Raw genomic sequence first — 57019 nt, 5'->3', positions numbered from 1 at the left:
TTTCGCTCGTCCCAGCCCCGCTTCCACCCCCGAATCCACTTCGACTCAGGAGTCCTGATCATGACCTACTTCGATTTCAATTCCGCTTCCGAACAGACGTCTTTCGACCTGATCCCCAAAGGCACCCTGGCTCGCGTGCGCATGACCATCCGTCCGGGTGGCTTCGATGACGCGTCCCAAGGATGGACTGGCGGCTACGCCACCCGCAACGACAACACCGGTTCGGTCTACCTGAACTGCGAGTTCGTCGTGATGGAGGGGGAGTTCGCCCGCCGCAAGATGTGGTCGCTGATCGGCCTGCACAGCCCCAAGGGTCCGGAGTGGGCCAACATGGGTCGCACCTTTGTCAAGGCGATCCTCAACTCGGCGCGTGCTGTTCATCCCGGCGACAACAGTCCTGCTGCGCAGAACTCTCGCCGCATCAGCGGATTCGCAGATCTCGATGGCATCGAGTTCCTGGGCAAGGTCGACTGGGAAAAGGACCAGAACGGCCAGGACAAGAGCGTCATCAAGGCGGCCATCACGCCGGACCACAAGGACTACGCCGCGCTGATGGGCGGCGCGCGTCAGCCGGCACCCGCTGCCAACGCGCCCAGCGCACCCAATGCCTATGCGCAGGCCACCGGCCGGGCACCCACCCCGGGCCGTCCCAGCTGGGCGCAGTGACGGAGGGCCACGGTCATGATGCTCCGTCCCCGTCAATCCCTCCTGGTCGAGCGCACACTGGCCGCGCTCGATGAGCATGGGAACACACTGGCTGTTGCGCCGACCGGGTCGGGCAAGACCATCATGCTGTCGGCGGTCACCGGCAGGGTGTTGGTCGAGCCCGATGCGAAGGCTTGCATCCTTGCGCACCGCACCGAACTGACCGGCCAGAACCGGGACAAGTTCTCGCGCGTGAATCCAGGCATGAGCACGTCCGTGTTCGATGCCAACGAGAAGTCCTGGCGCGGTCAGGCGACGTTCGCGATGGTGCAGACCCTGTCGCGTCAGGCCCATCTCGACCAGATGCCCACCTTGGATCTGCTCGTGATCGACGAGGCACACCACGCCTCGTCGCCGACCTACCGGGCTGTCATTGACGCGGTGCTGGCCCGCAATCCTCGCGCTGGCATCTGCGGTCTGACCGCCACGCCGAATCGCGGCGATGGCAAGGGCCTGCGCGAGGTCTTCTCCAACGTCGCTGACCAGATCACGCTGGGCGAGATGATCGCGGCCGGGCACCTCGTTCCGCCGCGCACCTTCGTGATCGACGTCGGCGTGCAGAACGCCTTGCGCCAGGTCCGCCGCACCGCGATGGACTTCGACATGGACGAGGTCGCATCAATTCTCGACAAGCGGCTGATCACCGAAGCGGTGATCAAACACTGGAAGGCGAACGCGTCGTCGCGCAAGACCATCGTCTTCTGCTCGACGGTCGCCCATGCGCAAAACGTCTGCGATGCGTTTGTCGACGCAGGCGTGCACGCGGTGTTGGTCCACGGTGACCTGTCCGATGCGGATCGCAAAGCGCGCCTGGCGGAGTACGAGACTGGGCGCGCCCAGGTCGTGGTCAACGTGGCGGTGCTGACCGAGGGCTACGACTACACCCCCACCAGCTGCGTCGTCCTGCTGCGACCCAGCTCCTACAAATCGACCTTCATCCAGATGGTTGGTCGTGGTTTGCGGACTGTCGACCCTGAGGAGTTCCCGGGCGTGATCAAGACCGAGTGCATCGTGCTGGACTTCGGCACAGCCAGCTTGATGCACGGATCAATCGAACAAGAAATCAACCTCGACGGGCATCGTGGCGAAGGTGAGGCGCCAACCAAGGATTGCCCAGATTGCGGCGCCATCGTTCCGCTGGCCTGCATGGAGTGCCCCCTGTGCGGGCATGTATGGGAGAGGGAGCCACAAAAGCTGGGCGTGCTAGCGGACTTCGTCATGAGCGAGATCGATCTGCTCAAGCGCTCCAACTTCCGCTGGTGCGATCTGTTCGGGCATGACGACGCGCTGATGGCCACCGGCTTCAGTGCGTGGGGTGGCATCTTCTTTCTCAATGGCCGCTGGCACGCCATCGGCGGCGGGAAGGATCTGAGGCCACACCTGCTGGCCGTCGGCGAGCGCACGGTCTGCATGGCCAAGGCCGACGACTGGCTCAACGACCACGAGTCCGCCGACTCCGCCTACAAGACCCGGCGCTGGCTGAACGAGCCCCCTACGGACAAGCAGCTGCGCTACATCCCTGAGCAGATGCGAGCGGACTTCGGCATGACCCGCTACCAGGCATCGGCCCTGTTGGCCTTTCAGTTCAACAAGTCGTCGATTCAGCGGCTGGTCGTCGCGGCCAATGACGGTCATCGGGAGGCCGCTTGAAATGCGCGATCTGCTACCGCAAGGCCAAGGGGTACGGCTGGTTCAACCCTCGGCTCAAACCCAGCGACCCGAATCGCTACTCGGAAGAGTGGGTGCTCTGTTCGCGCCGCTGTCAGGACGCGTTCTGCCTGCTGATGACCAAGACGGAGGCACGCATGATCGACCCAAGTGACATGGAGCTGGCCGCGATGCGCGCGTGCCTGTCGCCGCTGGGAGAGTACGTCGGCTCCATCGGCATGCAACGTCCGCTGGCGGACTACACCCAAGATGAGGTGCTGACCCTGATCGATGTCGTGGTCACGGCGTATCAGGACCAGATGATCGAAGAGCACGAGCGCATGGCCGCGAAAGACCGCGCCTTCCTTGAGGAACGTCTGGCACGTCAGGGCCAGACATCTCCGAAGGGAGGGCCGTTCTGATGCTGGATTTCAACCACCGTCCCAAAGTCCATGAACAGATCAGCGAGCTGATCGATACCGCCCTGGCCAGTGATCGCGACGACCAAGCTCCACGCACCTACCTCGGCGCGTCGAGGCTCGGTGTCGCCTGTGAGCGGGCGCTCCAGTACGAGTACCTGAGGACCCCGGTTGATCCCGGTCGGGAGATTCCAGGCCGCATCCTGCGTGTCTTCGAAGTTGGCCATGCCCTTGAAGACGTGGCCATTCGCTGGCTGCGTTTGGCTGGGTTCGACCTGTACACGCGCAAAGCCAGCGGGGGCCAGTTTGGCTTCTCGGTGGCGGGCGGCCGAATCCAGGGCCACGTCGATGGCGTGATCAACGCAGCCCCCAGTGTGCTGGGGCTCCAGTGCCCGTCGCTGTGGGAATGCAAGACCATGAACGACAAGTCCTGGCGCGACACGGTCAAGCTCGGCGTCGCTCGTTCCAAGCCCGTCTACGCCGCGCAGATGGCGATCTACCAGGCCTACATGGAGGCCACTGTTCCGGGCATCTCTCGCAACCCCGCGCTGTTTACTGCCATCAACAAGGACTCCCAGGAGATCTGGTTCGAGTTGGTGCCGTTTGACGGTGGACTGGCGCAGCGCATGTCAGATCGGGCCGTCCGGGTGATTTCTGCATCCGAGTCCGGTGAGCTGTTGCCTCGCCACGCGGCCACGCCGACCCACTTCGAGTGCAAGTTCTGCTCCTGGCAAGACCGCTGCTGGAGGGCGACTTGATGAGCAACAACATCGTGTGGCTGGACTTCAACGATGCCGCCGAACCGCGCGAGGATCTCGTCAGTGACACGGAGGCACTGCGCACCGGTTTGCTGGATCGCCTGGAAGCGGTTTTGCACTACCTGTTTCCGCAAGGCCGCATCCGGGGCGGCAAGTTCTATGTCGGCGACACCGATGGCTCACCCGGCAAGAGCCTGGTTGTCGAGCTCGATGGTCCCCGTCGCGGTCTGTGGAAGGACTTCGCCACGGACGATGGCGGTGACGTCATCGACCTGTGGGCACGTTCCCAGTGCCTGTCCGCCCGGCATGATTTTCCGAGGCTGGCCACCGAGCTTCGCCAGTGGCTGGGTGTCGCGCCACCCGCGCAGTCCATGGCTCGGCACGCCGTCCGCACGGTTGCTGTCGATGAGCTTGGCCCCTACACCGCGAAATGGGACTACCTCACGCCCGAAGGCGAGCTGGTCGCCTGCGTGTACCGATACGACCCACCGACTGGCAAGGAGTACCGGCCTTGGGACGTGCGCGCTCGGATGTGGCGGGCCCCCGATCCCCGACCGCTCTACAACCTGCCCGCGATCACCAAGTCGATGCAGGTCGTCTTGGTCGAAGGCGAGAAGTGCGCCGATGCGTTGATCGCCTGCGGAATCGCGGCCACCACCGCGATGAACGGGGCGAAGGCGCCGATCGACAAAACCGACTGGCGCCCCCTGGCTCGACGCTCGGTGCTGATCTGGCCCGATCGTGATTCGCCAGGCTGGGACTACGCCGAGAACGCTGCGCGCGCATGTGTGGCTGCAGGCTGTGCCTCCGTTGCGATCCTGGTGCCGCCCTCAGACAAGCCCGACAAGTGGGACGCCGCCGACGCCGTCGCCGAGGGATTCGACTGCGCTGAGTTCGTCGCGCAGGGCGAGCGCCGAGTCGTCAAGGCGGCATTGCCGATGCTGCCGACCTTCACACTGGGTGCGTTGCTGGATGACGACTCGCCGCTGCCGCCCGATCTCATCTCGCCGCGTGTGCTCACGCCGGCAGGGATGCTGGTCTTCGGCGGTGCGCCCAAGGTCGGCAAGAGCGATTTTCTGCTGGCGTGGCTGACTCACATGGCTGCTGGCGCTGCCTTTCTTGGCATGCATCCGCCGCGACCCCTGCGCGTGTTCTACCTTCAGGCCGAGGTTCAGTACCACTACCTGCGTGAGCGGGTCAAAGAGGTGCGCATCCCAGCCAGCCGGCTCTTGGATGCCCGTGCGAACTTCGTGGCCACACCCCAATTGCGACTTGTGCTTGACGACGCTGGCCTCGCACAAGTGATCCCTGCCATTGCGAATGCGTTTGGTGGCGAGCCCCCGGACATCATCGCCATCGATCCCATCCGCAATGTGTTCGATGGTGGCGACGCAGGTGGCGAAAACGACAACGGCGCGATGTTGTTCTTCCTCTCGCAGCGGGTGGACAGGATTCGTCAGGCGGTCAATCCGGACGCTGGGGTGATCCTGGCCCACCACACGAAGAAGCTGGGCAAGAAGCAGTTCGAGGAGGACCCGTTCCAGGCCTTGGCCGGGGCAGGAAGCCTGCGCGGCTACTACTCGACCGGGATGCTGCTGTTCCGGCCCGATGAGACCCGCACGACGCGCCAGCTCATCTTCGAGCTGCGCAACGGCGCCGGCATTCCGCTCAAGCACGTCGACAAGATCAGCGGCGAGTGGCGGGAGGTCGATGCCAACGATCGCCTCGTGATGAAGGACTACGGCGAACGCTTGGATGCCGAGCGCCGCCGCAAGCGCGACGCCATCCTGCAGATCCTGTTCGACGAGGCTGCTGCCGGGCACTGCTACACGGCCAATCAGTTTGCCGAGGCCTTCGAAGGCAAGGCGGGGCTTGGCGGCGAACGCACCATCCGCGAACGGATCTCCGCGCTGTCCACCCAGGGATACATCAAGTATTTCCGCAACGCGGCGGACTATGGCATGCCATCGAGCGGGCGCACCAAGTTTGGCTACCTCTGCGTCGAGGGCATGGTTCTGCGTGCGCCCAACGGCGAACCAGATCCAGCCACCGGTGAGTTGCCGGTGCGTGAGCACGCGGTGCTCCCCACCCATTACAAGTGCCCGCACTCCGGGGCGGCGATGCCCGTCGAGAACCCGGACGTGTGGGTGTACCACGATGAACTGAACGATCCGGAGGCCCCATGATGAGTGCTCGTTTCGCAGTTGGCAGACCCGTTGCCGACTGCACCCACTACTTTGCCAACTGCCGCCAGTTGGCAAACCCCTTCCAACTGCAATCCCTTGCAGGACAAGGCTTTGCCGGGATGCAAGCTCAGTTGGCAGTCGGCAAGGCTGCCAACTTGCCAACTGACGCAAACCCGCGTGGTTGCTCACTTTTCCGGGCGAATCCAGTTGGAGAAAACTCCCCCTCCTACTACGTAGGAGAGGGAACAGCGGTTCCCTCTGGCCTACGTGGAGGTTTGTCCGGCGGTCGGAAAAGCGTCGGTCACCCGGCCAGCGGCAATTCGATCCTGGCCTTGGACCTTGGGACCCAGACCGGCTGGGCATTGCTCGGTCGTGACGGCGACATCACCAGCGGTACTGAGATCTTCAAGCCCCAGCGCTTTGAGGGTGGCGGCATGCGCTACCTGCGGTTCAAGCGTTGGATCACGGAGGTCAAGCAGTCGGTCGACGGATTGAATGCGGTGTTCTTTGAAGAGGTTCGTCGGCACGCCGGTGTTGATGCTGCTCACGCATACGGAGGCTTCATGGCCCATCTGACAGCCTGGTGCGAACACCACCAAATCCCGTACCAGGGCGTGCCGGTCGGCACGATCAAGAAGCACGCCACCGGGAAGGGCAACGCGCGCAAGGACGACATGGTCGCCGCCGCCCGCCGCCGTGGTCATGCACCCGCTGACGACAATGAGGCCGATGCCCTGGCGATCCTGCACTGGGCTATTGAGACTCAGGAGGTGTGACATGAAGATCCCGACACCTCAGTACCGCAGCCCCCTGGGACGGCTCTTGCCAGAACCCCGACCAGACCCCGAAGAAATCAAGCGCGAGGGCTGGCTCGACCAGCGCATCCTCGTCATCTCCCCTGAGGATGCACGACTCAACTGGACCGAGCGCGAGCTGTTGCGCCGCATTGGCGACCGCCTGTACGGAGCCAAGGAGCGTCGCCATGTCTGAGTGGACCGTTGATCTCGTTGCCGATCGCTTCTGGGAGGCCGCACGCACGGCCCATCGACTTCCACCTGTTCGGGTCCAGGGTTACTTCAACTGCTGGCCAGCCATCCAACGCATGCCCTGGGAGAACCTCGGAGCAGAGCCGCCCATCGTTCGCTTCCCGCCTGAACCGGCGGCCATCGATCGCATGCTGGAGACGATGCAATGGGTGCTCTGGCTGGAGGTCGAGCAGCGCCACCTCGTCTGGATGCGCGCTGAGCGCTATCGGTGGAAGGAGATCTGCTGCCGATTTGGTTGTGATCGGACGACCGCTTGGCGCCGCTGGCAAGCCGCCTTGGCGATCGTCGTGTCGCAGCTCAACGGCGTGACCAAGCCCGTGGCGGCATGACTGCGTGAGTGGAGTCAGAGGAAATCAAAGGTCGCTGCGAAGTCGTGCGAACAGAAGCGGGCGCATGCTGCTTTTGCAGTCGAAGGCGGCTGCAACATTTCGAAGAGTTTTGGCTACTATTCACCGTAATCTTGCGAGCACTGCGCGTGTGAAGGCCACGGAGAAATTCGTGGCCTTCGTCGTTTCTAGATCGGCGCTCCGAGAAATTTCGACGGGTCCTTCCCGCCGAAAAAGCAATGCGGGGGGCGCGAGCGCGGCATTCGCCTAGCGTCCGACTGCAAACCAAGGTTTGCAGGGTTTGCAGTTTGCACCCGCCACAGTCCGCACCCATCACGAGCCCGCCCACGGATTTCCGTCGGCGGGCTTTCTTTTTCCGAGGAACCGATTCTGAACACGCTCAACGTCGAGTACCGCAAGGTCGAGGCGCTGATCCCCTACGCCCGCAATCCGCGCACGCACACCGACGAGCAGGTGGCCAAGATCGCCGCCAGCATCGTCGAGTACGGCTGGACGAACCCGGTGCTGGTGGACGGCGACAACGGCATCATCGCGGGCCACGGGCGCTTGGCCGCCGCGCGCAAGCTGGGACTGGATCAGGTGCCGGTCATCGAACTGGCGCACCTGTCGCCCACGCAGAAGCGCGCCTACGTCATCTCCGACAACCGGCTGGCGCTCGACGCGGGCTGGAACGAGGAGCTGCTGGCGCTCGAACTGGCCGAGTTGTCCGAAGCCGGGTATGACCTCGCGTTGACCGGCTTCGAGGATGCCGAGATCGAGGCCTTGCTCGCGGACGGCGTGGTCGCCGATGAAGGCGACAACCAGCAGGACGCTGATGAATCGGATGCTGCCGACGATGTGCCTGAGTCTCCGGTGGTGCCGGTATCCCGTGCCGGCGATGTCTGGGCCCTGGGCGCGCACCGCTTGATCTGCGGCGACGCCACCGACCGCACCGTGGTCGCCACTCTAATGCAGGGTGATGTGGCCCGGCTGTGCTTCACATCGCCGCCCTATGGCAACCAGCGCGACTACACGTCGGGCGGCATCGTCGATTGGGACGGCCTGATGCGCGGCGTGTTCGCCAATGTGCCGATGGCCGATGACGGCCAGGTGCTGGTCAACCTGGGGCTGATCCACCGCGACAACGAAGTCATCCCGTATTGGGACGCGTGGCTCAACTGGATGCGCCAGCAGGGCTGGCGGCGCTTCGCGTGGTACGTTTGGGATCAGGGGCCGGGGATGCCCGGCGACTGGGCGGGCCGTTTTGCGCCGAGCTTCGAGTTCGTTTTCCACTTCAACCGCCAGAGTCGCAAGCCCAACAAGATCGTGCCCTGCAAGCACGCGGGCCAGGAATCGCACCTGCGCGCCGACGGCTCGTCCACGGCGATGCGCAGCAAGGGCGGCGAAGTGGGCGGCTGGACGCACGCAGGTCAGCCGACACAGGACTCTCGGATTCCTGATTCGGTGATCCGCCTTATGCGCCACAAAGGCAAGATCGGACAGGACATCGACCACCCGGCCGTGTTTCCGGTCGCATTGCCGGAATTCGTGATCGCGGCCTACTCGGACGAGGGCGACGTCGTGTTCGAGCCCTTCGGCGGCTCCGGCACGACCATGCTGGCCGCGCAGCGCACCGGTCGTGTGTGTCGCAGCGTGGAGATCGCGCCGGAGTACGTGGATGTCGCCATCAAGCGCTTCCAGCAGAACCACCCCGGTGTGCCTGTGACGCTGTTGGCAACAGGCCAGTCCTTCGACGAGGTGATCAATGAACGTCTCGCCACCACGGAGGTAGAGCAATGACCGCCTCCTGGTTTGCCGACAAGATCGAGCAGTGGCCGACAGCCAAGCTGCTGCCCTATGCCCGCAACGCGCGTACCCACTCGGACGATCAGGTGGCACAAATCGCCGCTTCGATTGCTGAGTTCGGGTTCACCAATCCGATCCTGGCGGGCAGCGATGGCGTGATCGTCGCCGGTCACGGACGGCTTGCCGCCGCGCAGAAGCTCGGGCTGGAGGTGGTGCCGGTGGTCGTACTCGACCATCTGAGCCCCACGCAGCGCAGGGCTCTGGTGATCGCGGACAACCGCATCGCCGAAAACGCGGGTTGGGACGACGCGATGCTGCGCATCGAGATCGCTGCCCTGCAGGATGACGACTTCGACCTGTCGCTGACCGGCTTCGATGCCGATGCACTGGCCGAATTGATGGCGGGCGAAGAGCCGGATGGCGAAGGCGAAACCGATGACGACGCTGTGCCTGAGATGTGCGAGACACTCGTCTCGCGCACGGGTGACGTGTGGTTGCTGGGTGGCCACCGCCTGCTGTGCGGGGACTCCACCGTGGCCGAAAGCTACGACCTGGTTCTCGATGGCGCGCAGGTGGACATGGTATTCACCGACCCGCCGTACAACGTGAACTACGCCAACAGCGCCAAGGACAAGATGCGCGGGAAGGATCGAGCGATCCTGAACGACAACCTCGGCGACGGTTTCTACGACTTCCTGCTGGCGGCGCTGATGCCGACCATCGCGCATTGTCGGGGTGGCATTTACGTGGCGATGTCGTCCAGCGAACTGGATGTGCTGCAAGCCGCGTTCCGCGCCGCCGGTGGCAAGTGGTCGACGTTCATCATCTGGGCCAAGAACACCTTCACGCTGGGCCGCGCGGACTACCAGCGCCAGTACGAGCCGATCCTATATGGCTGGCCCGAGGGGGCGACACGCCACTGGTGCGGCGACCGGGATCAGGGTGACGTGTGGAACATCAAGAAGCCGCAGAAGAACGACCTGCACCCGACCATGAAGCCGGTGGAGTTGGTCGAACGTGCGATCCGCAATTCGAGCCGCCCCGGCAACGTGGTGCTTGACCCGTTCGGCGGGTCCGGCACAACGCTGATCGCCGCCGAGAAGTCAGGACGGCTGGCACGGCTGATCGAGCTCGACCCCAAGTACGTCGACGTGATCGTGCGCCGCTGGCAGGAATGGACGGGCAAGCAAGCCACCCGCGAGGCGGATGGGGAGATCTTCGATGCCGTGAGCCTTTAGAAACCCTGATTTGGCAGCGACGGATTCGGCTGCTGGTAACCATTCCAGAACTGCGGTTGGCCCATTGCGGTGTTGAGAACACCGGCCTGAGTAGTCATTTGGTGCTGCTGAAACTGAGTGGCGGCATTATTGGCTGCGATGTTGTAATCAGTGTTGTTTTTATGAATGGCTTTGCTGTAGTCGACATTCGAGGTCTGAAGCACAGTGTGGTACTGCGCATCGAACTCGGCCTGTTTGATCTCTTTTTCGATCACAGCCTTGTCCGTAGTTTGGTCATACTGACTCTTGAGCTCGATCAGTTTCTGGTAGGTGGCAAGGAGGTCTTTGTTCTCGATGTTTTTCGACAGTTGTTCTTCCAGAAACTGACGGCATTTATTGAAATCTTCGCTGTTCATCTTGCGCCCTTCGGTAGATAGATTTTGTGGAACGAATTTGGAGTCAATCCGGCGGTTTTTCAAGACCGCCAGCTGATTCTGCGAAGCTACAGAGATCACTAACCTGTGGCACAGATCAATCGATGTCTGTGCCACAGGCTCTTGATCAGACCCTCTTGTAGACAGCCTTGTTACTGCTGGTGCGACGAACATACATTGCAATAGATGGCTCCATGCCTTCAACCGCTTTTCGGAACCCTTTGCCGAGGCTCTTGCGCTCGCCGCCGCTGAGAGCTTCCCAGTCTTCGTCGGTGCACAGGTCTATCAGCATGAATTCTGAACCGATTTCTTTGGTGCGCACACGATCCACCGCACTCGCAATCAGGTCATCAACGTTCACTGCCTTTCGCGCGGGCACGGGGTTCGGGCTTGCCAATGCAGCGTTCAGCGCCTCGCTGATGAAGGTATCAAGGCTGATCTCCTGCTCCTGACTGTCGATCAAAACCCGGGACAAAAGTGCGTCATCAATTTCCACAAACAGCTTCGCCACAATCTTCTCCTGTTAAAAGCTCTCAAAAGGAGAGCACAGGAGTTATTCTGCCTACCATGAATTAGAAAGTCAAGGAGTTGTGTGGTTTCAAACTCCTTTCGTGATGAGTTTGTATGATCAGGCGATCCGGTACACCCGCTCCCCACCCTGAGCCTTGTCGGAGACGATGGTCAGGCCGAGCTTCTTCTTGAAAGCACCGGCAAAGGTGCCGCGCACTGTGTGCGCCTGCCAGCCGGTGGCGTCGCAGATCTGGCGTACCGTCGCGCCCTCGGCGCGTTGCAGCATCCGGATGACTTCTGCCTGCTTGCTGTTCTCGCGGGTGCGGGGCTTGGCCTGCGCTTGCTCCGGGGCCTTTTCCTTGACCCACTCGGCTTCGGCCGCCGTCACGGCGGCCTCAATTTCCGGGTCTGCGGCCAGTGGCGCAGGCGCGGGACGGGCGCGCCCCATCGCGTCGTAACCCTCGGCAGCGACGAACCAGTCGGTGCCGGAGGGGGTGATCAGGGCGCGGTTGAACAAGCCGTCGAGCACCTTCTTGCGGGCGCCGCCTTTGATGTTGTCGGGGAACCAGTCGATCTTGCCGTCGGTGTGTTCGAGGGCGTAGGCCAGGATCGCGTGCTGTGCCGGGGTCAGTTGGGTGGTGGTCATTTGCTGCTCCTTCGGGGTGGTTGATCGGTTGACGTGATGAACGCGCTGTTCGGGAATGAAGCCAAGCGCTTCCTGCTTGGCTCCCGGCGTTCAATCGAGGAGGTAGAGGTCAGCTTGCGGAACGAGATCCGTGTACCCGGCCCTGTGCAGGACGACGACCTTGCCGTCCCGCCAGCCTTGCACCACGCCGACCCTGCGTTGGTCCTTGGCGTTGTAGTAGGCGACCTGGTCGCCTTTCTTGGTGGGTTGGCTGATGGTCTTGTTCATCGCGTTCTCCTTTGGTTGATCGTGCTGACATCCGTATGAACGCGCTGTCCCCGATGGAAGCCAAGCTGATTCCGAAGGAGTGACGAACCAATGATTGAAGGGGCCGATGGGTATCTCGATTCGCGCTTACGCCCGCCACCGTGGGGTCACCGACACCGCCGTACACAAGGCGATCCGTGCCGGTCGTATCACGCCGGAGGCTGACGGCACCATCGACGCCGACCGCGCGGATCGCGAGTGGGCGCGCAATTCGGAGGCTCCCAAGGCCGGAACGCGCGCCAAGGCCCCGAAGGTCGCCGTGCCGGAGGGCGGCGGCGACGGGCCGGCTGCCTTACCCGCTGGTGGCACATCGCTCCTTCAGGCGCGCACGGTCAACGAGGTGGTCAAGGCGCAGACGAACAAGGTGCGGCTGGCACGACTGAAGGGCGAACTGGTGGATCGGCCGCAGGCCATCGCCCACGTCTTCAAGCTGGCGCGATCAGAACGCGATGCTTGGCTGAACTGGCCCGCGCGCATCTCGGCGCAGATGGCGGCCAAGCTCGGCGTCGATCCGCACACGATGCACGTCGCCCTGGAGGCGGCCGTGCGTGAACACCTGCAGGAGCTGGGCGAACTACGTCCCCGGGTGGACTGATGTTGGACATGGACTACGAAGGCGCGGCGGAAATCGAGCGTGCGTGGCGCGAGGGGCTGACGCCCGACCCGTTGCTCACGGTGTCCGAATGGTCGGACCGGCACCGGATGCTCTCCAGCAAGGCATCCGCCGAGCCTGGGCGCTGGCGCACCAGTCGCACGCCGTACCTGAAGGCGATCATGGATTGCCTGTCGCCGACCTCGCCGGTCGAGCGCGTGGTGTTCATGAAGGCCGCGCAGCTCGGCGCGACCGAGATGGGCTCGAACTGGATCGGCTACGTGATCCACCACGCCCCAGGGCCGATGATGGCGGTGTGGCCGACCGTGGAGATGGCCAAGCGCAACTCCAAGCAGCGGATCGATCCGCTGATCGAGGAGTCGGCGGCGCTGGCGGAACTGATCGCACCGGCGCGCTCGCGCGACTCGGGCAACACCATCCTGGCCAAGGAGTTCCGGGGCGGTGTGCTGGTGATGACGGGCGCGAACAGCGCGGTCGGCCTGCGTTCGATGCCGGTGCGCTATTTGTTCCTCGACGAGGTGGACGGCTATCCGCTGGACGTCGAGGGTGAAGGCGATGCGATCTCGCTGGCCGAAGCCCGCACGCGCACCTTCGCCCGGCGCAAGATCTTCATCGTCTCGACGCCGACGATCTCGGGGGCATCTGCCATCGAGCGCGAGTACGAGGCCAGCGACCAGCGTCGCTACTTCGTGCCGTGCCCGCATTGCTCGCACCGACAGTGGCTGCGCTTCGAGCAACTGCGCTGGGAGAAAGGTCAACCGGAAACGGCGGCCTACATCTGTGAGTCCTGCGATGAGCCGATTGCCGAGCATCACAAGACCTGGATGCTGGAGCACGGCGAGTGGCGGGCGATGACCAGCGACAGCTCGGGCAAGACGGCGGGGTTCCACCTGTCGTCGCTGTACAGCCCCGTGGGCTGGCGCAGTTGGCGCGACATCGCCGCCGCCTGGGACAGCGCCGTCAACAAGGAATCGGGGTCAGCAGCGGCCATCAAGACCTTCAAGAACACCGAGCTGGGCGAGACTTGGGTTGAGGAAGGCGAAGCACCCGACTGGCAACGGCTGGTCGAGCGCCGGGAGGACTACCGCATCGGCACCGTGCCGCAGGGTGGATTGCTCCTGGTGGGCGCGGCCGACGTGCAGAAAGATCGCATCGAAGCGTCCATCTGGGCCTTCGGGCGCGGCAAGGAATCTTGGCTGGTCGAGCACCGCGTGCTGATGGGTGATACCGCCCGCGACGTGGTGTGGAAACGGCTCGGCGAGTTGATCGCCGAGAACTGGACGCACGCCTCTGGCGCGGCGATGCCGCTGGCCCGTTTCGCGCTGGACACCGGCTTTGCGACGCAGGAGGCCTACGCCTTCGTGCGGGTCTGCCGCGATCCGCGTGTGATGCCGGTCAAGGGCGTACCGCGCGGCGCGGCGCTGATCGGCACGCCGACCGCCATCGATGTCTCGCAGGGCGGCAAAAAGCTGCGCCGGGGCATCAAGGTGTTCACGGTGGCGGTCGGTATCGCCAAGCTGGAGTTCTACAACAACCTGCGCAAGAGCGCGGATGTCAGCGAGGACGGCGTGACCACGGTCTTTCCTGCCGGGTTCGTTCACCTGCCCAAGATCGACGCGGAGTTCATCCAGCAGCTCTGCGCCGAGCAGTTGATTACCCGCCGCGACCGCAACGGCTTCCCGGTGCGCGAGTGGCAAAAGATGCGCGAGCGCAATGAAGCGCTCGACTGCTACGTGTACGCACGCGCCGCCGCATCGGCGGCGGGCCTGGATCGCTTCGAGGAGCGCCACTGGCGCGAACTCGAACGACAACTCGGGATGGAGCGGCCACCGGATGAGCCGCCCCCGATACAGACATTCGACCCCGACGAGGCCACCCACAGCGGTGGCCTCGCCGTTTCTGGCACTCGCAATGCCGGTCGGCGCGTGATCAAGAGCCGCTGGCTGACCAGATGAAGACCAATGGATAAGCGATGACCTACACCACCACGCAACTCGACGCATTGAAGCGCGCGCTAGCAACCGGCGAGCGCCGCGTGAGCTTCGGCGACAAGACGGTCGAGTACCGCTCGATTGAGGAACTGCAGGCCGCTATTCGCACGGTCGAGGCCGAGCTCGCCCGTGGCGCTGGCGCGAATCAGAAGCGCCAGATCCGGGTCACCACCAAGAAGGCCACCTGATGAGCTGGTTTTCCAAACTCCGGCGTGGCCTGTTCGGCGGCCCATCACCCACCTATGACGGCATCGGAGGTGGCCGACGCGCGATTGCATGGCAGGTCAGCAATCCAGGCGCGGTTGCCGCCCTGGCCTTCACCCAGAACGAGCTCCGCGCCAAGAGCCGCGATCTGGTGCGGCGCAATGCCTGGGCGGCGGCCGGTGTCGAAGCCTTCGTCGCCAACGCAATCGGCACGGGCATCAAGCCGCAGTCGATACTCACAGACAACGCACTGCGGGAAACCATTCATTCGCTCTGGTGGGACTGGTGTGAAGAGGCGGATGCAGCTGGCTTGACCGACTTCTATGGCCTGCAAGCACTCGCCTGCAGGGCGATGCTGGAAGGCGGAGAGACCTTGGTACGCCTGCGCTATCGGCGCCCCGAAGATGGTCTGGCAGTCGGCCTGCAGCTCCAGTTGCTGGAGCCCGAACACCTGCCTACGACGATGAACCTGGATCTTCCGTCCGGCAATGTGGTCCGGGCCGGCATCGAGTTCGACCGCCTCGGGCGGCGCATCGCCTACCACCTATATCGCTCGCATCCAGGTGATGGTGCACTGGCGCCCATGTCCGGCACGGGCGGCATGGACACCGTGCGCGTACCTGCCGACGAGATCATCCACCTGTTTCGTCCGCTTCGTCCAGGTCAGATCCGGGGCGAGCCCTGGCTGGCGCGGGCACTGGTCAAACTCAATGAGCTGGACCAGTACGACGACGCCGAACTGGTGCGCAAGAAGACGGCGGCGATGTTCGCCGGCTTCATCACCCGCCTCGTGCCCGAGGACAACCTTATGGGCGAAGGTCTGGCGGACGCCAACGGTGTGTCGCTGGCAGGACTGGAACCCGGGACCTTGCAGCTGCTGGAGCCTGGTGAGGACGTCAAGTTCAGCCAACCGGCAGACGTCGGCGCCAGCTACGCCGAGTTCCTGCGTATGCAGTTCCGGGCAGTCGCCGCTGCGATGGGTATCACCTACGAAATGCTCACCGGTGATCTGACGCAGGTGAACTATTCGTCGATCCGAGCCGGCTTGCTGGAGTTTCGCCGTCGCTGTGAGGCGATCCAGCATGGCGTGATCGTTCACCAGCTCTGCCGCCCCATCTGGCGGGCATGGATGGAACAGGCCGCGCTCGAAGGCGCACTCGATCTCCCGGGCTTTGGCGGCCGCAAGCGGGAATACCTGGCCGCGAAATGGATTCCGCAGGGCTGGCAATGGGTCGACCCGAAGAAGGAATTCGACGCAATGCTCACCGCGATCCGCGCAGGGCTGCTGTCCCGTTCCGAAGCCATCTCGGCCTTCGGCTACGACGCCGAAGACATCGACCGCGAAATCGCGGCCGACAACCGGCGGGCCGACGAACTCGGTCTGGTTTTCGATTCCGACCCGCGCCACGACAAAGCGCCCGTCAACGCTGCGGCGACGGCCAGCCAGGCTCCGCCGCAAGAACCCCAGGACAACTGATATGCAGCTCGTACACCTGGCGTCCCGTCTCTACGGGACGCCGCTTCTCATTGCGCGTTCGAAACTGGACGTGATCCTGTCCGTTCTCGGCGCGCGCATCGGACTGCCGGACATCGATGCCGCCGTATCGCTACCCACCCCACAGGCTGCTTCTGCAATGGCGCAGCCCGGCATCGCGATCATCCCCGTGCACGGCACGCTAGTACGACGGGCGATCGGTCTGGAGGCGGCGTCTGGCCTGACGTCCTATGGCGAGATCGCTGCACGCCTCGACGCCGCGCTGGCGGACCCACAGGTCAGCGGCATCCTGCTCGACCTCGACTCACCCGGTGGCGAAGCCGGTGGCGTGTTCGAGCTGGCCGAGCGGATTCGCGCTGCGAACGGCATCAAGCCGGTCTGGGCGCATGCCAACGACTCGGCCTACTCGGCGGCTTATGCCATCGCAGCCGCCGCATCGCGCTTGACCCTGTCGCAAACCGCCGGCGTGGGCTCCATCGGCGTCATTGCGCTGCACGTCGACCAGTCCATCAAAGATGCAAAGGACGGCATCGCCTTCACGGCGATCTATGCCGGCCACCACAAGAACGACTTTTCTCCTCATGCGCCGCTGTCGCCGCAGGCGGCTTCGACCCTGCAGTCGGAAGTAGACCGGCTCTACGGAATCTTCATCAGCCAAGTCGCACAGATGAGAGGTCTTGAGAGCGATGCGGTGCGGGCGACCGAAGCCGGCGTGCTCTTCGGGGAGGCCGCTGTGACGGCCGGCCTGGCCGACGCCGTGATCAGCCTCGATCAGGTCCTGGTCGAGTTTTCCAACGCACTGGGTGCACAGCGCCGCCTGGCGACACCGAGTGCAGGTACTGCGAGGCGCGGCCCACTCGCCCGCGCCTCGCCCATGTCACTGAAAGCCAGCCCGCAGTTTTCCAGCCATCACTACTCTCATTTGGAGCAGACCATGACCGATCACGAAAACCCCAGTCCCCCGGACGAACCTACGCCGGAGACCACGCCAGATCCGGCGGACACCCCGGTGCAACAGCCTCCCGCGCCACCCATGGCAGCCGCGCATGCTGGAGCGCTCACCAATGGACGGATCGAGGCACAAGCCATCGCCGAGATCTGCCTGATAGCTGGGGCGCCGCAGCGCACAGCGGAATTCCTCGCCTCCGGCATAACCGAGGCCCAAGTCCGCCGCGCACTGCTCGAGGCTCGCGCCGACCAGCCCGAGATTGCCTCGCGCATCACCGCCGATGCGGGAGCCACCGTCCGACCGGAAAGCAGCCCAGTCGTTGCCGCCGTCAAGAAACTCGCCACGAAGGAGTAAGCCATGCCTGCCATTCGGGAAACCAACAACCTCGGTGATCTCCTCAAGTACGAGGCACCGAATCTCTATTCCCGCGACCTGGCCACGGTCGCTGCCGGACAGAACCTACTGCTCGGCGCCATCGTCGGCCGCGACAGCACGACCGGCAAGCTGAAGGTGCTCGCCCCGGCCGCCACCGATGGCACCGAGAACGCCGTTGGCGTGCTCGCCGCCGACGTGGACGCGACCCTGGTCGACCGCGAGGACGCGCTGCTGATCTCCCGCCACGCCATCGTCGCCAGCCATGCGCTGCTCTGGCCCGTCGCCATCACCCCCACCGAGAAAGCTACCGCGATCGCTCAGCTCGAAGCGCGTGGCGTCCTCGTCCGAGTCGCCGCCTGATTTAGGAGACACACCATGCAGAACCCATTCACGAATCCCGCGTTCTCGATGGCGGCGCTCACGGCGGCCATCAACATTCTCCCTAACCGCTATGGCCGCATCGAGGATCTCGGCCTTATGCCGGCCAAGCCGGTGCGCCAGCGCCAAGTCATCGTTGAGGAGATGAACGGCGTGCTGAACCTGCTGCCCACACTGCCGCCGGGAGCCCCGGGCACGGTCGGTGTACGCGGCAAACGCACCCTGCGCTCGTTCGTGATTCCGCACATCCCGCACGACGATGTCGTCCTGCCTGAGGAGGTTCAGGGCATCCGCGCCTTTGGCTCGGAGACTGAAACGGAAGCCGTCGCGGGCGTCATCGCACGGCATCTGGAGACCATGCGCAACAAGCACGCGATCACGCTGGAGCACCTGCGCATGGGTGCGCTCAAGGGCGTCATCCTAGATGCCGATGGCTCCGTGCTGTACGACCTGTTCGACGAGTTCGACATCACGCCGCAGACCATCGCCTTCGACCTCGGCAATGCCGGCACCAATGTGAAGGCGAAATGCCTCGCAACCCTGGCCGCGATCGAGGACAACCTCAAGGGTGAGTTCATGAGCGGTGTGCACTGCCTGTGCTCGCCCGAGTTCTTCGCTGCACTGACCGGCCACGCCAAGGTCGAGAAAGCCTTCGAGAACTGGCAGCAGGGCGCCATCCTGATCAACGACGTGCGCCGAGGATTCACCTACGCCGGTATCACCTTCGAGGAGTATCGCGGGCAGGCGACGGACCCATCCGGCACTACCCGGCGCTTCATCGCGGCTGGCGAGGCCCACGCCTTCCCGCTGGGTACGGTCGACACCTTCGGCACCTACTTCGCGCCTGCCGACTTCAACGAGACGGTCAACACCATCGGGCAGACGCTCTATGCAAAGCAGGAGCCGCGCAAGTTCGATCGCGGCACAGACCTGCATACCCAGTCCAACCCGCTGCCCATGTGCCACCGCCCTGGTGTGCTCGTGAAGCTGACGGTGTGATGGTGCGCATCGAAGCTTTCTACGACGCCGCTGGTCGGTCTGGCTTGCTTGTGGATGCGGAAATCGATGGCCACACCATTGCCGTCGACTTCCGCTCGCCAGACGAAACCGTGCTCGACGGGCTGGCCCTGTCTACCGACTACACGATCCGCTTTCCAGCCTCGGCGCTGCCGAGCCTGGCGGCAGGAGACACCGTGTCTATCGGTGGCAGCAACTACCGCGTCCGCGATATCCGCAGCATCGGCGACGGCAGCGAACGCCGCGCGTCACTCTCTCGCCTCTGAGGACTCCTGCTCATGAACTCCATCCGCGAGCGCATCTTGCGAGAGGTCGTTGCGCGCCTCACTGCCGGGGTGGCGCCCGCGCCGGTACTGCGCTTTCCGACCGTGCCGGTGACGCGGGAGGCCAGTCCCGCGCTGCTGGTATTTGCCGAAGGCGACAGCATTACTGCACATGCCAACAACCTCGTCGACCGCCTTCTGAGCGTGCGCCTGGTTGCCGTGGCGCGTGGCGACGACGCCTTCGACCAAGTCGACCTGGCGGTGGTCGCCGCCCACGCAGCCCTGATGAGCGACTGCAACCTTGGCGGCCTTGCCCTGGCACTGCGCGAGGTTGACTGCGAGTGGGACCCGGAGGACGCCGACGTCGGGGCCGTCGCGCTGCCGGCCTGCTACGAGATCCGCTATCGCACCCATGCACTTGATCTGACCCGAACTGGATAAACCGACATGAACATCGAACTACTGAAACCCCACACCCACGCCGGAGTGCGCTATGCCCCCGGCGTGCACCTGGACGTCGACGAGGCCACCGCACGATGGCTGATCGACCACGCCGTCGCCCAGGAAGTCGCAGTGGCCGACGCCGCCCCAAAGCTCGCCACCCCCGTTCGTAAAGGAGACTGACCATGCCGTACTTTTCTGGACAAGGCCGGGTGTACATCGGCGCCCGCGACACCGCCGGCAACCCGCAAGGGCTGAACTTCGTGGGCAACGTGCCCGAGCTCAAGGTGTCGCTGTCGGTGGAAACCCTGGAGCACCAAGAATCGACCAGCGGCCAGCGCCTGGCCGACCTGCAACTGATCAAGACCAAGAAGGGCGAATTCGCCTGCACGCTGGAAGAACTGATCGCCGTGAACCTGGGGCTCGCGTTGTACGGAACGACCACCGACCAGGTCAGCGGTACGGTTACCGCCGAGGCGCTGCCCAATCCGATCACGGTCGGCAGCCTGTACCTGCTCGCCAAGCAGAACGTCTCGTCGGTAGTGGTCAAGGATGCTTCGGCCACTCCCAAGACGCTGCCGGCGGGCCAGTACAGCCTCAACGCCAAGCACGGTTCGCTGTCGATCACGGACAAGACCACGGGCGGCCCCTTTGTGGAGCCGTTCAAGGTCGACTACGCCTATGGCGCGGCCCAATCGACGGCGCTGTTCACCCAGCCGCTGCCCGAGCGCTGGGTGCGCTTCGAGGGCTTGAACACCGCCGACAGCAACCGCGAGGTGGTGATCGACCTGTACCGCGTCGCCATCAACCCGGCCAAGGAGCTGTCGATCATCACCGAGGAGTTGCTCAAGTTCGAGCTCTCCGGGCAGGTACTGGCCGACACGCTCAAGCCGGCCGCCGGCGATCTCGGCCAGTTCGGCCGCATCGTGCTGCTGTGAAGGAGCTGCCAATGACCCCTTCCGATCTCGATGTGCTCGTGCCGCAGGCTCAGGTACTGGAGCTGGCCGGGCAGCGCCTGACCATCAGCCCGCTGGTCGTCGGTGAACTGCCGGCGATGCTCAAGGCCGTGCGGCCTTTTGCCGAACAGTTGACCGGCGAACCGGACTGGCTCGCCTTGCTCTGTGACCACGGCGACGCCTTGCTGGCTGCACTGGCGCTCGCCAGTCGTCAGCCGCGCGATTGGGTGGACGCCTTGGCGCTGGACGATGCGATCACGCTGGCCGCCGCCGTGTTCGGGGTAAATGCCGATTTTTTCGTGCGCCGGGTCGCGCCGAAGGTCGGCGATCTGGCGCAGAGCCTGAACGGCCGCCAGGCTGGATCGACGCCGTCGCGCGCCTGATTCGCAGCGGCCACCGCTACCCGGACATCCTGGGTTACACGCTGGGACAGATGAACGCTTTCCTGGCTGCCGACGGCCGTCTCGAATACGAGCGCCTCTCCACCCGGTTGGCGGTCATGACCGCCGCCGCCCAGGGGAGCCGCGACGGTATCCGCCAGCTGCAAGCCGAGCTCCATCAAGGAATGCGCGATGAAGATCGATCTGGTCGCTGAGGGCCTACTGGACCGGCGGCGTTTCAACGCCTGGCAGGCCGATACCCACAAGGCGATCCACGCCGCCGTTGCCCGCGCGATGCGCGACAGCGGCAAGGATATGGCCGAACAGATACGCGGCGAGATGCGTGCCAGCTTCCGGACGGCCAGCCCCAAGTTCCTGCGCTCGATGCACGCCAAGGTGTTCGACCGCAAAACCAACGAGCTTCCGGCCCTCTACCTCGGCTCGAAGGTGTCGTGGCTGGGCATCCACGAACAAGGCGGGACGATCCGAGGACGGATGCTGATCCCACTGCTACCGCAACACCGGCGCATCGGACGCAAGGCCTTCGCCCGGGTGATCGATGCGCTGATGCGATCCGGCAATGCCTGGTTCGTCGAGAAGAACGGCCAGCAGATCCTGATGGCCGAGAACCTTGCCGAGAACGCCCAACCACTCGCGCGTTTCCGCCGAGCCGAGCGGGAGCGGACTGGTACGAAGCGGCTGCGGCGCGGACAGGAGATTCCCATTGCCGTGCTGGTACGGCGCGTGAGCTTGAAAAAACGTTTCGACCTCAACCGTGCGGTGCGGGTCGAGCTTCCCCGCCTGACGGCGGCCATCCGCAAGGCAATGGCAAAGGTTTGAACGATGGCGAACAACCGTGCCCAGATCCTCATCACTGCAGTCGATGAGACGAGACGGGCTTTCCAGTCGATCAATGGCAGTCTTTCTCAGCTGCGCGACCAAGCCGGTCAGGTCGGAGCTGTCCTGTCCCGCATTGGCGGCGCCATCGGGGTTGGGCTGGGCGTGCGCGAACTGGTGGAGGTCGCCGACCAGTACAAGAACCTGCAGGCCCGTCTGCGGCTGGCAGTCGCCTCGCAGCAGGAGTTCAACCGCGCCGATGCCGCGTTGTTCGAAATCGCGCAGCGCAACCGCGCGCCCCTGGCCGAAACCGTCACGCTCTACGCGCGGCTGGCACCGTCGGTGCAGGCATTGGGGCGTTCGCAGGCGGACGTGCTGGCCGCCACCGATGCCATCGGCCAGGCGGTATCTCTGTCCGGCGCGTCCAGTGAAGCGGCGGCTGGGGCGTTGCTGCAACTGGGGCAGGCCTTCGCCTCGGGTCAGCTGCGTGGCGAGGAGTTCAACTCGGTCATCGAGCAGACACCGCGTCTGGCGCAAGCCATCGCCGACGGCATGGGCGTGCCACTGCGGAGTCTGAGGAAGCTCGCCGAAGAAGGCAAGATTACCTCCAAGGCAGTGCTCGACGCCTTGCTCAAGCAGCGTGGGCGCCTCGCCGAGGAATACGCGAGCCTGCCCGATACGGTCTCGGGCGCACTCACCCGACTGAAGAACGCTTTCCTGCGCGCTTTCGGCGAGCGGGATTCCAATTCGGGGCTTACAGCAGGCCTCGCGCAGGCCCTCCAACTCGTCGCCCAGCATCTGGAACTGCTGATCGATCTGGCCGGCGTCGTTCTGGTCGCCGCCTTCGGCCGGATGGCGAGCGCGTTTGCGACCAGCATTGCCGCCGCCCGCGCCGAAGCGGCGGCGCGGCTGGCCAACCTGCGCACACTCGAAGCTGAGGCACTGGCGCGGGTGCGCGTGGCCGATGCTGCCTTGGCCCAGGCGCGGGCGCAAGGCCTCGCCGCCAGCGCCCTGGTCACCGACGCGGCCAAGGCCCGACTGCAAGCCACCGCCGCCACCAATGCCGTGACGCAGGCCGTCGCTTCCACATCGCTGCTGGGGCGTGCGGCGGGGCTGTTGCGTGGCGCTCTGGCGCTTCTGGGTGGCCCCATCGGTTTGATTGTGACCACGGTGACGCTGCTGGCGGGCGTGCTCTATTCAGCTCGCAATGCGGTGGTCGAGTTCGGTGGCAAGACCGCGTCGATCAAGCAGATCGTTGTCGCCACTTGGGATCTGGTGGTCGAGAAGGTCGGCGAAGTCGTCAGCGTCCTGGGGCGGCTGGTGGGCACCAACGATCTTTCTTGGGCCCGCGTGCGCGAGGTGATGGTCGGCGCACTCAAAACCATCGGCACGGCGATCCGCACGATGGTCAATGGCGTCATTGGCGCGTTCAACGCGGTCGGCAGTGTCGCGGGCATCACGGCGGCCTTCCTGGTCGAGCGTTTCCGCAACGCCTTCTCCGACATCGGCGATCTGGCGCAGGCCTTGGGTCAGGACGTAGCCGCTGCCTTCAGCGGCGACTTTTCGATGCAGTCGCTGCGCGCCGTCCTCGGCCGCCGACTCGGCGAAATGCGCGACTTCGGCAAGGAACTGGCGGGGACCGTGCGCGACGCGGTCACCCGCGACTATGTCGGGGAGGCCGCCCAGGCCATCGCCCACCGTATCCGACCCGAGCAAAACCAGCCCGGCGTCTTCGGCCGTCCGCAACAGCCCTCCAAGCCGACGCCCGACAAGGCTGTCGAGGCCGCCAATCTCGCCCTCGTCGAAGCACGGGCCGAGGCTGAACTCAAGGTTCTTAAGGACGGACTGGATCGTCAGGCTCGTGCCCTCGAAGCGGCCCTCGAAGACCGGCTGATTGCCTTCAAGGACTACTACGCCGCCAAGACGCAGGTCGAGCAGCAGGAAATCGACGCCGAAATCCGCCGGTTGCAAGTCTCACTCGCGGAACAGCAGCGCCTGGAAAAATCGGGACGCGACGAACCCACCCGTCTCAAGGCCAAGGGTGAAGTTGCCAAGCTCGAGGCGGATCTCACCGTCCTCAACCACAAACGCGCCGATGTCGAGATCGCCAATGCCCGCAAGGCCGCCCAGGCCGAGCGCGAACTGCGCGAGGAGTTGGCCAAGGTTCGCGATGAACTGCTTGATCTCACCGGTGCCGCGACCAGCCAGGATCGGCGCGCGGCCATCGAGCGGCAGTACCAGACCCTGATCGAGCGGCTGCGTGCCGAGGGCAATACCGAAGGGGTGGCCACGGTCGGTCGGCTGATCGACGTCAAATCGGCGGCCGCCGATCTCGCCGACTACGAGCGCCAATTCAACGATGCGCTCTCTCGGATGCGCGCCTCGGAGGAGTCGATCAACCTGCAGCGGCAATCGGGGCTGCTCACGGAATCGCAGGCCCGCCAGCAGATCCTGGCGCTGCACCGGCAGACCGGCCAATCGCTCGACGCGCTGCTGCCGCAGTTGGAGGCGGCCGCCACGGCCATCGGCCCGGATGCCGTCGCCCGGGTGCAGGCCTGGAAGAACGAGATCGCGCAGGTGAAGCTGGTCGCCGACGACGTGGCGGTGGCCATCGACGGCGCGGTGCAGGACGGTTTCGCGCAACTCTTCCAGGACATCGGAAGCGGCGCGAAGTCGGCCAAGGACGCGTTCGCGGATTTCGGCCGCTCGGTGCTGCAGACGATCAACCGGATCGCCTCGCAGAAACTGGCTGAAGCATTGTTCGGCAGCCTGATGGGAGGCGGCACGGCAGGCAGCGCCGGCGGATTGGGGGCGTTGATCTCGTCTTTCTTTGGGTTCGCGTCTGGGGGCTACGTGACTGGCCCTGGCACCTCGACCAGCGACTCCATCCCGGCGCGGCTCTCCCACGGCGAGTACGTGGTCAATGCCCGTGCGGTGAGCCGACTCGGGTTGTCGTTCCTGGACGCCATCAACGGCTTGTCTGCCGGGCCTCGCATCCAAGGCGGGCGCTTGGCCTTTGCCGCCGGTGGCCTGGTGCCGGAAGCCCCAGCTCAACCGGCCTCGAACCGAAACATCCGCATCGTCAATGTGATCGACCCGGCGATGGCTGCCGATTACCTCAACAGCAGCGCCGGCGAGCGCACGGTGATGAACCTCATCCAGCGTAACGCCTCGTCGGTGCGCAACATTCTGGGACGCTGAATATGGCCTGGACTTCCGGCACGGCAACGAATGCCGCCGATCTTTTCAACAAGCTGATCACCTTTTTGACCGCCGATGCGGTGCTGGCCGCCGTGGGCGAGGCCTGGACCCTGCTGCGTCGCGACACCTTCATGGCGGACGCAAAACGGGATCTGGTCGAACTGCGCGGCCCCGGTTCCTCGGCGGGCGATGCGATCTACGTGCAGATCTGCCTGTTCGCCGACGCGGCAGCGCCTGCCCATTCGATCCGCGTGCTCGGCTCGCAGTCCTGGCAAAGCGCCGTTGCGATCAGCACACCCGAGGGTCAACCGGGCAGTCTGCTGTCAGGCGCGGGTGCGCTGGGCATCGTGCCGAGGATGCCAGTGTTCAACAGCGCGGTGAGCTACTGGTTCGTCGCCAACGGCCGGCGCTTCATCGTGGTGGCGAAGTCCTCGGCCTACTGGGGCGCCCTTTACGCCGGATTCTTCCTGCCTTACGGCACACCATCGCAGTACCCGTACCCGCTGTTCATCGGGGCTAACACCTCGCGCGGCGACAACTACCAAAGTTCGGATCTCGACATCGCTAACAGCGCCTTCTGGCGCAACGACGGCGAATACGGCAGCTACAGCGCGGCGATCCTGCAGCCGGGCGGCGGCTGGGTCGGCACGAACCGCTTCGATACAACTTACACAGGCCGCACGTGGCCATGGGCGATGTCGCTGGAGACCAGGAAAAACAGCGTAGGGCGCTACGACATGGGCAACCTCACGCAGTTGCCGAGCGGGGCGAGTCCTCTGCTGCCGGCCATCCTCTACGACTGCGCGACCTCGCGTGCCTTCAACGTCTGGGGCGAACTCCAGGGCGTGTTTGCCGTGCCGGGTTTCAGCGTAGCCGCAGGGGACACCGTGACGGTGGGAGGCACATCCCATCTGGTCGTGCAGGCGGCAACTTCCACCAATGCGGCGCGCTTTGCCGCCATTCAACTAGCTTGAGGCGATTCAATGGCCTACATCACCGGCGCGTCGGCAGACATCAACACGCTGCTGACCGCCATCAAGAATTTCGCGATCGCCAACGGCTGGACGGCCAATGCAACCGACACCTTCACGCTGACGTTTCCGACCTACGGATCGAATGGCGGCGCCACGCACGCCGGCACGATGTCGATGATTTCCTCGGTCAGCAGCTCCGATGCGTACAAGAACCAGGCGGAAACGAGCCTGATCGCGAACCGGGTCGTGCTGACCAAGAATGGCGTGTCCTACCAACTGTTCGCGGTCAACAAAAAGCTCGTCAAGAACGGCGTCAGTGGCACCTACGCCTGCCTGGAGGCCTGGGTGTGCGACGGCTTCGCTGCCGGCACGGCCGCCAACCTGCAGACCAACAACCGCAAGTTCGTCATGGTAGGTCCCTTGGCCACCTCGCTCTATGCCTACCACCTGTTCTCCAACGGTGACTTCGTGCACGTGGTGATCGAGGAAATGCCGGGCCGATTCCGCCATCTGTCCTTCGGCTTCATCAACAAGTACGGTGCGTTCGCTGGGGGACAGTACCTGACTGCAAGCTGCCCCGTCGAGGCATCCACGACCACTCCCTACGCTTTCAACACCTCGAATCACTCAATCCCCTTCGGATCGAACGGTCAAGCGACGTCGCGAGCGGCGCTCGCATCGAACGGCTACCCAGGCAGCTACGTCCGGGCCGACATCGATGGCTGGGCGGTCGGCTGGCGCCTGTTGTCTACCAACTATTGGGATACAGCCAACCTCGATGCCTACGGCTGCTCGACGTACTCCAACTCGGTGAACAACCGCGCGGGCTATATCTCGGGAGGGCCTCAGGTTTCCTTCCATACCCTGGCACACGATCTGGCCTACCACTGCTCGCCGCAGAGCTACAACGGCCTGGCGCCGATGATGCCGTGCTACGTCGGCGTGAACCGCACTCCATACGTCGGCACCTGGACGCTGCTCGGCGAGTTCCCCGATGTGCGCTTTCTGAACATCGCCAACTTCAATTCGGGCGACGAGCTGACCCTTGGCACCGACGTGTGGAAGATCTTCCCGCTTTGGAACAAGGCCTACACGATCGGGGTGGAGCCGATCAGCTACGACTACGGCGTGGCCTACCGCAAGGTGGTGTGAATGCCTGACTTCGCCGGGGCTTTGAGCTCTGCCATCCTGGGCGGCGCGGCGGGCGCGGGCATGAATGCTCTGTGGGACCTCGGTCGTCCCGGATATTTCGAGCCGGCCACCGCCGTCGCCGCAATCATCGGCGCGGTGGGCGTCATCGCCAGTGGCCAGCCCTCGCCCGAGGCCCTGATCGCCCACACCGGTGCGCACTGCGGTTCGTTCTCGGACGACTACTACCACCGGATCTACCTCCAGCCTTCTCGGATCGAGTTCGGTAACCTCGTCATCCCCGCGACCCGTACCGTCGAGGTCTGGAACGCGTTCCTCGACCCGGTGACGATCTTCCAGCTCGACGGCGACACCGAGGGCCTGTCCCTGGGGTTCTTCCCCCCTGCGAGGATGCGGGGACTGGAGGACATCTTCTATGAGGTCACGGCGACGCTGGACGGCCCGAGCTTCGTCGATACGCTGCTGACGCTGCATTTCTCAGCCGGCGGCACGCGGAATTTGGCGATCAGCTATGGCCGGGTGCTGGTCATGGGGCTGCCGCAGGACTGGCAAGGTGGCTTCACCGAGCGGCTGGAGTGGCTCACTGACGTGCTGACGATGCGCGACGGCGGCGAGCAGCGGATTCGGCTCCGCGCCGATCCCCGTCGCTCATTCGAGTTCGACGTGCTGGAGTACGGCAATGGCGGGCAACTGGATCTGCTGATGAACGTCTGGCAGTCGCGGGTATATGCCGTGCCGGTATGGACCGACAAAGCCTGGCTCACGACAGCCATCCATCCCGGCGACACGGCGCTGGCCGTGAGCACTGCGGATCTGGACTACCACGCCGGGGGGCTCGCCATCGTCGGATCGCCAGCAGGCTCCACCGAGGCGCTGGAAGTCCTGTCCCTGACCTCCGGGACGATCACGCTCAAGCGACCGGCGCTGGGGAACTGGCCCGAAGGCTCCTGGATCGCACCGGCCCGGCTGGGGCGGTTGCCCGCCCAGCAGACCGTCACTCGGCCAACGGCGGCGATTTCGCAGGCCAAACTGCGCTTTGAGCTGGAGGATCTGGCCTCGACGGTGGCGGCGACGAGTTCACCGACTCAGTACCGAACCTACGACACGCTGCTGCGGCACCCCAACAGGGTCGAAGATGTCAGCATCGATTACCAGAGGCTCGTCGACGTGTTCGATCACGACACCGGTACGCCGGCCGTGATCGACATCCCGAATCGTCCCTTCATCTTGCGCCGCTACCAGTTTCTGCTGCCGGATCGCGCCGACCTCACCGCGATGCGGGGCTGGCTCGCCGCCCGTGCAGGTCGGCAAGTGCCTTTCTGGGTACCGACCTGGGAGCGTGGCCTCGAAGTCGCCCAGCCCTTTACCTTGGATGCAACGGAAATTCTGGTCCAAGCCCGGGGCTTCGCCACCTACTACCAGGCCATGCCCGGCCGGCAGGACGTGGCCTTTCTGCACAACGACGGGTCTTGGACCCTGCGCCGGATAACCGCCTTCGAGTTCGTGGACGGGGTCGTGGAACGGATGCGGATCGATGCCGCGCTGGGACGGGCCTGCGCGCCGTCCGATTTGCGGATCGTCTGCTTCCTGGAACTGGCCCGGCTGGAGAGCGATGCCGTGGAAATATTCTTCGAGACGAATCGCGTGGCGCGCGTGACCCTGCCCATTCGGAGCATCAACGGATGACCTATCAGAGCATTGAGGCGAGCCTCCATTCGGGGCAGCCGGTCGAGTTGTACCGGTTCGCTCTGGGCGCCACTGTCTGGTGCTACGCGTCGGCACGAAATGCCGTGACCTACAACGGGGAGAAGTACATCCCGGCGCCGATCCGGCGCTCGGAGATCGAGCAGACGCAGGAATTCGGCCGCGCGATGCTGAACCTGGAGGCAGCGCTCGACATTGGTGTCGTGCAGTCCTTCATCGTGACCCCGCCCGATGGGGTGCTGTCGCTCACCATCTTTCGCCAGCATTTGACCGATCCGGGCGCCGAGTTCATCACCTGGTGGAAGGGGCGCGTCGTGTCGGTGGTGTTCAGCGGCGTCACGGTCCAGATGCGCTGCGAGCCGATCTTCACAACGCTCAAGCGCTCGGGGCGCCGGGCGAACTACCAGATCAACTGTCGCCACCCGCTGTACCACGGCGGCTGCAAGGTCAACGCGGCCGACTACAAGACGGCCGGTATCGTCGAGAGCGTGGCGGGGCTGGAGGTAACCGCGTCCGTCTTCCTGCCCAAGCCAATTGCCTGGTTCGTCGGCGGCCGGCTCATGGCCGCCGGGGCACAACGGATGATCGTCGCTAGCTCCGGCGGCGCGGTGACCCTGTCAGCGCCGATTCCAGGCCTGAAGGCCGGCGACGCGTTTGAGGCGTATCCGGGCTGCGACCACACGCTCGCGACCTGCGCCGCCAAGTTCGGCAACCAGCTGAACTACGGCGGCTTTCCCTACATTCCCCTGAAAAATCCCTTCTCGGGGGATGCCATCGTTTGAGGTGCCGCCATGTGGCAATACCTGATCGTGTGGGTGATCACGACGGTCCTGTCGTCGCTGCTTGCCCCGAAACCCAAGACCACCACGTCGCAACCCGGCGATGTCGATGCCCCTGTTGCCGCGACCGACAGCCCGATCCCGGTGCTATTCGGCACGCGGACGATCAAGCAGCCGAACTGCGTCTGGTTCGGCGATGTGCGCGCGACGCCGATCAAGAGTAGTGGAGGCGGCAAGAAATGACCGTATTGATAATCGCCACCCATCTCGATGCCAAGGCTCTCGGCTACTGCAACGCTGGGCTACGCCGATGGTTTCCACGTGACGGCGTGACTTTTGATGATTTTCGCCAGCAGGGCGTGAGCACCGACTGGCTACGAGCCACCGGAGATGCAATGGCCATCCGACTGGCCGAGTACGTCGAGCAGCAGGCCCTTTCCGTAACGAATGAGGGAGCCAAGGCATGAACGGCGGCGGTAAAGGCAGCAAGAGCGTCACGGTCGGCTACCGCTATTACGCGGGGATGCATCTGGCGCTGTGCCACGGTCCGGTCGATTCGCTCAACAGGATCGTGGTCGGCGAGCGCACAGCGTGGTCGGGGTCGTTGACGTCCGGCGGACGGATCGCCATCGATCAGCCGAACCTGTTCGGCGGCGACGAGCGCGAAGGTGGCATCGTCGGTGCCGTGGATCTGGTGATGGGCAATGCCTCGGACGGTCAGAACGACTATCTCATCTCCAAGCTGGGCGCCAATGTGCCGGCTTTCCGGGGCGTGGTGTCGCTGGTGCTGCGTCAGCCGCAACTGTCGGCGATGAACCCCTATATCAAGCCTTGGAGCGCCGAGCTCACGCGGATCATCCGGCGCTCCGACGGCTCACCGCAGTGGTACTCGGACAAGGCCGCCATCGCCGGTGACATGAATCCGGCGCACATCATCTATGAGTGCCTGACCGACCGGACCTGGGGCCGCGGCTACAGCTCGGCCGAGATCGACGACGCATCGTTTCGCGCCGCCGCCGACACGCTCTACGCCGAGAGCTTCGGGCTCTCGATCCTGTGGGACCAGCAGCAAGACATCGAGGCGTTCATCGAGCGCATTCTGCAGCACATCGACGGCTCGATCTATGTGAGCCCGCGCACCGGGCTGTTCACGTTGAAGCTGACCCGCGACGACTACGATCCGGCCTCGCTCCTGGAGCTGAACCAGACCAACGTGATCCGACTGGAGTCCTTCGAACGGACCTTGCCCGAGGAGCTGATCAATCAGGTCACGCTGTCCTACCACGACCGCACGACCGACAAGAGCGTGTCGATCTCGGTGCAGGACATCGCCGGCATCGAACGGTCCTTTGGCGAAATCAAAGATGCCAAGGTCAGCTACGAGGGCGTGGCCAATGGCGCTCTGGCTGCGCGCCTGGCGATGCGGGATCTGCGCCAACTGTCGGCCACCCTAGCGAAGATCACGCTGGTGGCCAACCGCACCGCCGCCAGCCTCAACATCGGTGACGTGTTCAGGTTCTCCTGGCCCGAGTTGCGGATCGAGCAGTTGATCCTGCGAGTGGCGCAGATCAGCTACGGGACACTGGCCGACGGCCGGGTGCGGATCACCTGCGTCGAGGACGTGTTCGGCCTGCCCGATGCCGTTTATCTGGCGCCTGCGGAGAGCGGATGGGTCGATCCCCGGCAAGCGCCCATTGCCGCGAACTTTGTGTCGGTGAGCGAACTGCCGTATTGGACGATTGTTCACGAGCTGACGGGCGAGTCGGCTGCCGCCCAGGCCGAGATCGATCCGAACGGCGGGTTCCTGTCCGTCTCGGCCGTTCGCCCCACGGATGCGGCGATCAACTACGCGGTGCTAACCCGGCAGGGATCGGCGGCCTTCGAGAAGATCGGCGTCGGCGACTTCATCCCGTCCTGCGTACTCGCCAATGACATCGGGCAAACCGAGACGGTGTTGAACGTGCTCTACGGGGTCGATCTGGATCTGGTCATGCTGGGCACCTACGCGCAGGTTGGCAGCGAGTTGGTCGCAGTGAAGGCGGTCAATGTGGCCGCCAACACCGTGATGGTGGATCGGGGCGTGCTGGACACGGTGCCGGCGAAGCATTCGGCCGGTGCGCGGCTGTACTTCGTCGAAGACGGGCAGTTCTACAACACGAGCCAGTACCTGAGTGGAGAGACGGTGCAGGCCAAGGTGCTGCCTGCCACTGGTATGGGTGTTCTCGCCGAGGCGTCGGCGCCGACTATCAGCTACACGTTCGCCAAGCGGCAGATCAGGCCCTATCCGCCCGGCAAGTTCAGGGTCAACGACCTCGACTACAGCCTGAGCTACATCACCGGGGCGGTGACGGTCAGCTGGGCGCACCGCAGCCGGGTGCTGCAGACCGCCTATCTGGTGACGCAGGGGGAATCGAATATCGGGCCAGAGCTCGGGACGACCTACACCGTGCGGATCTATGGCGAGGCGGGGACGCTCAAGCACACCGAAACGGGACTGATCGGCACGAGCTGGACCTATCCGATGGCCACCGAGATTTCTGAGAGCGGCCTGAATCGGCCGAACGAGAGACTCACCGTCAAGGTCGAGGCAATACGCGACGGCCACACCAGCTGGCAGACCCAACAAATCGACATCCCCGAGTGCCGGGGCTACGGGATGTTCTACGGGGCAAGTTATGGGGAATGACCCCGGCACAACGAATTGAGGAGGATGAAATGGCAGCGACACAAGGCCCTAATCTGGGCGTGAACTACGGCTGGACCGCCCGCGAGTCTGGGTGGAACACCGGAATGGATGCCAACCTGAAGCTGCTGGATGCGGTGCTGCAGTTGTCGGCGAAGTCGCGCACTTTGGCAACGCCGCCGACCACGCCTACGAACGGCGACCGGTACATCGTGGCACCCAGCCCTACCGGTGCGTGGGTCGGAAAAGCCGGCCAGATCGCCGTGCGCATTGATGCGGGATGGTCGTTCTACACCCCGAAGATCGGCTGGACCTGCTTCATCGAGGATGAGGGCGTGCTCTCGGCCTACAAGGCAACCGGCTGGAGCCCAGGGCTCGCTATCTGATCGTTCTTTTTTCACCCCTGAAACCCGCCCGCGAGGCGGGCTTCGCATTTCTGGAGACTACCGATGACTGATCCTGACAGCAAACCCGCGCTCGTCGAGAACATGCTCCTGTTGCGCAAGGAGGACTTCGACGAACTGCTTGCCCACGCCGCCGAACGCGGTGCCGAGCGTGTCCTGTCCCACCTTGGCCTGGAAAACGGCCACGCGGCCCGAGACATCCGCGAGCTACGCGACCTGCTCGAAGCCTGGCGCGAAGCACGCCACACCGCGTGGCAGACCTTCGTGAAGGTGCTGACCACGGGCATCCTGGCCGCGCTGCTGGTCGGTGCCGCCATCAAACTCAAACTGATGGGAGGCCCCCAATGATCGAGACATTACTTGGTGGCCTCCTCGGTGGGGCCTTCCGTCTCGCCCCTGAAATCCTCAAGTGGCTCGACCGCAAGGGCGAGCGCGGCCACGAGCTGGCGATGCAGGACAAGGCACTGGAATTCGAGAAGCTGCGCGGCGCGCAGAGGATGTCGGAAATCGGTGCCGGAGCCGAGGCTGCATGGAACGTCGGGGCCATCGAGACACTGCGCGAAGCTGTCCGCACCCAAGGCGAGAAAACCGGCGTGCGCTGGGCTGACGCCTTGTCGATCAGCGTGCGACCGGTCATCACCTACTGGTTCATGGCCCTGTACTGCGCCGCCAAGACGGCGGCGTTCGCGGCCGCCGTGACCGCTGGCGCGGGCTGGAGTGTGGCGATCCTCCACGCCTGGACGGAGGCCGATCAGGCGCTGTGGGCCGGGGTGCTGAACTTCTGGTTTCTTGGGCGCGTGTTCGACCGGGTGCGCCCGTGATCGAGGTGCCGAAAACGGCCATCGAGCTGGCCAAGCGCTTCGAAGGCTTCCACCGTATTCCGAAGACCGATCCGGGCCGCGCACATCCCTACATCTGCCCAGCCGGGTATTGGACGATTGGCTACGGCCACCTGTGCGACCCGAAGCATCCGCCGATCACCGAAGCGGAAGCCGAGGTCTATCTGGCGCGCGATCTGCAAACGGCGCTGGCGGCGACCCTGCGCTACTGCCCGGTACTGGCCACCGAGCCAGAGGGACGGCTCCCAGCCATCGTTGACTTCACGTTCAACCTTGGGACAGGGCGATTGCAGACGTCGACGCTCCGGCGACGAATCAATCAGAGGGACTGGTCAGGCGCTGCCGCTGAGCTGCGCCGTTGGGTCTATGGGGGCGGAAAAGTGCTGCCCGGACTCGTCACACGACGAGAGGCGGAGGTCGCCGTGCTACTTCGCAACGCTTGATCCGAGAGCATGCGGAAGAGCTTGGCTTCCGGGCCGAACAGCGCGTTCATGTCATTCCCCGCAACGGAGAAATGCCGATGACCAAGGGATACAAAAAGGCCGTGATCGAGGACACCGTTTCTCACGGCATCGACGAGGTCGGAAAGTCCAACCTGCTCGACCTGTTCGAGTACGCCATGAAGTCAGTTGCGACCACGCTGGTTCGTGAGGCCAGATTCGACACGAGCGACTTTGCGACGGCGAAACAGCGAAACTGCGAGGGCTTTCAGTTGACCCTGCAGCGTCTGCACATTGACGGCCGAGATGTCTGGCAAGGCAAGTTCAGCAGAGCCGAACAGCAACTCACGGTAATCGCTTCCCTCGAATAGCCGGGCGCCTACTCGGCCTCTTTCGGCACATCCCAGTCGGCTAGCCGCGCTTCGCCGGTCTGGTAGAACTGCTTTACCAGCTTCACGTACTCCAGGAAGTCCTTGTTCTCGGTCGCCAGCCGGTTGGCAGTGTCCCAATCGATCTCGCCGCGCTCCCTGGCCGGAATCAGAACCTGACTTTCAGAGGGATTATCGACATCCAGCTTGATCAGGCCAATGCCGTGGGCTGCAAACAGCATTCGCAGCTCTCTCAATGTGTCCTGGCCCTCGATCTCGGCGGCCACCAGGTAGCCGAAGTTGGCCCACGATGAGTTCGAGACGGACTGAAAGAAGCACTCTCGGACGTTTGACCGGTTGATCAGCAGCTTGACCTCAAACGACCACAGCTTGGTGCGCTTGTCGGAATACTGATTGACGCAGTCCTTGACCTCTTGGTGCCAGTCCGCGCCCAAGTCCTCCATGCCGACCAGATCGGGGTAGAGCCAGCGGTTGCCGTTGGGTCCGCGCTTGTTGGACGAGCGCTTCTCATCGATCCGCTTTGAATACACCTCGAACTCTGCCCAGAGGTAGCTTGCCAGCAATGGGTACAGACCGTGTTCCCCGATCTTGGCTTCTTCTTTGCCCACCGGAGCAGTGACGCCGACGTTCTCCACCGCCGCCACTTCAGCGCTGTCCGATTTCTCAGAAAAGTAGTACTTCCGTGGGCGGCCCTCTGTCGTCTTGAGGCTGGGGTGCTTCTTCTGCAGGCGCGGACGCTGTGAGCCGATCTCCGCCACCAGCTGCTGCAGCAGGTCGGCGTCGGTCTCCAGCGCCTGACTGCTGGCCTTTTTGGCGTGGCACTCGTCCGGGAAGGCCGCGAAGATCCACTCGGCAATCTGCCGGGCGGAGAACTTCTCTTCAGGATGCGCGGTCAGGTAGTCGACGACCGCCTTGCCAAGGTTAAGCGCCATGTTGTTATTCCTTTGGGATCACTCGGCCATGGCCTTTAACAACGCATCACGAGCGTCTGAGTAGAACTGGATGTCGATCTTGGTCGCCATGTCGTCGGACAAGTCGACCAACTGGCGCCGACATGCCACGGGCATCAGCAGCGAGGTCGCGTCCTTCTCAACGGCGATTTCGGCAATCGTGACGGCGTTATGCACGGGCTCGATCGAGCCGCCGAGGTTGATCTCGCCAACGATGATTAAGCCGCCACGCACACTTCGCTTCAACAGCGACGTGCACAGAGCCACCAAAGAGGCTACGCCGAGCTTCGCGCCGGACTTCGCTGCGTCAAATGCCCGAAGCTGCACCGTGAACTCATGCTGCCGAGGGTCTTTGTCGCCAACCAACTGCAGCGCCCTGGCGTACAGGTTTTGCTCGGCGAAGCCGATGCTCTCGCGAAACGCGGGAGGAATGGGCTTGTTGAGGACCTTCACGCCAGACCCAGGGCCCTCGTTGACCTCGATGCGGTAGAGGCCCGAGTTTTCCTCCCCGCCACCGGGGCTGATGGTCCACACCTGTCCAGGCTCCAGCGGGTCGCCGCCAATGCTATTGTCGCTTCGCAGCTCAGGTGTCGAGACGAACTTCTCCACGCCGTCGGCACCCATGATGTAACTGAAGTGCGTGTTCCGAAACTCGGCAGCGCCCACGCGTTTCTGCTGCTCTTTCACACGACGTCGCACTTCCATCGCGATGCGCACCGCCCATTCGAGATCTTCCTCGGATACCGTGCCCTCACCGCTCGGGTAGAGCAACTTCAACAGGCCGCTGACCGTCTTGTTGACGGCGTTCGTGTCGCGACCCGAGAGCGCGCCACCGAAGTAAACGCGGCTCTGCAACTGGCTGACGCGGCTTTGGTTGCGGAGTTGGCTCCAGCATTCCGACAAGAAGTCGCTCACTAAGCCAAAGTGATTAGTCACCAGATCCTTGTTGATCTTCGGCACATCCCACCCAGGCAAAAAGGCGTGGATGCGATCCATGAATGCCGTGTCATTGCGCATTTCCGGTGGCAAGGGGCCCAATAAATGCCCGATGCGCTGTTGATTTTCAACGTCGACGTCGAAGTTACCGACCAACACGATGCTGCCGTCGGCGCGGATGCTCTCTTTACCGCGGCTGAACTCGCCCGACTCCATGTAGCCCTTCATGATGTTCACGCCATCCTTCTGATCGAAGGAAATACCGGACACCTCGTCAAAGCAGACTACGTCGTACTGGCAGACTAGACCTCTGCGGCCCTTGGGTGTGTTCTCCACGAACATCTTGGCCACCGTGGCCTTGCCGCCTGAAATCAGGTGTGCATAGGGCGAGACCTGTTGAAACAGATGGCTCTTGCCGGTGCCGCGTGGCCCCAGCTCCACCAGGTTGTAGTTGCGCTCCACAAACGGCACCATGCGCAGCAGGAGAGCGTTCTTTTGCCGCTCACTCAAATCTGCCGGCTCAATGCCGATGGATCGGAGTAGAAAGCACTTCCATTCTTCGGTGGTAAACGCCTGGCGGGCCTTGGCCAGGGTGTCCAACACGTCGCGCTTGGACAGCTGAATCTCCCGCAGCGACGTGATGCCAAACGGACGACCTTTCGCCTCCTGGGCGATGGCCACATCGAACGTCACGCCTAGTTCGGCATAGAAGCCACCGGTCAACATGCGTTCGTGTTGGTTGACCAGCTCGCTGCTGATGCGCACATCCGTCAGCCGCAGGCTTGGCAGGCTGGCGACGTACTCGCCTTTGTTGTCCACGCGCGCCGTCACGAGGTCGATGATCTTCACCTCGCCCGTTTCCAGCGCCTTGGCCTTGAACAGCTCTTCCTCACCGGCCCGCACCGTGCGGGACTTGAGCTGGCGTTGAACTATCTCCAGACCCTCGTCGATCTCCTCCTGATCCGTGCTGGCGCAATACCGCCCGAGCATGAACTCGACGACGTAGGTGGGTACCGGAAATTGTCGACTGAAGGTGCGAACCAAGTCTTTCCGGACCAGATACCCATCCAGCACCGAGGCGGCTTTTCTATCGATCTGATCCAATTCAATCATTCATCATCCTCCGCCGATCACGGTGTTTGCTTCGGCCACCAGTTCGCCAGACGCGCTGAGCAGGACCAGAAACGCCGCGCGGCCTTGCAGTTCTTCGTTTTCAACAACCACCGATGCGGTGCCGTTGTCCTTGAGCGGCTTCACGCTCACGACCACGCTGGACGCTGGATCACCCGCCTGCGTCCGAATATCCAGTGACAGATTCGCGTACTGGCCGTCCACGCCAACCGTGCAGCGCAAGCCTTTCCACGCGATGTCGGTCACCTCGGCCACCTGCTTGCCTGATGCGCTCCCGCCTCGGGTCACCACCAGATCCAAGGTGAGGCATTCCTGAAGGCTCAGCCCGCCATGGTTGTAGTCCACTGATTTGCCGTAGCAGCTCACACCGTCGGCCAATGCGAACTGTTGGTGCGGGTTCCAGAACCAGGGGTACAAGCGCTCGCTGGTGGAAGCGCCGGGCTTGATCGAGGCGCAGCGCCCCCATTTGTTGTCAGTGAGGTCCTTGGACATCTGAATCGTGGGTAACTTGCCCGGCATGAGTAGCCAGCCGTGGTCGGTCACCACCCTAACGCTGTTCCAACCCGCAGCCAACAAGGCGGCGATGCGTTCTGCAATTTCTGCGAGAAGCGGGTCGATGTGCTTGGCCAGCTTCCAGCCGCGAGCATGTCCCTCGCTGTCGATGTCGCCAAATTCGCACCATGCGTTGCCCTGGCCGTCGCCGTTTTCGGTACGGTCCAGCACCTTCCAGTGGTTGTCGTTCAGCAGCTTCTTCAGGTGGTAACCGCCCTTGAGCGACTGGCCCGTGGCGGCGACACAAGGTTCAAAGTCATCGCAGTCATCGGTGCCGCTGATCTTGGTCCTCACAGGCGAAGCAGCGGCCTTGCCGGTTGCGGTCACACTGGGCAATGCCGTCCAGCCCATGGCTTCTGCCACCTGGCAGCCGCGCGCCTCCAGGGTCGCCGAGAGACGGCGGGCCGCATCAAAGCGCAGGCCATCCACAAACAGCACGCACTCGCCCTTGGAGGCCGCAAAGGCCTTGGCGCTGGCGATCGTTCCACCGGGGTAGCTCGACCCGTCCACCAGCTTTTGCAGGTAGCGCGCAGACTCTTCCAGCCAGGGCTGATAGATCGCCCGAATGGCTGCTGTCACCGCATCAACGTCAGCCGCCTTGTCAACGCAAGCCAGCGCCGAGAGTACGCCATCGTCGGCTCGCCAGCCCTGGTTGGCGTACCCCGCCTGCAAGTCCGAAACCGAGCCGGCCGCCAGCGCAGTCTTGGTCACCTCCGCAACCACCGCCAGGTGCTTGGCGGCCAACGTCAGCGGCGACTCCCCCAACTCGGCCCAAACCAGCTCACGGCGAAGCGCATGGGTCTTCTCAAGTTCCAGCACCCGCTTCCTGGCTTCATGCGCCGGCAGATGGTTCAAGGTCAGCAGATCATGCTGGAGCGACTTCTCTTGCTCCTCGTTCCATTGCGGCCAACCGCTGAGCTTTTCTGCAGGCGTGTCGAAGATGCCCAGGTCGGGCGGCTTGCACTGGCGGATTCGGCTCGGGATGTTGGGGTAACGCTTGGGTGCTTCGCTGTAGCGCTCCCAAACCGAATGCCAGGGGCCTTCGCGCATCGCCAACTTGCTGGCACCCGCCAGCACCCCATCGGCCTGAGGGTTGAACGCCAGCTGTGACTTGCAGACCTCCACAAAAGCCTTCCACTCGTTGGCGCCGCGCGTGGTTTGAAACGCGTCGCCCATGTCCAGCCACTGCAGCAGGTCGCGCACCGGGTCGCCGCCGGTCAGCAGGGTGTTGAAGTAGTCCTTGTCCAGCCGCTTGCCCTTCAGCAGTTCAAGCTCTTCATCCAGCAGCCGGTAAAGCGCCAGTTGCATGGCGTTTTTGGCTTCGTTGTCCTGGGCCACATCCAGACCCATGCCGCCTTGGTCCGACTTCAGGAAGGCCATGATCGTCCAGTCTTTGGCGTTCGCCTGTGACCAGATCACGCCCCGGTACTGCAGTTCAGCCAAGGGCTTCAGCAGGTCCGGGCAGTCTTCGATTGCCCGCAAATCCTGGCGGCTCACTCCAGGCAGGTAGAACACCGGCACCCGGTCGGCCGGCAGGGTGACATCGGGCGCCTTGCCAGCGATCACGCAGCGCAACCAAATGGCCGGGCCCACGCGGTTCTCGGGCGCGTAGTCGCCCAACACCAGTAGTTCGCCCAGCTCACTCTGCAGGCGCGGAATCACCGCCTCCCACTGGCGGTCTTTGTCGGGCCACAGGATGCACGAGGGCGTGACTTGAACCTCGGGGTTGAAGATCGCCGAGTCGCGAAGGGTTTTGACCAGATGTTCGATTACGCGCATGGCTGGACCCCTGTCATGGCGAAGAGGCTCACCACCTGGTCCACCAGCGTGGTGGTCCGCGCATCGATCTGCGCTACGCTCCACGCCTCGGCCATTGCAAGTTCGGCGTTCAGCTTGAGCCCGTTCTTGTAGCCCACTTCACGGCCCTTGCTGTCGGTGCGGTCGCGCTTGTCTTTGAAGCTCTTGTTGCCCAGCGCGCTGTTGAAGCCCGAGATTGTCAGGTTGCCCAGCTTGTGAACATGGGTTTCCTGAATGGCTTTGGCCTTCTTCTCATCTCCGCCCGCGATCATGGTCACCCAAGACGCGGGGATGTTGTCGCCCTGCGGGAAGATGTGCTCGATGGTCCACACGAAGAGCTTGCCTTCGTACTTCCACAGATCGACCCAAGTCTCCTTGGTCATGCTCTGCTCGGCCAAGGCGCACAGCACAAACCGCGTGACCCCGGCGTTTTCCTCGTAGATGGCGCCTTCCAGCTTGCTGCGGAAGGTCTCATCGCTGGCCGACACCGCCAGCAGTTCGTCTCTGATGGTCGTCACCACGGCGTCGCCCGACAGCTCAGCCACTTTGTCGATGGTGGCCATGAACAAGCGCGTCAGGTCGCGGGTGGGCGGTGTGTCGGTGAGGTTGCGTCGAACGAAGAAGCAGACCAGCAGCTGCGCGATTTTTTCCAGCTGTGCCACGTCGATGCCCAGCGCCTCACGCCGTACCAGCAGGTACAGCATCAACAGGTAAGACGGCGCGCCCTGAATGCGATCCAGATCTTTCAGCGGCTTGTCCAACGGCGCCCAGGCCTCGTCAGTGTTCCGGGCAAGCATCAGCGCATACAGCTGGCCGGCGGAACGAATGGTCTGCAGGTGGTGCTTGGCGTCCTGGTTGATCAGCTTCTCGTAGATCTGGATCAGGTTGGATCGTGTGGCCACCGGGCCCAGAGGGTCCTTCTTCTTGTCGTCTTCTTTGCGGAACGGCTCATTCAACGGGTCTTTGAAGGCGTTGTAGTAGTGCCGGAAGAAGCGTTCCTGGATGCTGTAGTCATCCCCCAGGTAGCCCAGCAGCTTGTTCCACACGTCAAAGTAGTGGTCCACCTTGCCGGGCTCGGTGGTTTCCAGTCGCGCCAGCAGCTTGTTCTTGATCAGGTCGATGGCCGTGAGCGGCATGCCCCGGTTGTTGAGTGACTCGAACAGCGTGTAGGCATCGGCGTGGCTGGCCACTTCGATCTTCACCACGCAGGCCTGGCTCACCTTGTCCAGAAACGCCATGATCGACGCCAGGCGATCGTTCTCGCCGTCCACCATCTCTTCGATGCGCGCCTGGAAGTAGCGGAAGGCGCGGAAGATTTTGCGGTTGCCCGCGTAGGCCGGCGTATCAAATGGGCTGATCACGCCGACGTCGGACAAGACGGCGCGGTAGTCGTTCTGGTTGTTGTTCTGAATCTGCGGGATGACGCGCAGCTGGTCGTCTCCCTTCTTCAGCACCACCTTGCGCTTGAGGTTGATCAGCTCCACGCGCTGATCGTCGTCCAGATCCTTCTCGTGCAGCTTCAGCGACTGGTACAGCGCCGCGAAGAGCAGAGACAGCGTCGTCAGCCGCTGCTGGCCGTCCACCACCTCCAGGCGCTGCACTGCCAGCGTGTCGTTGGTCTGGTTGATGCAGATGATCGAACCCAGGAAGTATCCCGGGTCGTTCTCTTGCACGTCATCAAAGAGAGACTCCCACTGATCCATCTTCCAGGTGTATTCGCGCTGGTAGCGCGGGATCGCATAGACGACACCTGCTTCGATGTCGAAGAGCTGCGAAACCGGGTAGTTGTTGACCGACTTGATCATAGGGACTCAATCACCTCAGCCGTTTGGCGGTAGTCGGCCAGGTAGCTGTCAAAAGAAAAATTAGGGTTCTTGATGGCCGAAATGAAGTCGTCCATCCAGCTGCCCGCCTTCTGCTGCAGGCCATGCATGCTGGCCTCCGGTGCGATCACGCCTGCCGGTCGCGACGCGTAGTCCGTCAGCACGTTCAGCGCGGCATAGCCGTGGGGCCCCATCTCCGTGAAGTAAGCCGTGGTCAGGCTCTTGGCCTCTTCGCGCAACGCCAGAAGGTCATCGACGCGCCTTTGCTTCTCAACCACGTCTTTGCTCGCCTTGATGTCGAAGGCGCGGCACAGCAGCGGCAGCATTTCCTTCTCGGGCACGTGGTAGCGCTTGAGCTGGTGCAGCATCTCGGTCAGCGCGGTTTCCAGCTTGCGGATGTCGCCGATGTTCTCGACGAAGCGGTCCACCCGGTCCATGCCGCGCCGGGTGTGGGCGTAGCTGAACTCGATGCTCTTGCTGCCAAAGATGATGCCGTTTAAGCAGATCCAGCGGCAAAACCCCAGTTCAAAGCGCAGCAGCCGAGTGCGGTTGTAGCTGTTGCTGATGCGCAGGAATGCCGTCCACTTGTCCTTCTCCCACGGCGAGAAGTCAGCGGCCTTGTGGATCAAGTCGATGTGGCAGAACGACCGGGTCTTGGGCATGGTGATGTTCAAGCACTCCATGTCGCCGATCTGCGTGGTGTGGAACACCTTCTTCATCACTTCGGCGGCCATGTCGTAGGCCGCCTTGTTGGTCACTAGCTCGTAGTCGTCGGTCACCACCGCAAACGGGTGCTGCCGGTCCACGTCGATCACCGCGAAGTGGCGCTTGAGCTGCTGATAGTTCTCGAGGCCGTCTGCAGTCGGCATGAACAGGGGGCGCATCTCCACTAGGAAGAATGCCTCAGCGAGATCTCGTGGCTTCCAGGCTCGATCGGTTGTCATGGTCTTAAGCCTTTCCCTGTTTGACGCGAGCTGCGCGCTTCTCGGCCAGCGTCAAGTGGTGATCGTTGATCCGGTCGCCCACCTTGCCGCCGTACTGCAGGCCAAGCTCGTACCAAGGTGCGGACGGAACATCACTGCCACGGTCCTTTTCCCAATGCAGGCTTTTCGGTTTGTCGCGTAACACGCCAGCGCCCTTCTTGCCGACGTCGGGAACCGAGAGGAAGGGACGGATATTGTGGCGCACCCCGTCGTTCAGATCGGGGTTCCAGCCGATGGGCTGTTCTTCCATCGGCTTCCACCGCACGAAGATGTCGTAGGGCGCCTCGCCCGCCAAGATCAGCTCCAGGCGCTTCTTCAGCGCCTCGGCAGCGGCCAGCTTTTCCTGGGCGCCATCGACGCCGTTGTTCGCATCGCGCTTCTGGCGACTGATCCAGTCACCCAAGTAGGTGTAGATCAGGGCCTCCAGCGTCTTGTAGTCGAGCTTGTGATAGTTCACCAAGGCGGCGAAGCCGTCGCGCAGGCCATCCCATACGTGCCAGACGAAAGGCCGGTTGCCGAACAGCGCACAGTGTTGGGTGAAGAATTTGTCGCGCAGCCAGGTTTCCAGCGACTTGCCGGCGTGGTCGGCGGCGGTCAGCAACTGCGCCAGGGTGTCATTGCTCCAGGCGTCGCCGTAGGCTGCAGCCAGCAGATTCAACAGCCGGTCGCTGGCCGACGATTCGCGACCGACCGGTGGGATACAGACGATGCCATCCTTGTCGGCATGGGATGCCAGCACTTTGCTGCGGGCGTCGTTCGACAGACGCATCTTGTCGTCTGACTCGGACGGCCAGGTATATCCAACCAGGCGTGCCACTGCCACTTGAAGTGGGTCCGTCGCAGATTGTGGGTGCCCGTGGAAAAGCCACTGTGTCGGATCATCGGAGTTCGAATCGGGCAATCCCTTTGGATATTCTGATTCGAACTCTGATTGCCAGCGATCTTTGTCAAATGGAACATCGATCAATGGACCGCGAACTTTGAGAGACTGACTAACCTTTCTTACTTCAGTCGGGTATTCGGCAGAGCTACAGTACGTCCAAATTGCGCCAAGATCGCTCATGTCCTTCGGAAGAAGGACAACGCTATTGTCGTCAAAGGCCCGTCCGGCATATAGGGAAACGGGCAAGCTCCCCATGGCGCTTACTTGGACACCGCGTTTTCCCCAGGCGTCTAGTCCTCGCAACCAGGCACCTGTACTCCCGTCGAGTTTTTCCTGCACATACTCGACCAACGCTCCTGATCCTTGTTCCCAGAGCAAAACTTGCGAGCAGCCGCCATAAGGGACGGTTTTATCAACTGTGGTTTGCTGCCGAATCCAGTCATCACCCAAGGTGGCAATCTCCCAGAATGACCGCCCAAATCTTGCATAGTCGCCTGTTTGGATTCCATTGCTAAATGTGGCGTAGTCGCTCAACAGCCGGCCGCCATCCACATCATCCAGGCGAATTACAGAGTCTGGGTTTGCAAGCATCTCCAGCTGCGCTATTTGACGAAGCCCTTTGGATCGGAGCGCCTCGGCCTTTCCCTCTGAAGTGTTGACTTTTGTAACGTCGATGCCGGAAAACTTTGAGTGCTTACTTGGGGCCGTCTTAGTCAGCGTGAACAGCATGACGGTAACAACCTCCCCAGTAATTCCATCAAACGCTCCAGGGCCTAACTTGGCTGCAAGATTCCATCCAAATGATTGAATCAGCGTTTTCCTTTGGCGGGTGTAGCGAGGCTGATATAGCCAGTTTTGCGGCATAACCAGCTGCGCAACTCCCGATCCAGTGGCTCGAGATAACTCTAGACATCTTTCCAGAAAGACATTGGCAAGATCATTTTTACCTTCGTCATAATGTCGTTCGCAATAGTCTTTAAGGGCCTCTGATTGCTTGCCTCTTGAGAGGTATGGAACATTGGTGATTACCAAGTGGTATCGCTCATCAAGCAGACGCGCGGCCTCTAAAAGACCTTGTGCGCTGAGCGCGAGCTCCCAACTGTCTTCATCCTCATTCAGCAGATTGGCCGGACGTTCAGTGGCCAACGCTTTACGCAGCAAGGCCGTCAACGTCTCGTAACTGGACGTGGCCAAGTCATTCTTCAGACTACGTGAAGGGTCCAGCAGACTGCCAAGCAGCGGCGCCTGGGCGAAACCGGCGTGCAAGTGGCGCAATTCCTGGCGCACGTACTCGGAATTGGGTGCTTCGTCTGGCACCAGCGCTTCCCAGTCCTGCGCATTGGCCGCGACCTTGAGCCCGCAGCACGCGATGCGGGGCGCCGGAATTTCCCGCACGCCGAGCGGCTTGCCAGATGCATCCGGATAGCGCCAGGCCTCCAACGCCACCGCGAACACGGCGATCTCCACGCAGCGCGGGTCGATCTCTAAGCCATGGATGTTCTCGGCCAGCACGCGATTGACGGCTTCTTTGGCACTCAAGCCCTCCGCCGCCATGCGCATAGGCACCAGCATCAGAAAAGCAGCCACCAGGAAGTGACCCGAGCCGCAGCACGGGTCGAGCAACTTGAAGTCGGCCAGAGAGTCGGGCCAGCCTTCGAACTTGCCCGCCGCCGGCGTGCCGTCTTCCAGGGTGCGGAAGTAGTCGAGGTTGACCGGGCATGGCTTGCCCGGGTGCCGGGTGGCCCACCAGACGCCGAGCGAGTTGTGCAGCAAGAAGGCCACCATGTACGGCTCGGTGAAGAGCTGGGTGACGGCTGGCAACTCGTCGGCACCGATCTTCACTTCCGACTTGTTGATGCGCTCCTTGTTGTCGGCTTGCCAGAACTGGTACACCCAGCCCAGGCTGTCGCTGGCCTTGAAGACCGCATCGGGCAGGTCCTTGAGCAGGCGTTCCAGCTCGCTCTGGTGCTCGGGCGCAAAGGTCAGCTCGAACACCGGTGAGCCGGGCTTGAACACCTGCGGCAGCATGCGGGCGGCCAGCCTGCCGGCCAGCTCCCAGCCGCTCTTGGCGCCTTCATCGGGGGCCAGCTCATCGCACTCTTCGATGGTGACGGCCACGCCGTCGTACATCAGCAGGTTGTTGTCGGCTAGGAAGCGGGCGAACAACATGCGGTGCCAGTGCTGGTAGGCCACCTCCTGCACCAGGTGTTGCACCTCTTGCTTGCCATAGGTCGGGTTGGTGCTCTTCGAGTCGCGGGCGTCGCCGAGCTGCTTGCCGTGGGTGCGCAGGCGATTGCGCAGCGCTTTCTCGCCATCGCCCAGAAAGGCTTCGGGCTTGTCGTGGCCGACGCCCAGTTGGTCCACGGCCGCATACGCGGCGGTCTCCGCGACCGTGCGGGCCGCTTTCACTGTTTTTTCCAGCGCGCTGCGCAGGTCTTTGTCGAGTGCTTGCATCATGCTTGTTTAGGCCTCAGTGAAGGATGACCGGGCCTTTTTTCAGGGCCTGTGCGATGGTTTGTTTGGCATCCTGTAGCCAGGCCTCGATGTCTTCGCCGGTCTTGATAGTGCGGTTGGGCAGCTTGACGAACTGCGCCTTGGGCTCCATCAGCTCAGCGGCGGCCACCAGCACGGCGTCAAATCGCGAGTCGATGGCGGCCACGCGGTCGGCGAACGACGACAGCGACAGACGATCGACCGTCGCCAGCACCTCATCGGTGTTGGCCACTTGCACCTTGGGGGCATCGGTGAGGGTCAGCTTTTGGGCAGCGAGCAGGCTGTTGCGCTGCTCCGGCTCCAACTGCTGCCAGTTGGTGTCGGCGTCCAGGCGCGCCATGCCGTTTTGGTGGCGGGTCTGGTAGTCGGCGTGCAGGCGGTTCAACTCATCGCGCAGCAACTGGGTGAGGCTAGCCACTAGCGACGTGACCGGATCGGGTTCTTCCAGCAGCTGGCGTTGTTGCTCGATGTGGGTGACTTGCGCGACTAGGACTTCGGCATCCGACAAACCATTGGCCTGGGCCAACAGGCGCTTGAGGGTGTTCCAGGCGGGCAGGCGCTTGTCGATGCGTTCTGCAAGATCCGTCCAAGTGTCGATGGCGGTGCTGAGTTCGTCGCGTTGGTTGTACAGGGCCAGCAGTTGCTCGTTGCCGGCGGTGAGGCGGATTTCCTCCAGCCCCTTCGTTTCCGGGCGTGCCGGACGTGGGGCGTCGCCCCCGGCGCGGTTGGCCAACTCCTGCGCGCTGACCAGGAACTGCGGCACGTAGGCCAGCTCTTCTCCTTGCTTGGCGGTGAGGCCGGCCTTCTGCAGGACCTTGCGGATCTGGATGCGCTGCGCCGCCGAAACAGTGGCCGACTCCACCTTGAACATGGTCTTGCCGATGACCTTGCGTTCCAGGTCTTTCGGGTCGATGGTTTGGCCCTTTTCGTCCTGGGCGCGGATCAGCCCGGCCACCAGCAGCACCTGCAAGCCGCCGTCCACCGCGTCACCCGGCCAGCCGTAGGTGGCGCCTTCGAAGTTCTTGCGGATGTCGATGCCCTTCTTGCCACCGGCGATGAAGGCCAGGATGGCTTTGCAGACCGGGTTCTTGGCGGGTTCGCCTTCGTCGCCCACGCTCTTGAGGGCATCTGGCGCCCCTTTCTGCGCCTTCTCGTAGACCTTGGGCCAACCGGCGTGGTCGGCGATGTGGAACTGCGGGTAGAGCCGCTGCAGTGCGTTGGTTGCGGCGTCGAGCGTCATGTCCTGCAGGTCGGTGCCCAGGATCTCATTGCCGCCGCCTTGGAAGACGCGTGCGCCAGAGAAGGCCTCTTGCAGCAGTTCGCGGATCTTGCCTTCGGCGGTTTGCTTGGTGGTCTCCATGGCCGAGCGGGCCTCGGTGCCCTCGGCGGTGTTGGGCACGCCGCGCTTGTCCAGCGTGGCGCTGGCGGCTTTGAAGTCGATCAGGTAGTGGCGCAGGTCGTCGGCCGAGCGCTTGGGAATGAACACGAACACGGTGGGCGACTGGTTGCCCGCCTGGCGTGCATCGGCACGCACCGAGTTTTCGTCGATGCTCCAGCCATCGCGAACCCAGACGCAGACTTTCTCGCTGGCGTCACCGGGCAATTGGGCATCGAACACCGGGAAGATGTCGCGCGTGACCTTGGACGTGCCTTGGGTGAGCGACAGCTTGCGCACCATCTCGCCGAAGCGGCGGCGGATGCGATCGTCGCGCTCCGCGTCCACGCGGTGGGCTTCGTTGGCCAGGCTGTTGCGTTGGCTGAGGAACTCGTCGTTCCAGGCGGCGCTTTCTTCGGTCTGGATGCGGTACTCGTCACCCACCTTCATCAGCAGCTCGCACTTGTCGAGCAGGCTCGGGAGCTTGCTGCGCAGTGCGCTCGAGCCTTGGGTGAGGTCTTCCACTAACAGGTCGGCCAGGGTGTCCACAGTGGCGCGAATGCCAATTTCGTTGTTGCTGCTGGCCAGCTTGTTGATCAGGAACACCAGGCCGCAGGCGCGGCCCATCAGACGCTGGTCGTCGGTGCCCTTGGCCCAGACCATGGTCTTCTCATGCACCTTGCGCGGCAGGATGCGCGACTGGAGCAGCTTGTCGGCGGCATCGAAGTAGAGATAGTCCGCTGGCACTACGCTGCCGACCGGCGCATCCACATTGGTCTGGATGACCTTGTGAATCATTGAGAGCTGGTTGCGCAACTGACTGTCGGTGCCTGTCTGGTCCAGCACGCGCAGGGTGTTCTCCCAAAAGCGCCGGCGCACCGGCAGGATGGGATAGTCCTGCGGGAAGAATTGAATGTCGTCGGCGCGATGCCCGATGGTGGTGCCGGCCAGGTGACGCGAGATCTCACCTAGGTTGGTCTGCATCACCTTTTCAACCGGTGCCTTGGCCTCAGGCTTTTTGGCCAGGATGACCTGGCGGATCACGGCGTCGACGTCGGCGTCGGACAACTCAACGCGGACGGTGAAGCGGCCTTCGAGCTTCTTGAGGTTGGAGGTGCCGGTGACAGCGGTTTGGCCGGTGCCGATGAACAGCATCTTGGCGCCGATATTTTTGCAGCAGGCTTCGACCACTTCCTGCACATCGATGGAGCGCTGGCTGTCTTCGCCGATGTACTGCTGGACCTCGTCGAGCACCACCAGGGTCAGCGGGAACTTGCCGTCGCGGGTCAGCGCTTGGCGAATGGCCTTGAGCATGTCGCCACTGGAGACGTCCTGCACATAGGGGTACAGGTTGTTCAGGGTCTCGACGCAAGACGCTGGCGACGTGAACAGGTTGGGCTTGGCTTTGACCAGGGCTTCGTGCAGGCCCTCGGCCACGTAAAAGTTGTCAAGCTCTTCGTTCCAGTCGAAGCCGCTCTTCTCGACGTGGCCCCGCACCGCGTCGTAGATGCCTTCATGCTGTAGCCACATGACAAAGCGCGCCACCGGGTACTGCTCTGGCAAGCCGACCGACTTGAAGAGGATGCCCAGCAAGGCCATGCGCACGGACTTGTCGCGCGAGCTGGAGCCCAGCGTGCCAGACGCCGCGTGCAGGCCGCCATGGCGTTTGGCCTGGGTGGTGAGCTCCTTGAATTGATCGCTTACGCCTTGAGGCAAGGTGGCAATGCCGCGTGCGGTGGCGCCGTCGTCAAATGCGCTGTCTACCCAAAGCGCCCGCAGCATCTTGACCAGGTGCGATTTGCCCGAGCCGTAGAAGCCGCTGACCCACACGGCGGGCTGTTCGGCCTGCTCGATGTTCTTCAGATAGACGTCGAGGATGTGTTCCAGGCCTTTTTCGTACTGGCCATCGCAAACGAAGGTTTCGAGCTCATACCGCAGGACGGAGAGCGCCTGGTTGGTCTTTTCGTCGTTGACGCTGGCCACGCCCTCGTTGACCAGCTTGCGGGTCGACGGGTCCTTTTGGTAGATGTCGCGATTGAGCATGTTTTCCCCTTAATCAGAATTCTTTGTCTGCGGTGATCGGCACGGCCAGGTAGTTCCAGCCGTCGTACCCGTCCAGCAAGCGGTAGTTGTTGTCTTCGTAGCTGCCGGGAAAGAACACCAGCAGGCGGCCCTTCACCTTGGGCGCAAGCTTGTCCACCACCTCTTTAACCTTCAGGAAGCCGAACAGAGAGCCGACGCCCTGGAGCGCCACGACAAACTCCTCGCTGACGCTCTTGTCCTGCAGGAAGGTCTCGAACTCGGCTTCGATGTAGCTGAGGTACTTAGGCAAGAGCGTCGACAGCAGGTTGGGCTTTTGGAAGTAGCTCTTGGCGTAACGCTGGGACGCCAGCCAGTTCGGGAACGAATCCGTCAGGTCGAACAAGGCCCAGTCATGGCCCGCCGCACGGGTGGCGATCTCAAACTCGTCAACTTTGGCCCGTAGGCGCAGTTCTTCCGTCTCGTGATACACGCAGAAGATGACGCGCTGAGCGGCGGCGGCATCATCGCGCCATGGGACAGCTACGTACTTGCTGTAGGACTGGGTCAATCGCTTAATTCTGCTCACGGAGCCACTCCATTTCCTGCGCGGTGATCAGGTTCGGGAAGAGCACCTCGACCACCTGGCCGACGCGCTTGAGCGAGATCCAGCCCCGGCGCGAGGCGTCCTCGGCCAACTCGATCGTCTTTTCAAATGAGCAGTCGAGCATCCGGGTGAAGTCGCTCTTGAGCAGCGACTCGCCGCGCAGGCCGCTGACGTAGCCCAGAAGCAGTGCCAACGACACCGCGCCTGGCGTCGCCACAGCACGGGCCCGCACCTTGCGGACGCGGCCAGCGAGATGACCAGATTGGGTCCAGGACGAGTTGATGTTCTGCGCTGTGGACTTGAGCGTGGCCTTGCTGAAGCGCCCCGGCTCTTGCGCATCGATGAACTCTTCCATCGCCTCACGGGTGACGGTGGCCCCTTCCTGGAACTCAAGAACGAAGGAGGCTGTTGCTCGAAAAATCGGGTCGCGTGAATAAGCGCACAGGGCCGCCAACAGTGGCTGCCCATCGATGTCGCGCTGCCAAAAGAAGCGCAAGGCGCGGAAAAGCATGAGACTTGGGTCGAGAGCGTAGAGATCGACAAGGTGCCGATAGGTCAGCGCCCGCGTCTTGCCTGACCGCTTGCCCAGGCAATTGGCAGTTTGTATTGCTTCAAGGAACTCGGCTTTGGGGGCGTCAGCTTTTTCGACATAGGACAGCAGCGCTTGCAGCTCGGCAAGCATCATGGTCCGGGCTGTGTGGACCCCACCTCGCTCGTAGCTGAAGCCGTACCGATCTTGCTTGTTGTTTTGAAATTCTTGACTCACTCTGATCTCAGTCCTTTTCATCAATCTGTCGGCTGAGCCTCAGCGTTACTGGAGTATCCGGGGGCAAGAACTGCGTTCTTTACCCCGTACAGCGCCAGATGATCTTTGAGCCATAAGCGATACTCGGGACCCCGGAGCCTGTGATCCGATGAACAGTCGACACTCCACTTACGCAGGATGTAGCCCGCAGTGGCAGCGCGAAGTCTCAGTTTCAACAGCCCATCCGACATCCCGTAGTCCATCTCAGTGATCTCGGGGCGCGGCTGATCCGGGTGAGGCACCAATTCGACCTCGACAATCCGCGTCCACTGGATGTCCTGGTCGCTCTTCTCCGAAGGTAGAACCTCGCCACTTTTCAGGATCACAGGGGATTTCATTCGGGTAATGACAAAGTCCCGGAAATCGCCGCTGCGTCGGTCGAACGCCCGAGCGTGCCAGCGCAGGCCGTTGTCGATCAACGCAAATGGCACGATCTCGCGCTCCGTCGCGCCGCTCGACACCGAGTGATATGCCACTCGGAGGGGACACTCCCAATGGATTGCACGCGTCACTGCGGCCAGCACATCAAGGTCCGGCTGCGACAGCCGCGAAGGAATCTCGCTGGCGACCCAAGCCTTGATCTTCGTCGGTTCGCCGTCCCCAAAACCCTGGGACAGCCAGGCCAACACACGCTCCGCCGGGAAGTCAAACACTGGCTGGAATGCATCACCGATGACGTAAGCCTTGCCTTTGGAGTCATAGTCGATGTTGCCAGGCGCCAACTCCTTGTAGAGAGCGAGATCCCTCGTTGCCGCAGCCGACTGGATGCCAAATCGCGACACCAAGTCCTGGCGGCGGATCTCCCCGATGAAGCGCACACGCAGCTCGACAAAGGCGAGCCGGTCGCGCTGTGGTTGGGTCAGGTCTACGAGCTGTTCGTTAAACATCCAGGCTGGTCGTTTTGGGTAAATGATGGCTTGTGCGCATTGTTGCGATAGTATATGGGATGCACTAGAATGCGGCAATCACTGCTTAATGATCCGTGATCAGCCGCATTGTGATTAGTGTGAGGTTGCGCAACGATGGATTTTGACACCTGAAGGGATGGCTCTATGGACGGCACAACTGGGTCCGCAGGTTTGATTATCAAGGCAGTCGCCTTCGCCGCAGACAAGCACCGGAATCAGCGACGCAAGGACGCGGACGCATCGCCTTACATCAACCACCCGATCGCCCTGGCCAAGGTGCTCGCTAACGAAGGCAACGTGTCCGATCCGAGCGTGCTCTGCGCTGCCCTGCTGCACGACACGATTGAGGACACCGAGACGTCCGCCGCCGAGCTCGAAGACATGTTCGGCAAGGCGGTCGCCAGCATCGTGTTGGAGGTGACCGACGACAAATCGCTGGAGAAGCATGTCCGCAAACAGCGCCAGATCGAGCATGCGCGACATATCTCTCCCGAGGCCAAGCTGGTGAAGTTGGCCGACAAGATCTGCAACCTGCGGGACATCCTGGCTTCACCGCCCACCGATTGGCCGGCGGAACGCAAACAGGCGTACTTCGACTGGGCAGCGAAGGTGGTCGCGGGCGTCAGGGGCGTTCACGCCCCACTTGAGTCCGTTTTCGACGAACTGTACGCGCGCCATACCGAACTGGACTGACCCGAAGGAGCTCGACCATGAGTGGAAGCCGTTGGGATCAGCCGGGCGTGCCCCACAAGGGGTGGCACTGCGTGGACGTCGTCGACCTTCGGGCCGACGGCGAGCCTGCTGACGACACCGACTACGCGACCTGCCAGATGTGCGGAAACGAGAAGATCCGGTACGTCCACATCATGGAGCACCCCGATGTGGAAGAAGCGTTGGACGTTGGCTGTGTGTGCGCGGAGAAGATGAGCGATGACTACGACGGTCCCAAGCGCCGCGAGGCGCGACTTAGGAATCGCGCATCTCGTCGCACTCGCTGGCTCCACCGCAAGTGGCGGGTCTCGGCCAAAGGCAACAGCTTCTTGAACGTCGATGGTCGCAACCTGGTGGTGTACCCGACGAAGACGGGGCGCTGGGGCTACAAGATTGGCGACCGGTTCGGCCCGAAGACCTACCCGACGGTGCGCGAAGCCAAGCTGGCGCTGTTTGACGACTTCTGGGCCGCGACGCAGGACAACGACCAGCTTTGGGCGACGGACTGAACAAGAACAATGCGCTTGAAATAGAACGGCCCAGTCAGGGAAAAGGCTCGGAACTAGAATGGATCAGCAAACCCAAACCCGCAGAAGCGGCTCGTACACCGCGAACCTGCTTGGAAACATCCGGAGCCACCTGGCAGGGCTGCAGGGCTACGACGTCATGGCCCTCGAGCTCATCCAGAACGCGGATGACGCCAAAGCAGAGGCGGTTGTCTTCGACATCACCGACCGGGGCCTTCTTGTCGTCAACAACGGCAAGTTCACATACTGCGGTGATCTACACACGCGGCCTTGCAGCTTCATCGCCAGCAACAACTACAGCTGCGACTACCACCGAATCGCGGATGTTGGCAGCGGGGGGAAGCTTTCTCGTGGCGAGAATATCGGTCGCTTCGGCATCGGCTTCGTCTCAACGTATCAGGTCACGGACCACCCGGAGATCCGGTCCTCTGGTGTCAAGCTGACGCTTCACCCCGAAGAAGGACAGTGGTTCATCGAACCATTCAAGCAACCCGAAGGCACCACGTTCTTCTTGCCTTGGGCGGAGGACCCGAACACCGAAGCTCGACTTGCGCTTGGGGTGTCGCACGTCAGCGCCGCTCACATCGATCAGCTCGTCGAGGATTTTCAGACGGTCCTTCGAAAGAGCTTGTTGTTCCTCCGGCACGTCCGGACTGCGGAAGTCCGGCGAAATGGCGAGCTGCTGTTGGCCTGTGACCTGGATCGTGGCGATGGGTCTGACTTGATCGTCAGTTTCCGTCCGAGCGGCGAGGTCGAGCAATGGCACATCTTGCGGGCCGACGCTGCGGAGGCTGCAGCGCAGCTATATGCCTCGCATCCCCGCCTTGAGTCCCTCGGTCGTGGTACCAAGATCAGCATCGGGTTGCGGATCGATCCCGAGCCCCTGACAGAGGGGGTGCTTTACGCGTTCTTGCCCACCGAGCAGTCGACCGGATTGCCGATGCACATCAATGCGGACTTCTTTCCAGAGTCGGATCGAAAGGCGGTCATCTTCGCTGGGCATCAACACGAGCAGGCGTGGAACGAAATGCTCATCGACGCAGCAGCGGCCGAGCTTGCGCGAGACCCGGAGAGCCTGTTGAAGATGCTCGGAGACGTCCAGCTCTGGCAGATCCTGGCGCGGGCGTTTGAACTGTCGAAGCCATCGAACCACCCGACTTGCTTCAAGCGATTTTGGGAACGTTTGCTGGCCACGGCCAGCAAGGCACGAATTGCCCTCGCTCAGGATGGAAGTGTCCAGTGTCCCAGTGGCGTCTTCTTCCCTGACAAGGCTCTGAACCCGGCTCAGGTGAATGCTCTGCAGGAAATCGGCGGCCGAGTCATTGTAGAAGATCTGCGTCAGTTCAGGACGGCCATCAATCAGCTGGGTGCCCCTATCCTGACGTTTGAACGCCTCGTGACCCTTCTCGAGCAAGCAATGGCGCAGCAGGCGTCAGGAGCGATGCAGATCGAGAAGGAGGGACTGGAGAGCTTCTATCGGCCGCTTTGGGGGATGGTCAATGATCTGCTGCCAGATGCAGTCTCGCCAAACCCAACAACGAAGGCGGCCATTCAGCGACTGCTGGCCATCCCCTTTGTCGTCACGGAAGATCTGTACGCCGTCACGATCAATCAATCCCATGCGGCGCCTGCCGCGCTGGACGCCGGTCGGGTCGCGTCGTTGCTGCCAAGGATGGCCATTGCAGCGCATCAGATTCTCGGATTCCCGAAGATTGCGCGACTGATCCGACAGCTTGAGCTCGGCGCTGTTGTTAATCACATCAGCTCGATGTGCACCACCGATCCCGTCGAAGATGTCATCGGTGTTGAACAGCAAGAGTTGCGGGACCTGTATGCGATGTTCGCGGACCTGGAACGCCAGGGCAATGTCGAGAAGGCGGTGCATCAGGCACTTCGGAACCTACCGATCTGGCTCTCAAGTCGAGGCCTGATCAAAGCGACCCAAGCACTCCTGCCTGGCAACTTCACCGATCCCACCGGACAGGCCGACCTCCTTGAAACGTCCGTCCTGACTGATTCCGCCAGGGAGTTTGTGTCAAGCAAGCTTGGCGTTCAGACGCAGACAATCGAGGCATTCGTACAGAACGTGCTGCCGAGGTTCTTCAATGATGACGGGCCGCTGGATGCGCAGAAGTACACTCGCCTGATCAGTGAACTGGCCAGCCACCCGGCGCTCGTGAATGACGAGAACATTCGCCGGCTGTTGGGGGCACTCCCAATCGTACCGACGCAGGACGGGCGTTGGTCGCAACCTACCAACATCTACAGGCGCACCGATGATTTGGTGAAGGTGCTCGGCGATGCAACGCACCTTTGGCTCGATGCCAGTCGGGTGCCGAACGCCCGGTCTGTCCACACCTTCATTGACAGCCTTGGAATTCGTCGATCACCCCTCGCGCAGCACCTGGTGGAGCGGATGCTCTTCATCGCAGAGAAGTACCTGCCGACGGAAGATGCAAAGCGCGCCAGCGGCGATGCCTTCTACGTCCTTTGTGACCACTACGAGGAGTGGAGTGAGAAGCCGTTCTTCCAGGGTGCGATCAACAGCCTCCGTGGGGTGGCGTGCTTCCCAGCTGAAGGCGATATGGAGAACTGGCACTCTGGTGGCGATCTGTACGCGCCATACCGCGCCGAGGCATTCAGGTCGCAGGCCAACATCCTCGATTTCAGAAACACGGCACGCCTGAAAACGGAGCTACTGGAAGATCTGGACGTCACCATCAATCCGGAAACGAGGCTGGTGATCGACCATTTGCAGTACTGCGTGAAGACCGGCGCTCAGCCTCACGTTTCAACCTACCAGGTGCTGAACGAGCGGGCGCAGCGTTCCGATCCCCTGATCTCGACATTGGCTGGCTCTCGTTGCATCTATGTCGAGAGTCAGAAGAGCTTTGTCCGCCCGAATCAGCTTTACTGGTCGCCCCAGCAGCTCGGGCGCTACGCATTCACCATTCCAGGCAATCTTGAGGCGTTTAAGCCGCTGTTCACCGCAATCGGAGTGAAGAACGCACCCGAGGGCCGAGACTACGTCGACATCCTGTTGGACATCGTCGGCGAGTACTTCGAGCAGTCGAAGCCCGTCGCAGGGGCGGATCGATCGGTGTACGACGCCTGCTTGATGGGCGTGTCGGCAGCAGACGAGCGTGAGGAGATCGGTGCCCCAGACATTCGAAGGTTGCAAGAGGCACCAACGATATTGAACCTCATGGGGCAGCCCACGCATCCTGACGAAGTGCTTCTTCAGGACAGCGAGTGGCACGCAGGTTTCTTCAATGGGGAGCTTGATCGGGCGCTTTGCAAACCTGCCCCCGAGCTGTGGCCGTTCATTGAGAAGGTCGGGGTCAGGCGGCTCAGTGAGAGCGCTGAGGTCGCGCTTGAGTTCGTTGATGGACAAAAGACTGAGGAACCGCAGCTTGCCGAAAAGCTGATGGAGCGGATCGACATCCTTGCGCGATTGCTCCACGACAAACCGACGCCGGTCAAACAAAAGGTGCGGAAGGCGCTTTCAGAGCTGGCCGCCATCAGCTACGAGCTCGTGCGCATTCAAGCGTCCGTGCACGTTGGCGGGGATTGGGCTTCGGCTCCACCCTCGGCAGCACACGCCTTCTATGACATCGACAAACGCCAGCTGATCTTGGCGCGACCGGTGGGAGATCGCAGCTGGCCCCACGTCCTGAATGCCATCTTCCACCAGTTGATGCCAGAAGAGTCTGGAAGCGAGATCTCGAAACTGACCCTCAGCGTTCGACCGCTGATGAGCATGCCTGTCGATGAGGCTCACCGAGAACTGACCGATGCAGGCATCCCGTACCTGGATGCTGAAAGCGCAAGCGGACAGGCAGATGACTTGACCTCGTCGGCTTTGGACGACATGGGGAGCACGACCGACCCCGGCTACCAGCCAGAGAGCAAACCGGATACCGCACCAGCCGACGCGCCCAAAGGTGGAGAACGCACACCGGATCGGCCTGGTACGAATCGGCCGACAGGTGAGCCGAAAGCTCCTCCCAAGGATGTGCCGCCGCCCGATCAAGGGCAATCTGGAACCGGGT

General features: G+C 62.8%; 55 protein-coding genes (2 of these 55 cut by a window edge). 41 read left to right on the top strand and 14 right to left on the bottom strand.

Translation table 11 applies throughout. The features are described 5' to 3' along the window. The 11 genes from AAHB16_RS08670 to AAHB16_RS08620 form a co-directional block, all read left to right on the top strand. Positions 1–58, top strand: partial view of an ATP-binding protein gene (locus tag AAHB16_RS08670; protein ID WP_342050627.1) — the final stretch only. The gene continues 818 nt to the left of window position 1, outside the view; the window shows 58 of its 876 coding nt (coding positions 819–876); its start codon lies off the left edge, out of view; it ends in the stop codon at positions 56–58. Positions 59–60: 2 nt separating this feature from the next. Then, positions 61–666 (top strand): hypothetical protein, encoded by a 606-nt coding sequence (locus AAHB16_RS08665; RefSeq protein ID WP_047840197.1) that lies wholly within the window; start codon positions 61–63, stop codon positions 664–666. 15 nt (positions 667–681) lie between these two features. Beyond that, positions 682–2355 carry a DEAD/DEAH box helicase gene (locus tag AAHB16_RS08660; protein WP_342050626.1) on the top strand — a complete coding sequence of 558 codons (1674 nt, stop codon included), beginning with the start codon at positions 682–684 and terminating at the stop codon, positions 2353–2355. Next, the gene (locus AAHB16_RS08655; RefSeq protein ID WP_047840195.1) at positions 2352–2774 is read left to right on the top strand and encodes a DUF6511 domain-containing protein; all 423 of its coding nucleotides are present in this window, start codon (positions 2352–2354) and stop codon (positions 2772–2774) included. The genes AAHB16_RS08660 and AAHB16_RS08655 overlap by 4 nt, the downstream gene beginning before the upstream one ends. Continuing rightward, positions 2774–3529 carry a hypothetical protein gene (locus AAHB16_RS08650; RefSeq protein WP_047840194.1) on the top strand — a complete coding sequence of 252 codons (756 nt, stop codon included), beginning with the start codon at positions 2774–2776 and terminating at the stop codon, positions 3527–3529. The genes AAHB16_RS08655 and AAHB16_RS08650 overlap by 1 nt, the downstream gene beginning before the upstream one ends. Next, positions 3529–5715 (top strand): AAA family ATPase, encoded by a 2187-nt coding sequence (locus AAHB16_RS08645; protein WP_342050625.1) that lies wholly within the window; start codon positions 3529–3531, stop codon positions 5713–5715. Before AAHB16_RS08650 ends, AAHB16_RS08645 begins: the two co-directional genes overlap by 1 nt. A 275-nt stretch (positions 5716–5990) precedes the next feature. Further along, complete coding sequence (locus AAHB16_RS08640) at positions 5991–6491, top strand: hypothetical protein (RefSeq protein WP_047840193.1); 501 nt, start codon at positions 5991–5993, stop codon at positions 6489–6491. Between the two features lies 1 nt (position 6492). Then, positions 6493–6705 carry a hypothetical protein gene (locus tag AAHB16_RS08635; RefSeq protein ID WP_047840192.1) on the top strand — a complete coding sequence of 71 codons (213 nt, stop codon included), beginning with the start codon at positions 6493–6495 and terminating at the stop codon, positions 6703–6705. Beyond that, entirely contained in the window at positions 6698–7090 is a 393-nt protein-coding gene (locus tag AAHB16_RS08630) for a DUF6362 family protein (RefSeq protein WP_034379048.1), read from the top strand. The genes AAHB16_RS08635 and AAHB16_RS08630 overlap by 8 nt, the downstream gene beginning before the upstream one ends. A gap of 387 nt (positions 7091–7477) precedes the next feature. Then, positions 7478–8887, top strand: a complete 1410-nt coding sequence (locus AAHB16_RS08625) for a site-specific DNA-methyltransferase (RefSeq protein WP_342050682.1) — start codon at positions 7478–7480, stop codon at positions 8885–8887. Continuing rightward, positions 8884–10131: a DNA methyltransferase gene (locus AAHB16_RS08620; RefSeq protein WP_047840190.1), complete on the top strand. Its 1248-nt coding sequence runs from the start codon at positions 8884–8886 to the stop codon at positions 10129–10131. The genes AAHB16_RS08625 and AAHB16_RS08620 overlap by 4 nt, the downstream gene beginning before the upstream one ends. Here the strand turns inward: AAHB16_RS08620 and AAHB16_RS08615 are convergent. From AAHB16_RS08615 to AAHB16_RS08600, 4 genes are all read right to left on the bottom strand, one after another. Beyond that, the gene (locus AAHB16_RS08615; RefSeq protein ID WP_342050624.1) at positions 10128–10661 is read right to left on the bottom strand and encodes a hypothetical protein; all 534 of its coding nucleotides are present in this window, start codon (positions 10659–10661) and stop codon (positions 10128–10130) included. The genes AAHB16_RS08620 and AAHB16_RS08615 overlap by 4 nt on opposite strands. A gap of 10 nt (positions 10662–10671) precedes the next feature. Beyond that, complete coding sequence (locus tag AAHB16_RS08610; RefSeq protein WP_047840189.1) at positions 10672–11055, bottom strand: DUF1413 domain-containing protein; 384 nt, start codon at positions 11053–11055, stop codon at positions 10672–10674. A 117-nt stretch (positions 11056–11172) separates the two neighbouring features. Then, positions 11173–11700, bottom strand: a complete 528-nt coding sequence (locus AAHB16_RS08605) for a DUF3489 domain-containing protein (protein WP_047840188.1) — start codon at positions 11698–11700, stop codon at positions 11173–11175. A gap of 90 nt (positions 11701–11790) precedes the next feature. Next, entirely contained in the window at positions 11791–11967 is a 177-nt protein-coding gene (locus tag AAHB16_RS08600; protein WP_342050623.1) for a hypothetical protein, read from the bottom strand. Between the two features lie 106 nt (positions 11968–12073). Between AAHB16_RS08600 and AAHB16_RS08595 the strand changes: the two genes are divergently transcribed. The 27 genes from AAHB16_RS08595 to AAHB16_RS08465 all read left to right on the top strand — a co-directional run bounded on the left by AAHB16_RS08595 (position 12074) and on the right by AAHB16_RS08465 (position 34449). After that, the gene (locus AAHB16_RS08595) at positions 12074–12601 is read left to right on the top strand and encodes a hypothetical protein (protein ID WP_034379057.1); all 528 of its coding nucleotides are present in this window, start codon (positions 12074–12076) and stop codon (positions 12599–12601) included. Next, the gene (locus AAHB16_RS08590) at positions 12601–14574 is read left to right on the top strand and encodes a phage terminase large subunit family protein (RefSeq protein ID WP_342050622.1); all 1974 of its coding nucleotides are present in this window, start codon (positions 12601–12603) and stop codon (positions 14572–14574) included. Before AAHB16_RS08595 ends, AAHB16_RS08590 begins: the two co-directional genes overlap by 1 nt. 17 nt (positions 14575–14591) lie before the next feature. Further along, the gene (locus AAHB16_RS08585) at positions 14592–14798 is read left to right on the top strand and encodes a phage head-tail joining protein (RefSeq protein WP_034379059.1); all 207 of its coding nucleotides are present in this window, start codon (positions 14592–14594) and stop codon (positions 14796–14798) included. Next, the gene (locus AAHB16_RS08580) at positions 14798–16291 is read left to right on the top strand and encodes a phage portal protein (RefSeq protein WP_342050621.1); all 1494 of its coding nucleotides are present in this window, start codon (positions 14798–14800) and stop codon (positions 16289–16291) included. The genes AAHB16_RS08585 and AAHB16_RS08580 overlap by 1 nt, the downstream gene beginning before the upstream one ends. Before the next feature lies 1 nt (position 16292). After that, positions 16293–17612, top strand: coding sequence for a S49 family peptidase (locus AAHB16_RS08575; protein WP_047835755.1), 1320 nt, complete (start codon positions 16293–16295; stop codon positions 17610–17612). A 3-nt stretch (positions 17613–17615) separates the two neighbouring features. Beyond that, positions 17616–17993 carry a head decoration protein gene (locus AAHB16_RS08570; RefSeq protein WP_047835756.1) on the top strand — a complete coding sequence of 126 codons (378 nt, stop codon included), beginning with the start codon at positions 17616–17618 and terminating at the stop codon, positions 17991–17993. Between the two features lie 15 nt (positions 17994–18008). After that, on the top strand, positions 18009–19010 hold the full coding sequence (locus tag AAHB16_RS08565) for a major capsid protein (protein ID WP_047835757.1): 1002 nt from the start codon (positions 18009–18011) through the stop codon (positions 19008–19010). Next, complete coding sequence (locus tag AAHB16_RS08560) at positions 19010–19294, top strand: head-tail joining protein (protein WP_047835758.1); 285 nt, start codon at positions 19010–19012, stop codon at positions 19292–19294. Before AAHB16_RS08565 ends, AAHB16_RS08560 begins: the two co-directional genes overlap by 1 nt. 12 nt (positions 19295–19306) lie before the next feature. After that, positions 19307–19732, top strand: a complete 426-nt coding sequence (locus AAHB16_RS08555) for a hypothetical protein (protein WP_342050620.1) — start codon at positions 19307–19309, stop codon at positions 19730–19732. Positions 19733–19738: 6 nt separating this feature from the next. After that, a complete protein-coding gene (locus AAHB16_RS08550; protein WP_342050619.1) occupies positions 19739–19915 on the top strand; it encodes a DUF7210 family protein in 177 nt (58 codons plus the stop codon). A gap of 2 nt (positions 19916–19917) precedes the next feature. Then, complete coding sequence (locus AAHB16_RS08545; protein ID WP_047835760.1) at positions 19918–20670, top strand: phage tail tube protein; 753 nt, start codon at positions 19918–19920, stop codon at positions 20668–20670. A gap of 11 nt (positions 20671–20681) precedes the next feature. Next, a complete protein-coding gene (locus AAHB16_RS08540; protein ID WP_342050618.1) occupies positions 20682–21071 on the top strand; it encodes a DUF6631 family protein in 390 nt (129 codons plus the stop codon). Positions 21072–21121: 50 nt separating this feature from the next. Further along, positions 21122–21283, top strand: coding sequence for a hypothetical protein (locus AAHB16_RS08535; RefSeq protein ID WP_342050617.1), 162 nt, complete (start codon positions 21122–21124; stop codon positions 21281–21283). Then, the gene (locus AAHB16_RS08530) at positions 21261–21908 is read left to right on the top strand and encodes a DUF6441 family protein (RefSeq protein WP_047835762.1); all 648 of its coding nucleotides are present in this window, start codon (positions 21261–21263) and stop codon (positions 21906–21908) included. The genes AAHB16_RS08535 and AAHB16_RS08530 overlap by 23 nt, the downstream gene beginning before the upstream one ends. A gap of 3 nt (positions 21909–21911) precedes the next feature. Then, positions 21912–25106, top strand: a complete 3195-nt coding sequence (locus AAHB16_RS08525; protein ID WP_342050616.1) for a tape measure protein — start codon at positions 21912–21914, stop codon at positions 25104–25106. Positions 25107–25108: 2 nt separating this feature from the next. Beyond that, entirely contained in the window at positions 25109–26080 is a 972-nt protein-coding gene (locus AAHB16_RS08520) for a hypothetical protein (protein ID WP_047835764.1), read from the top strand. Positions 26081–26089: 9 nt separating this feature from the next. Continuing rightward, the gene (locus tag AAHB16_RS08515) at positions 26090–27232 is read left to right on the top strand and encodes a hypothetical protein (RefSeq protein WP_047835765.1); all 1143 of its coding nucleotides are present in this window, start codon (positions 26090–26092) and stop codon (positions 27230–27232) included. Continuing rightward, positions 27233–28915 carry a hypothetical protein gene (locus AAHB16_RS08510; RefSeq protein WP_342050615.1) on the top strand — a complete coding sequence of 561 codons (1683 nt, stop codon included), beginning with the start codon at positions 27233–27235 and terminating at the stop codon, positions 28913–28915. Beyond that, positions 28912–29715: a phage BR0599 family protein gene (locus tag AAHB16_RS08505; protein WP_047835768.1), complete on the top strand. Its 804-nt coding sequence runs from the start codon at positions 28912–28914 to the stop codon at positions 29713–29715. The genes AAHB16_RS08510 and AAHB16_RS08505 overlap by 4 nt, the downstream gene beginning before the upstream one ends. Before the next feature lie 9 nt (positions 29716–29724). Beyond that, complete coding sequence (locus AAHB16_RS08500; RefSeq protein ID WP_047835769.1) at positions 29725–29955, top strand: hypothetical protein; 231 nt, start codon at positions 29725–29727, stop codon at positions 29953–29955. Then, positions 29952–30179, top strand: a complete 228-nt coding sequence (locus AAHB16_RS08495) for a hypothetical protein (RefSeq protein WP_047835770.1) — start codon at positions 29952–29954, stop codon at positions 30177–30179. The genes AAHB16_RS08500 and AAHB16_RS08495 overlap by 4 nt, the downstream gene beginning before the upstream one ends. Further along, positions 30176–32398: a phage tail protein gene (locus AAHB16_RS08490; RefSeq protein WP_342050614.1), complete on the top strand. Its 2223-nt coding sequence runs from the start codon at positions 30176–30178 to the stop codon at positions 32396–32398. Before AAHB16_RS08495 ends, AAHB16_RS08490 begins: the two co-directional genes overlap by 4 nt. Before the next feature lie 29 nt (positions 32399–32427). Then, the gene (locus AAHB16_RS08485) at positions 32428–32781 is read left to right on the top strand and encodes a DUF2793 domain-containing protein (RefSeq protein ID WP_047835772.1); all 354 of its coding nucleotides are present in this window, start codon (positions 32428–32430) and stop codon (positions 32779–32781) included. A gap of 63 nt (positions 32782–32844) precedes the next feature. Next, positions 32845–33147, top strand: coding sequence for a DUF6127 family protein (locus tag AAHB16_RS08480; RefSeq protein WP_342050613.1), 303 nt, complete (start codon positions 32845–32847; stop codon positions 33145–33147). Further along, the gene (locus tag AAHB16_RS08475; RefSeq protein WP_047835774.1) at positions 33144–33620 is read left to right on the top strand and encodes a hypothetical protein; all 477 of its coding nucleotides are present in this window, start codon (positions 33144–33146) and stop codon (positions 33618–33620) included. The genes AAHB16_RS08480 and AAHB16_RS08475 overlap by 4 nt, the downstream gene beginning before the upstream one ends. Continuing rightward, a complete protein-coding gene (locus AAHB16_RS08470) occupies positions 33617–34081 on the top strand; it encodes a lysozyme (RefSeq protein WP_342050612.1) in 465 nt (154 codons plus the stop codon). Before AAHB16_RS08475 ends, AAHB16_RS08470 begins: the two co-directional genes overlap by 4 nt. Before the next feature lie 77 nt (positions 34082–34158). Further along, a complete protein-coding gene (locus tag AAHB16_RS08465) occupies positions 34159–34449 on the top strand; it encodes a hypothetical protein (protein WP_047835919.1) in 291 nt (96 codons plus the stop codon). A gap of 8 nt (positions 34450–34457) precedes the next feature. On the opposite strand, the gene AAHB16_RS08460 is transcribed toward AAHB16_RS08465, so the two are convergent. The 10 genes from AAHB16_RS08460 to AAHB16_RS08415 all read right to left on the bottom strand — a co-directional run bounded on the left by AAHB16_RS08460 (position 34458) and on the right by AAHB16_RS08415 (position 51708). Continuing rightward, positions 34458–35399 (bottom strand): COG2958 family protein, encoded by a 942-nt coding sequence (locus tag AAHB16_RS08460; protein ID WP_047835777.1) that lies wholly within the window; start codon positions 35397–35399, stop codon positions 34458–34460. Positions 35400–35417: 18 nt separating this feature from the next. After that, the gene (gene brxL / locus AAHB16_RS08455; protein WP_047835778.1) at positions 35418–37466 is read right to left on the bottom strand and encodes a BREX system Lon protease-like protein BrxL; all 2049 of its coding nucleotides are present in this window, start codon (positions 37464–37466) and stop codon (positions 35418–35420) included. Positions 37467–37469: 3 nt separating this feature from the next. Further along, positions 37470–39815, bottom strand: coding sequence for a BREX-1 system phosphatase PglZ type B (gene pglZ / locus AAHB16_RS08450; protein ID WP_047835779.1), 2346 nt, complete (start codon positions 39813–39815; stop codon positions 37470–37472). Then, complete coding sequence (locus AAHB16_RS08445; protein ID WP_047835780.1) at positions 39806–41638, bottom strand: GmrSD restriction endonuclease domain-containing protein; 1833 nt, start codon at positions 41636–41638, stop codon at positions 39806–39808. The genes pglZ and AAHB16_RS08445 overlap by 10 nt, the downstream gene beginning before the upstream one ends. Next, the gene (locus AAHB16_RS08440) at positions 41635–42525 is read right to left on the bottom strand and encodes a DUF932 domain-containing protein (RefSeq protein ID WP_342050611.1); all 891 of its coding nucleotides are present in this window, start codon (positions 42523–42525) and stop codon (positions 41635–41637) included. Before AAHB16_RS08440 ends, AAHB16_RS08445 begins: the two co-directional genes overlap by 4 nt. A gap of 79 nt (positions 42526–42604) precedes the next feature. Then, positions 42605–45979: an Eco57I restriction-modification methylase domain-containing protein gene (locus AAHB16_RS08435; protein ID WP_342050610.1), complete on the bottom strand. Its 3375-nt coding sequence runs from the start codon at positions 45977–45979 to the stop codon at positions 42605–42607. Positions 45980–45992: 13 nt separating this feature from the next. Beyond that, positions 45993–49433: a BREX system P-loop protein BrxC gene (brxC, locus tag AAHB16_RS08430; protein ID WP_047835782.1), complete on the bottom strand. Its 3441-nt coding sequence runs from the start codon at positions 49431–49433 to the stop codon at positions 45993–45995. A 13-nt stretch (positions 49434–49446) separates the two neighbouring features. Further along, positions 49447–49998 carry a BREX protein BrxB domain-containing protein gene (locus AAHB16_RS08425; RefSeq protein WP_047835783.1) on the bottom strand — a complete coding sequence of 184 codons (552 nt, stop codon included), beginning with the start codon at positions 49996–49998 and terminating at the stop codon, positions 49447–49449. Beyond that, a complete protein-coding gene (locus tag AAHB16_RS08420) occupies positions 49985–50701 on the bottom strand; it encodes a hypothetical protein (protein ID WP_342050609.1) in 717 nt (238 codons plus the stop codon). The genes AAHB16_RS08425 and AAHB16_RS08420 overlap by 14 nt, the downstream gene beginning before the upstream one ends. Before the next feature lie 101 nt (positions 50702–50802). Beyond that, entirely contained in the window at positions 50803–51708 is a 906-nt protein-coding gene (locus AAHB16_RS08415; protein WP_047835785.1) for a WYL domain-containing protein, read from the bottom strand. A 165-nt stretch (positions 51709–51873) separates the two neighbouring features. Here AAHB16_RS08415 and AAHB16_RS08410 point away from each other — a divergent pair, with 165 nt between their 5' ends. The 3 genes in view from AAHB16_RS08410 to AAHB16_RS08400 are tightly spaced (at most 58 nt apart) and all read left to right on the top strand, a layout consistent with a single transcriptional unit that may run on beyond the window. Further along, positions 51874–52422, top strand: coding sequence for an HD domain-containing protein (locus AAHB16_RS08410; protein ID WP_047835786.1), 549 nt, complete (start codon positions 51874–51876; stop codon positions 52420–52422). 17 nt (positions 52423–52439) lie between these two features. Beyond that, positions 52440–52949: a hypothetical protein gene (locus AAHB16_RS08405; protein WP_047835787.1), complete on the top strand. Its 510-nt coding sequence runs from the start codon at positions 52440–52442 to the stop codon at positions 52947–52949. Between the two features lie 58 nt (positions 52950–53007). Beyond that, on the top strand, positions 53008–57019 hold the 5' portion of the coding sequence (locus AAHB16_RS08400) for a DUF3883 domain-containing protein (RefSeq protein WP_342050608.1). It continues 773 nt past the right edge of the window; 4012 of the gene's 4785 nt are visible here — the first part of the coding sequence; it begins with the start codon at positions 53008–53010; its stop codon lies beyond the right edge, outside the window.

The organism is Cupriavidus sp. OTU4054 (assembly GCF_038440175.1).
Taxonomy (GTDB): domain Bacteria; phylum Pseudomonadota; class Gammaproteobacteria; order Burkholderiales; family Burkholderiaceae; genus Cupriavidus; species Cupriavidus pauculus_D.
The sequence above is the reverse complement of the archived record's forward strand: the minus strand, read 5'-3'. Positions and strand labels throughout refer to the sequence as shown.

What these genes read in the sequence shown, in the direction of transcription:
- AAHB16_RS08570 (WP_047835756.1), top strand. Translation starts at nt 17,616, where the DNA reads ATGCCTGCCATTCGGGAAACCAACAACCTCGGTGATCTCCTCAAGTAC.
- AAHB16_RS08440 (WP_342050611.1), bottom strand. Translation starts at nt 42,525, where the DNA reads ATGCCGACTGCAGACGGCCTCGAGAACTATCAGCAGCTCAAGCGCCAC.
- AAHB16_RS08620 (WP_047840190.1), top strand. Translation starts at nt 8,884, where the DNA reads ATGACCGCCTCCTGGTTTGCCGACAAGATCGAGCAGTGGCCGACAGCC.
- AAHB16_RS08630 (WP_034379048.1), top strand. Translation starts at nt 6,698, where the DNA reads ATGTCTGAGTGGACCGTTGATCTCGTTGCCGATCGCTTCTGGGAGGCC.
- AAHB16_RS08605 (WP_047840188.1), bottom strand. Translation starts at nt 11,700, where the DNA reads ATGACCACCACCCAACTGACCCCGGCACAGCACGCGATCCTGGCCTAC.
- AAHB16_RS08565 (WP_047835757.1), top strand. Translation starts at nt 18,009, where the DNA reads ATGCAGAACCCATTCACGAATCCCGCGTTCTCGATGGCGGCGCTCACG.
- AAHB16_RS08600 (WP_342050623.1), bottom strand. Translation starts at nt 11,967, where the DNA reads ATGAACAAGACCATCAGCCAACCCACCAAGAAAGGCGACCAGGTCGCC.
- AAHB16_RS08645 (WP_342050625.1), top strand. Translation starts at nt 3,529, where the DNA reads ATGAGCAACAACATCGTGTGGCTGGACTTCAACGATGCCGCCGAACCG.
- AAHB16_RS08525 (WP_342050616.1), top strand. Translation starts at nt 21,912, where the DNA reads ATGGCGAACAACCGTGCCCAGATCCTCATCACTGCAGTCGATGAGACG.
- AAHB16_RS08520 (WP_047835764.1), top strand. Translation starts at nt 25,109, where the DNA reads ATGGCCTGGACTTCCGGCACGGCAACGAATGCCGCCGATCTTTTCAAC.
- AAHB16_RS08550 (WP_342050619.1), top strand. Translation starts at nt 19,739, where the DNA reads ATGAACATCGAACTACTGAAACCCCACACCCACGCCGGAGTGCGCTAT.
- AAHB16_RS08580 (WP_342050621.1), top strand. Translation starts at nt 14,798, where the DNA reads ATGAGCTGGTTTTCCAAACTCCGGCGTGGCCTGTTCGGCGGCCCATCA.
- AAHB16_RS08595 (WP_034379057.1), top strand. Translation starts at nt 12,074, where the DNA reads ATGGGTATCTCGATTCGCGCTTACGCCCGCCACCGTGGGGTCACCGAC.
- AAHB16_RS08500 (WP_047835769.1), top strand. Translation starts at nt 29,725, where the DNA reads ATGTGGCAATACCTGATCGTGTGGGTGATCACGACGGTCCTGTCGTCG.
- pglZ (WP_047835779.1), bottom strand. Translation starts at nt 39,815, where the DNA reads ATGCGCGTAATCGAACATCTGGTCAAAACCCTTCGCGACTCGGCGATC.
- AAHB16_RS08555 (WP_342050620.1), top strand. Translation starts at nt 19,307, where the DNA reads ATGAACTCCATCCGCGAGCGCATCTTGCGAGAGGTCGTTGCGCGCCTC.
- AAHB16_RS08405 (WP_047835787.1), top strand. Translation starts at nt 52,440, where the DNA reads ATGAGTGGAAGCCGTTGGGATCAGCCGGGCGTGCCCCACAAGGGGTGG.
- AAHB16_RS08650 (WP_047840194.1), top strand. Translation starts at nt 2,774, where the DNA reads ATGCTGGATTTCAACCACCGTCCCAAAGTCCATGAACAGATCAGCGAG.
- AAHB16_RS08475 (WP_047835774.1), top strand. Translation starts at nt 33,144, where the DNA reads ATGATCGAGACATTACTTGGTGGCCTCCTCGGTGGGGCCTTCCGTCTC.
- AAHB16_RS08540 (WP_342050618.1), top strand. Translation starts at nt 20,682, where the DNA reads ATGACCCCTTCCGATCTCGATGTGCTCGTGCCGCAGGCTCAGGTACTG.
- brxL (WP_047835778.1), bottom strand. Translation starts at nt 37,466, where the DNA reads ATGATTGAATTGGATCAGATCGATAGAAAAGCCGCCTCGGTGCTGGAT.
- AAHB16_RS08490 (WP_342050614.1), top strand. Translation starts at nt 30,176, where the DNA reads ATGAACGGCGGCGGTAAAGGCAGCAAGAGCGTCACGGTCGGCTACCGC.
- AAHB16_RS08465 (WP_047835919.1), top strand. Translation starts at nt 34,159, where the DNA reads ATGACCAAGGGATACAAAAAGGCCGTGATCGAGGACACCGTTTCTCAC.
- AAHB16_RS08560 (WP_047835758.1), top strand. Translation starts at nt 19,010, where the DNA reads ATGGTGCGCATCGAAGCTTTCTACGACGCCGCTGGTCGGTCTGGCTTG.
- AAHB16_RS08410 (WP_047835786.1), top strand. Translation starts at nt 51,874, where the DNA reads ATGGACGGCACAACTGGGTCCGCAGGTTTGATTATCAAGGCAGTCGCC.
- AAHB16_RS08445 (WP_047835780.1), bottom strand. Translation starts at nt 41,638, where the DNA reads ATGATCAAGTCGGTCAACAACTACCCGGTTTCGCAGCTCTTCGACATC.
- brxC (WP_047835782.1), bottom strand. Translation starts at nt 49,433, where the DNA reads ATGCTCAATCGCGACATCTACCAAAAGGACCCGTCGACCCGCAAGCTG.
- AAHB16_RS08415 (WP_047835785.1), bottom strand. Translation starts at nt 51,708, where the DNA reads ATGTTTAACGAACAGCTCGTAGACCTGACCCAACCACAGCGCGACCGG.
- AAHB16_RS08510 (WP_342050615.1), top strand. Translation starts at nt 27,233, where the DNA reads ATGCCTGACTTCGCCGGGGCTTTGAGCTCTGCCATCCTGGGCGGCGCG.
- AAHB16_RS08495 (WP_047835770.1), top strand. Translation starts at nt 29,952, where the DNA reads ATGACCGTATTGATAATCGCCACCCATCTCGATGCCAAGGCTCTCGGC.
- AAHB16_RS08545 (WP_047835760.1), top strand. Translation starts at nt 19,918, where the DNA reads ATGCCGTACTTTTCTGGACAAGGCCGGGTGTACATCGGCGCCCGCGAC.
- AAHB16_RS08420 (WP_342050609.1), bottom strand. Translation starts at nt 50,701, where the DNA reads ATGATGCTTGCCGAGCTGCAAGCGCTGCTGTCCTATGTCGAAAAAGCT.
- AAHB16_RS08535 (WP_342050617.1), top strand. Translation starts at nt 21,122, where the DNA reads ATGAACGCTTTCCTGGCTGCCGACGGCCGTCTCGAATACGAGCGCCTC.
- AAHB16_RS08635 (WP_047840192.1), top strand. Translation starts at nt 6,493, where the DNA reads ATGAAGATCCCGACACCTCAGTACCGCAGCCCCCTGGGACGGCTCTTG.
- AAHB16_RS08575 (WP_047835755.1), top strand. Translation starts at nt 16,293, where the DNA reads ATGCAGCTCGTACACCTGGCGTCCCGTCTCTACGGGACGCCGCTTCTC.
- AAHB16_RS08460 (WP_047835777.1), bottom strand. Translation starts at nt 35,399, where the DNA reads ATGGCGCTTAACCTTGGCAAGGCGGTCGTCGACTACCTGACCGCGCAT.
- AAHB16_RS08660 (WP_342050626.1), top strand. Translation starts at nt 682, where the DNA reads ATGATGCTCCGTCCCCGTCAATCCCTCCTGGTCGAGCGCACACTGGCC.
- AAHB16_RS08515 (WP_047835765.1), top strand. Translation starts at nt 26,090, where the DNA reads ATGGCCTACATCACCGGCGCGTCGGCAGACATCAACACGCTGCTGACC.
- AAHB16_RS08435 (WP_342050610.1), bottom strand. Translation starts at nt 45,979, where the DNA reads ATGATGCAAGCACTCGACAAAGACCTGCGCAGCGCGCTGGAAAAAACA.
- AAHB16_RS08530 (WP_047835762.1), top strand. Translation starts at nt 21,261, where the DNA reads ATGAAGATCGATCTGGTCGCTGAGGGCCTACTGGACCGGCGGCGTTTC.
- AAHB16_RS08585 (WP_034379059.1), top strand. Translation starts at nt 14,592, where the DNA reads ATGACCTACACCACCACGCAACTCGACGCATTGAAGCGCGCGCTAGCA.
- AAHB16_RS08590 (WP_342050622.1), top strand. Translation starts at nt 12,601, where the DNA reads ATGTTGGACATGGACTACGAAGGCGCGGCGGAAATCGAGCGTGCGTGG.
- AAHB16_RS08665 (WP_047840197.1), top strand. Translation starts at nt 61, where the DNA reads ATGACCTACTTCGATTTCAATTCCGCTTCCGAACAGACGTCTTTCGAC.
- AAHB16_RS08505 (WP_047835768.1), top strand. Translation starts at nt 28,912, where the DNA reads ATGACCTATCAGAGCATTGAGGCGAGCCTCCATTCGGGGCAGCCGGTC.
- AAHB16_RS08480 (WP_342050613.1), top strand. Translation starts at nt 32,845, where the DNA reads ATGACTGATCCTGACAGCAAACCCGCGCTCGTCGAGAACATGCTCCTG.
- AAHB16_RS08485 (WP_047835772.1), top strand. Translation starts at nt 32,428, where the DNA reads ATGGCAGCGACACAAGGCCCTAATCTGGGCGTGAACTACGGCTGGACC.